This window comes from Pseudomonas sp. Irchel s3f10 (assembly GCF_900187515.1).
Lineage (GTDB): Bacteria > Pseudomonadota > Gammaproteobacteria > Pseudomonadales > Pseudomonadaceae > Aquipseudomonas > Aquipseudomonas tensinigenes.
The window spans coordinates 740,234-797,904 of sequence record NZ_FYDZ01000002.1 but is presented as its reverse complement, the minus strand read 5'-3'; the positions used below and the strand labels follow the sequence as shown (position 1 = coordinate 797,904).

Here is a 57,671-nt window from a genome sequence, read left to right as displayed (position 1 = left end):
AGGTAATCGTCGAGCATTTCCGCGCCAATATCCGCGGTCTGCTCAATGGTCAAGCCAAGGCAATGGTAGTGACCAGCAGCCGTCAAGAAGCGGTTCGTTATCAGTTGGCATTGAAAACCTATGTGCAGCAGATGGGTTACAGCGATGTGCACCCGTTGGTGGCGTTCTCCGGCAGTGTGTTACCGGATGAAGTTATCCCCGAAGAGGTGACAGAAAACAGCAGCCTGCTCAACGCGGGCCTGAATGGCCGAGATCTGGCGGACGCTTTCGACACCCAAGACTTCAACGTGATGATCGCGGCCAACAAGTATCAGACCGGTTTTGATCAGCCCAAGCTGTGCGCTATGTACGTGGATAAGAAGCTGCAGGGGGTAGATTGCGTACAGACCCTGTCGCGGCTGAACCGTACTTTCGGTGACAGCAAGCAAACCTTCATCCTCGATTTTTTCAACGAGCCGCAGGATATTCTCGACGCCTTCTTGCCTTACTACACCAAGGCCGAGCTGACTGATGTGACCGACCCGCAGATCATCTATGACCTGCAGAAGACGCTGGATGCCGAGGGCATCTATCACTGGCAAGAGGTCGAAGCATTTGCCTTGGCTTTCTTCGACCCCAAGGCGCAAGCCAGCAAGCTCAGTTATTACTGTGTGCCGGCCAAAGAACGTTTTGCCAAGCGTTATGCCTTCTCGCTGGAGTCACGACAGCAAGCGTTGGATTACAAACGAATCGCCGAAACCACTGGGGATAGCGTTGGCTTGAAAAAAGCCGAGCACGCGCTGAAAGAAGCCGGTGAGCAAGTTGATCAGCTCGACCTGTTCCGCAAGAACCTGCAAGGCTTTGTGCGCCTGTACGAGTTTCTTTCGCAGATAGTACCTTACGAGGATCGTGAGCTGGAGCAGTTGTGTGTGTACGCAAAGCACCTACATCCGCTCTTGCGAGTAGATCGCCTGCTACAAGACGACGTGGATGTGGGCGAGTTGCAGTTGAGCCATTACCGCCTGAGTAAGCGCGCCGAACACCAGCTGCGCCTGCACGAGGAAACTGGCGAATACACTCTCAAACCTGGCAGTGATGTGGGTAGCGGGAAGCCCCATGACCCAGAGAAGAAGCGCTTGTCGGAAATCATTGATGCATTGAACGATATTTTCGGTGCTGAAGTTAGCGATGATGATCAACTGCAATTTCTCACTGGCATCGCCCAGCGCATCAGTCGTCAGGAAGATGTGATGGCCCAAGTGAACAATCATTCGGTTGATCAGGTGATGCACGGTTTGTTTCCCAAACGGGTGCTGGACACCGTGCTGGATGCTATGACCGACCATGAGAAGCTCTCGCTGGAAGTGCTGGATAACGAAACGAAGAGCCGGGCTTTTGCACTGGTGATTTTGAAGATGCTGAAGACAGCCGCAGCCCTCGATGACAGCGGCGTGCGCGGCGACTAGAAAGCTGCGAGCAGGGATAGGGAGTAATTGTGGCAATTCCGGATTTTCAAAGCGTGATGCGTCCAGTGCTGAGCACCGTTCAAAACGGTGAGTCGCTGCCGCTCAATGAGTTGCGTGAGCGGGTGGCGGATCAGTTTCAACTGACCGAGGACGAACGTAAGGAACGCCTGCCTTCCGGTCATCAGACGGTGATTAACAATCGCGTAGGCTGGGCTCGCACTTATTTGAACAAGGCGGGGCTGCTCTGCATTCCAGCCAAGGGCATGGTGCAGATCACCCCGCGCGGTCTCGATGCTTTGGCCAAGGGGCCGCAGCGAATCACGGTGAGCTGGTTAAAGCAGTTTCCCGAGTTTGCGGATTTCCATACGGCCAAGCCTCAATCTGTTGACGCACCCGCCATGCTGAGTGTTGATATTGCCGAAATTACCCCAGACGAGCAGTTGGCCGATGCGCATCAGGCGTTGATGCAATCCCTCGTAGAGGAACTGCTGGCGCAAGTCCGGGCGGCCACCCCCAGCTTCTTCGAACAGTTGGTGGTCGATCTGATGATCTCTATGGGTTACGGCGGTTCGCGCAAGGAGGCCGGAAAAGCGACTCAGGCGACCAATGATGACGGTATCGACGGCATCATCAAAGAAGACAAGCTTGGCCTTGACGTGATCTACCTTCAGGCAAAGCGTTGGGCCAACACGGTGCATCGTCCGGAGATCGACAAATTTATCGGCGCACTGACTCGCCAGCGTGCACGCAAGGGGGTGTTTATCACCACCTCGGAGTTCTCCGATGGAGCCCGCACTGCCGCGCTTGGATTGGATATCAAAGTTGTGCTGATTGATGGCGTTGAGCTGGCGCGGCTAATGGTGGAGAACAATTTGGGCGTCAGCGTTAAGCAGGTTTACGAGGTGAAACAGCTGGACAGTGATTATTTCGCGGGAGAGTAAATCGATTGCTGTGACAGGGGGAAACGAAGTCTGGCGTAGCTGCGAGAGTAATCATAACGCTAGCATTTTACCTACCCGCAACGGCTCTGGCAGGCACAAAAAAGGCACTCGCGATAAACGCTGAGTGCCTTTTTGTATTGCTTATTTGGTGGAGCCGGGGGGATTTGAACCCCCGTCCGCCAGTACTCCGCTGTCGGTACTACATGCGTAGCCGTTTCTATTAAATTAACCCTCAGCGACCCGAAGGGCAGGGTGCTTTGGGCGAGTTGTGTAAGTTTTAGCCGCTTCGTCCACAACGTACTGCACGGCGATTCTGTTCTATATGACAATCATTTTGGGTTTACAGACATCCCCTGATGATTGCTGGACCCGAAGGTACCAGGAGCATTGTCAGCTGCAATTAAGCAGCGAGAGCAACACCGTATTGGTCGTCATTGGCAACTATAAGTAGTTGCAACAGTGGATTTACGACTTCTGTTACCAAGTCGGCATGCACCTAGAGTTTCGCAACCGGCGTCGAATCCTAAACGGCCCCGAACTCATTGCTCAGTACATCTGTTTGAGCAACAAGCGTGTGCAGTGTACGCCAATCGGCCCACAAGGCCAACCCGAAGGTTGGCCTGGGTTTTGATCAGTTGTTGGTGCCGGCTGCTTTTTGAAGGTCCGAGATGAGTTGCGAGGTTTCCGCAACGCAGTTATCGATTTGACCTTTAGCCTTGAGGTCGTGTGCTCTGGTCACAGTGGCTTCAGCCTTTTGGCTCAGTTCTGGCTTGGCCGACAGTTGACCCTTCATATTATTGATGGTCTGAATATTGGCATCACACAGGTCCGCAGGCTTGTCAGCGGCGAACGAAGCGGAAGCCATCATCGATGCAGTAACGAACAGACCTAACAGTACAGAACGTTTCATGTGTATCTCCTTGAACCGAGTGGGGTCCAGACTTCGCTGGCCGTCGAAACGGGCAACCGTATGGAAGAAAAACCCCGATCAGTCGGGGTTAATCTGTGGACTACAGCCGAACTCAAGGGTTCTATTTTTCTTCAGCAGGCCTTCGCCCGGGTCACGCGATCCACCAGATAGACCAGCCCGTGGTAGTTGATTCCGCCGTGTTGCGTCAGACCGATCTCACAGGTGCGGCTGGTGGAAATTCCCTCGCTGCAATGCTGCACGGCGTCCTTGAGCGTGCGCAGCGAGTGGCTGTTCAGCTCAGGTGTGGTGAAGCCCTTGTCGCCGGCAAACCCACAGCAGTGAATGCCTTCCGGGATCACCACCGTTTTGCTGCACTTGCGCGCCAGATCGATCAACGCCTGGCTTTCGCCCAGATGTTGCGTACTGCAGGTCACGTGTACCGCAATCGGTGCGTCCTGAGGCGTGAAGTCCAATCGATCAAGAAGGTGCGTACGGATGAAGCGCACCGGGTCGTACAGATCCAGACGGGTTTCTCCTACGTCCTGAACCAGTCGCAATGTGCACGGACTGGTGTCGCAATAGATCGGATCGAGCCCGCCGCGACTCGCATGCAGCAACGCGCTGATCAGCTCCTGACGTTTGTGTTCGGCCTGTTCGGCATAGCCTTTGGAGGCGAAGGGCTGGCCGCAGCAGAGGTTGTCCTGGTTGTCCGGGAAGACCACTTGGTAACCGGCCTTCTCCAGCAAGCCACGGGTTTTGTCGTACAGCGACATTTGCTCTTTATCACCCGCCGCCGGCCCCATGACTCGCGAGACACACGCTGCGAGATACACCACGCGCGGACGTTCGTCCGACACGCTGGGGCTGAAGCGAATGGCTTTTTCCGGTTGCGGCATCGCATTCGTCCACAGCGGCACCTGACCTTTGGACAGCCGTGTAATCGTTGCCGAAAGTTTCGCCAGACGCGGTGCGCCGAGCATCATCCGCGCGCCGTTGGCCACGTGCAGGGTGAAGCGTGCGCCTTGCAGGGTCTTGGCGAAATTTCCTTCGATCCAATCGGCGGTTTTCTGATGCGTGGCGTGTCGGCCACGGAGCTTTTTCACCAGCTCACCGGTATTGATGCCTACCGGGCAACGTTGTGCGCACAGACCGGTGGCGGCGCAGGTGTCGATGCCTTGGTACTCGTAGGCTTCTTCCAGTTCGCGGGTGTCGATGCCCGCACGTTTTTTCGCCTGAATGTCGCGCCAGATCACGATGCGCTGGCGTGGGCTCAGGGTCAGTCCTTTCGATGGGCAGACCGGTTCGCAGAAGCCGCACTCGATGCACTTATCGACAATCTCATCCGCCGCCGGCAGCGGCTTCAGATGTTTGAGGTGGATCTGCGGATCTTCGCTGAGCACCACGTCGGGATTGAGAATGCCATTCGGGTCGAGCAGACGTTTGAGCTGCCACATCAACTGATAGGCGTCGCTGCCCCATTCCAGTTCCACGAACGGCGCCATGTTGCGGCCGGTGCCGTGTTCGGCTTTCAGCGAGCCGCCGAATTCCACTGCGACCAGTTGCGCGACGTCATCCATGAACGCTTGATAGCGTGCGACTTCTTCCGGATTGTTGAAGCCTTGGGTGAAGACGAAGTGCAGATTGCCTTCCAGCGCGTGTCCGAAAAGGATCGCCTCATCGTAGGAATGTTTGTCGAACAACTCGATCAAGCGGTTCACACCGATGGCCAGCTGTTCAACCGGGAAGGTCACGTCTTCGATGATCACCGTGGTGCCGGTTTTGCGCACCGCGCCGACGGCTGGGAAGGTGTCCTTGCGGATGGCCCAGAGCTTGGCGTTCTCGGCGGGGTCTTCGGTGAAGTCGACCTGCTTCTCCACCGGGAAACCGCTGAGCGACGCCATGATCTGCGCCAGTTGTTCCTGCAGCAAAGTGGACGACGCAGCGCGGGATTCGATCAGCAGCGCGCAGGCATTGTTCGACAGCTGTTGTACGAAAGCGGGCATGCCCGGTTTGTCTTGCACCGAGCGCAGACTGCGCCGATCCAGCAGTTCTACGGCGGACACCGGTTGGCTTTTCAGTACGGTGACCGCGTTGCAGCAGGTTTCCACATCCGGAAACACGATCAGCGCCGAGGCTTTGTTCGGGTGATCGATCACTGTGTCGTAGGTCACCGCGCTGATAAAGCCGAGGGTGCCTTCGGAGCCAACCAGCAAGTGGCTCAAGATATCCACAGGCTCATCGAAATCCACCAAGGCGTTGAGCGACAGGCCGGTGGTATTTTTCAGACGGTATTTGTGGCGGATTCGTGCGGCGAGTTCGGCATTGGCGCGGGTTTCGCGGCCCAATGTCGCCAGACGTTCCAGCAAATCGCCATGGCTTGAGCGAAACGCTGCAACACTGGCAGCGTCTTCGGTATCCAGACGTGTGCCATTGGCCAGCACCAGTCGAATCCCGGCCAGCGTGTGGTAGGTGTTTTGCGCGGTGCCGCAGCACATGCCGCTGGCGTTGTTGGCAACGATGCCGCCGATCTTGCAGGCGTTGATCGACGCCGGATCCGGGCCGATCTTGCGCCCGAACGGTGCCAACCAAGCGTTGGCTTGTGCGCCAATCACTCCCGGTTGCAGGCGAATCTGCATGCCTTGGCCACGAATCTCGCGGGCGTTCCAGTTATCCCCAAGCACGATCAAAACGGAATCGCTGATCGCCTGACCGGACAGGCTGGTGCCGGCCGCACGGAAGGTCACCGGGACATGGTCGCGCTGAGCCAGTTTCAGCAGTGCCACCACTTCGTCTTCGGACTCGACGCGGATCACCAGTTTCGGGATCAGTCGATAAAAACTTGCATCAGTGCCGAAGGCCAGAGTCGATAACGGATCATCAAAGCGGCGCTCGGCCGGAATCAGTTGTTGCGCATCATGCAGGAAATTCACTGGAAGCGTCATTGGTCCTCCAGGATCAGAACCACCAGATCTTTCGGACCGTGGGCGCCGTAAGCCAGTACTTGCTCGATGTCAGCGGTTTTCGAAGGGCCGGACACCAGCAATGCGTTGGTCGGCATGCCTTGGGCCCATTCGAATTCCACTTGCACCTGATAGAAGTTGTCACGGATTTCGCTGGCCTTGAGCAGGGCGAAATGCACCGGCGGCACCAGGCTCATCAACCGTGGTTCCTCGCGGGTTGGCCAAATGATGAGGCTGCCGGTAGCGGCGATCGCGCCAAGGGTGCCGGTGAGGCTGGCCGGGGTGTCGTTGAACAGCTCGGCTTTCCACTCTTCCATCGGACGGTCGTAGGATTTCAGTGTCGGCAGGTCAGGATTGTTCGCCCAGTGCTGAACGATTTTCTGCCCGTGGGCGGTAGTCGGTGCAATCAACAGGCTCGGCAACTGGCGATCACGCAGCAATTGCGCAAGCAGCGCCGGCCACTCGTCGCCCGAGGTCAGGTGGATTTCGGTGTGCACCGCTTCCATCAATTTGCGCAGTTGCGGGATGCGTTGTTCGGCGCTGTAGGTGTAGGGCTGCGTCACCAGATCGACATCGAAGTCGTCGGCAATCGGTGTGGTTCCCGTCAGACTTTTCCGCAGTTTGCCGAGGATATTGTGCTTGGCGCTCATCAGCGGTCTCCCTGTTTGGCCAGATGCTCGCGGGCCATGTCGTGCAACGAGCGTGCGGCTGGTTTCGGCGCGCTGTGATTTTGCGTCCACGGGCCAACGTTGCTCGGGGTCAGTGCACGCAGGCGCGTGGCAAAGAAACCGAACAATCGATACAGCGTCGGAGAGCTGTTGAGCTTGGCCCAGGCGTTCCAGATAAAACGTTCCTTGCGCGAATACTTGCTGCCCTGACCGCGCATCACTTGATTCGGGCTGTCCGGGGCTTTGACGTTTTCTTCGCGCAGGCGCCGCAGGATCGCCGGGATCGGAATTTTTACCGGACACACTTCACCGCAGGCACCGCACAGCGACGAAGCACTCGGGTGATCCGGAACCTTGGCCAGACCAACCATGTGCGGCGTGATGATTTTGCCAATCGGTCCCGGATACACCTCGCCATAAGTGTGACCACCGACGCGGGTGTATACCGGGCAATGGTTCATGCAGGCGCCGCAGCGGATGCAGTTCAAGGTCTGACGCAGTTCACTGTCGGCGAAAGCCTGGCTGCGACCGTTGTCGAGCAGCACCAGATGCACTTCCTGTGGGCCGTCGAGTTCGTGCTCCTTGCGCGGGCCGGAGATCATGTTGACGTAAGTGGTGATCGGAATGCCCAGCGCCGAGCGCGTCAGCAGTGACAGCAGCGGCACCACGTCACGCAGGTTTTCCACAACCTTTTCGATGCCGGTGACGGCGATGTGCACCGGCGGCACGGTGGTGGTCATGCGCCCGTTGCCTTCGTTTTCCACCAGCAGCAGGGTGCCGGTTTCGGCGACGGCGAAGTTGACACCGGAGACGCCGATGTCCGCTTCGAAGAATTTCTGCCGCAGGACTCTGCGACCGATCTGAATGAGTTGGTCAACGTCCTTGGTGTATTCCACGCCAAGTTTGTCGTGGAACAAGGACGCGACCTGACCGGCATTCTTGTGGATCGCCGGCATAATGATGTGTGAAGGCTTCTCGTGGTCGAGCTGGACGATGTATTCCCCCATATCGGACTCCAGACATTCAATGCCTTGAGCCTCGAGGAAATGGTTCATCTCCATCTCTTCGCTGACCATCGATTTGCCCTTGATCACTTGCCGCGCCTCGTGAGCGCGGATGATCGATAAGACGATGCCATTGGCCTCGTCCACCGTTTCCGCCCAGTGCACTGTCACACCGTTGCGGGTCAGGTTCTGTTCCAGTTGCTCGAGCAGGTCGGGCAACTTGGACAGCGCGCGGGCCTTGATCGAATTGCCCAGTGCGCGCAAATGTTCTCTTTCGTGGGCATCACTGAAAGCGGCTGCCCGCTTGACCATCAGTGAGTCCATGGCAGTACGGAAGTTGTTCCGTAGCTGCTGATCGCCCAAGGCGTTGTGTGCCCGGGTGCGGAAATTTTCTTCTACGGCGACCGTAGGAATAATCGCGGAAGTGCTCATTGCGCACCCCCGGTTCGTTGCCAAAGAAAGCTGGCGAGATGTTGCCCGCGCAGCGCTTCTTTTTGTTTCTCCAATGCGCCGTTGATGTTCATCAAACAGCCACAGTCGGCACTCAACACCTTGTGCGCGCCGGAATCCTTCAACGCTTTGGTCTTGTCAGCCACCATCGCGCCGGAAATGTCTGGCATACGGACGCTGAATGTTCCGCCGAAGCCACAGCATTCGCTTTCGTGGTCGTGGTTGACGCGTTCCACGTTGCTCAACTGCGCCAACAACTCGCGGCCGTGCAGGTGGGTGTTCATTTCGCGACGTGCCGAACACGAAGTGTGCAGCGCGACTTTGACCGGCTCGCCGCTGTCCTTGAGCTGCACTTTGCAGACGAACAGCAGAAACTCTGCCAGTTCATAGGTGCGGGCCGCGAGGGCCTGAACCTGTTTCAACGTGTCCGGCTCGTCCTTGAACAAGTCTGCGTAATGCTCACGCAGCATGCCCGCGCAGGAACCCGACGGCACCACCACCGGATAATCCCCGGCAAACAGCGCCAGTTGCGAGCGCGCTACCGTCCGCGCCTGCTCGGTGTAACCCGAGGTGTAGGCCGGTTGCCCGCAGCAACTCTGCCCTTGCGGATACTCGACCCGAATCCCTTCGCGCTCCAGCAAGTGGATCGCGTCCATCCCGGCTTCGGGGTAGAACAGGTCGACCACGCACGTGCCGAACAGGTAGACCCGCGACGGTTTCTCGCTAGGGTATTGCCGAGGTTCGGGCAGTGGCGGTGCCACACGGGTCGCGTTTGGCACGGCGTTGTAAAAAAGCTCGCTCATCAGGCGTGTCTCCGGGTGGGCCCGGTTATCCGTCTGTTGCGGCTGCTGAATATAGAGAGAATTGCTTTCAGCAGCCTTACAGACCGGGTTGTGAATTGCTGACGCCGAAATCACGGATCGGCGTCGGTTTTTTCCATGCTTCTTGTAGGTTTAGTGGACCAGCATGCCGGTGAACCAGTAGGCCTGAGCCAGAGTGATCAGACCGACAATCGTTGCAAAGAATAGGCTGTGCTTGAGGGTGAAGCGGAACAGATCCGATTCTTTGCCGACCAGGCCAGTCGCTGCGCAGGCCACGGCGATCGATTGTGGCGAGATCATTTTGCCGGTGACGCCGCCGCTGGTATTCGCTGCGACCAGCAGGGTGTCGTTGACGCCGATCTGGTGCGCAGTGGTGGCCTGCAGCGAACTGAACAACGCGTTGGACGAAGTATCCGAGCCTGTCAGGAACACGCCGAGCCAGCCGAGGAATGGCGAGAAGAACGGGAAAGCCGCGCCAGTGCCGGCCAGTACCAAGGCCATGGTCGAGGACATGCCGGAATAGTTGGTGACGAAAGCAAAGGCCAACACCATGCCGATCGACAGGATGGGCCAGCGCAGTTCGTAGAAGGTCTCTTTCAAAGTGGTCAGACCAGTTTTGAAATTGATCTTCAGCACCAGCATCGAGATCAGTGCCGAGAAGAAAATCGCGGTGCCGGTCGCGGAAATCGGATCAAGTTTGAACACCGCCGGGATTGCCGTTGGAGCAGCCACGATCGGTGCGGTTTTGATCACCAGTTGATCAAGGTGCGGGATCGCGAAGTTGAACACCCAGCTGTACATCGAGCCGCCAGCGGCGAACATCGCCTTGAAAGGCTTCAGTGTCCAGATGGTCACCAGCACGGTGAGGATCAGGAACGGTGACCAGGCTTTGAAAATTTCCCCGAGGCTGTAAGGCGAAGCCACGGTGGTGCGTTTCTGACCGAAACCGCCGACGCTGGCGGTGATCGCTGCACTCGATGTGGCGCCGGCGATTTGCGCGCCTGCGGTGCGTTTTGGCTGCCAGATTTTCAGGAACAGAGTCAGCGAGATCAGGCTGGCCAGCGCCGAAGTGATGTCCGGCAATTCTGGCCCGATGAAGTTCGAGGTGAAGTATTGGGTGATGGCAAAGCTCAGGCCCGCGACCAGTGCAGCCGGCCAGGTTTCACGCACGCCACGCAGGCCGTCCATCATGAACACCAGCCAGAACGGCACGAACAGCGACAGCAGTGGCAACTGGCGACCAGTCATCGCACCGATCTTGAACGCGTCGATGCCGGTGACTTGCCCGGCAACAATGATCGGAATCCCCAAGGCACCAAACGCCACCGGTGCGGTGTTGGCGATCAGGCACAGGCCGGCGGCGTACAGCGGGTTGAAGCCCAGTCCGACAAGAAGTGCGGCAGTAATCGCCACCGGCGCGCCGAAACCGGCGGCACCTTCCAGAAATGCACCAAAGCAGAAACCGATCAGCAGAACTTGCAGGCGCTGGTCGTCAGTAATCGATAACACCGAGCTTCGAATGACCTCGAACTGACCACTTTTCACCGTCAGTTTGTAGAGGAACACCGCCGCGACAATGATCCAGGCAATCGGCCACAGACCGTAGGCGAAACCATAACCGGCAGCGGCGAAGGCCATGTCGACCGGCATCTGGAACGCGAAGATTGCCACGGCAATCGACAGGGCGAGGGTGATGCTCCCGGCCACATGGCCCTTGAGGCGGAACACCGCCAATGCGAGGAAAAAGAACACGATGGGGATGACGGCCGCGAGTGCGGATACGCCGAGACTGCCGAGCGGGCTGTAGAGCTGTTGCCAGGTTTGCATATGGGGTGGCCCCTAATTGTTGTTGGTCAGGCACTGTCAGCGTTCTTGGATAATTGGTAAGACCAATTTACAATCGCTGTTGGCTAGGGTAAAAGCCTTGATGTCGGTGTGTCAATTTGTCGCCCTGAAACTTTTGTCGAACAAGCGGTGCAGAGCGCATCTGATCCGGTTTCGGCAAGTGGCGTCTGGTAGGTGTCGGCGAGGCGCCGATAGGCCAGAATAGAGAGCCCGGCGAGCGGTCGGGATCGTGGAGAAATGAGTTATGGGGTTTGATCAGATACGTCAGCGCCGTTTGTCTGACGACATTGTCGAGCGACTTGAGGGGATGATCCTTGAGGGCACGCTGAAGTCCGGCGAACGGCTGCCGGCGGAGCGCACGCTCGCCGAACAATTTGGCGTATCACGGCCGTCGCTGCGCGAAGCGATTCAGAAACTGGCGGCCAAAGGGCTGCTGGTCAGTCGCCAGGGCGGCGGCAATTATGTGGTGGAAAGTCTGGGTTCGACGTTCAGCGATCCGCTGTTGCAACTGCTTGAAAGCAACCCCGAAGCACAACGCGATCTTCTGGAATTTCGGCACACTCTGGAGGCATCGTGCGCCTATTACGCCGCATTACGCGCGACTGATGTCGATCGCGAGCGGTTGACCGCAGCGTTCGAAGAGCTGCAGGACTGCTATTCGCGCCACGATGAAGTCAGCCGGGCGGAGGAGGGCGCGGCGGATGCGAAATTCCATCTGGCAATTGCCGAAGCCAGCCATAACGCGGTGTTGCTGCACACCATTCGCGGGCTGTTCGATCTGCTCAAACGTAACGTGGTGACCAACATCGGCGGCATGTACAAGCAGCGCACGGAAACCCGCGACATGCTGATCACTCAGCATCGGGAATTGTATCTGGCGATTATCGAAGGTCGCGCGGAGCAGGCGCGTGAGGTTTCCAGCCGACATATTTTGTATGTGCAGGAAGTGCTGGAAGAGGTGCGGCAGGAAGTTCAGCGCATGGCTCGGGCGGAGCGGCGCAAGGGCATGTGATCAGTTGTTTGTGTGTAGATTGTGCAATAGCTTTCGCGAGCAGGCTCGCTCCCACATTTGAAATGCATTCCAAGGTGGGAGCGAGCCTGCTCGCGAATACGCTCTAAAGGCAGAAGAAATTAATCTTCCTTGCCCTTGTTGCGCACGGCACGCTGCAGTTCACGACCGGCGTCGCGTTCGCGCTCGGTGTCACGCTTGTCGTATTCCTTCTTGCCCTTGCCCAGAGCGATCTCGCACTTGACCATGTGCTTGCTCCAGTACCAGGACAGGCAGACGCAGGCGTAACCCTTTTGCTGCACCATCGCTGCAAGCTTTTCCAGCTCGCGGCGGTTGAGCAGCAATTTGCGCGTGCGCACCGGGTCGGCGATGACGTGGGTGCTTGCGGTCATCAGAGGCGTGATGTGGCTGCCGAGCAACCAAGCTTCGCCATCCTTGAGCAGGACATAGCTGTCGACCAGCTGTAGCTTGCTTGCCCGCAGACTTTTTACTTCCCAGCCGGCCAGGACCAGACCAGCCTCGAACTTATGCTCGATGAAGTAATCGTGTCGCGCCTTTTTGTTCTGCGCGATGGTCCCTGTTGGGTGTTTCTTCTGTTTAGCCATAGGGGCGGCATTATATGGAGATAAACGGCTGTCGGCTACGGTGATGCTGCGTGCTTGAGCAGGTTGAGTGAATCCCGGACAATGCGGCCTCTTTTTCTAACGCTTGGGCGTGATAAACGATGTCGACAGACAAGGTTTCTGTCCACGGCAGTTGGGCTAGCCGCTGGGTATTCATACTCGCCGCGACCGGTTCGGCCGTGGGACTGGGTAGTATCTGGAAGTTCCCCTACATGGTCGGGGTCTACGGCGGCGGTGCCTTCGTGCTGATGTTTCTGGCGTGCATCGCGCTGATCGGCATCCCGGTCATGCTTGCTGAAACCCTGATCGGCCGGCGCGCCCGGCAAAGTCCGGCGAACGCCTTGAAGGTGCTGGCGCTGGAAGCCGGGCACTCGGGCAAGTGGTCGTGGGGCGCATTTGCCGGGATGATCACGGCATTGCTGATCCTGTCTTTCTACAGTGTGGTCGGCGGCTGGTCGCTGGATTACATCGTCGACATGGGGCGCGGCGACTTCCAGGGCGCGACGGCCGATCAGGTCGGCGCCTATTTCGGCAATGTCATCTCTAATCCATGGCGCCTGACACTTTGGCATACGATTTTCATGCTGCTGTCGGCCTTCGTCATCGCCAAGGGCGTGGTCGCCGGGCTTGAGCGCAGCTTGCGCATCATGATGCCGCTGCTGTTCGTGATGATCCTGGTATTGCTGGGTTACAGCATGACCACCGGGCATTTCATGGAAGGCGTGCATTTCATGTTCGACTTTCACCCGGAAAAAGTCCTCGACGGCTTGCTGCCAGCGATGGGGCACGCGTTCTTCTCGCTGAGCGTCGGTGTCGGCTCGATCATGATCTACGGCGCTTATATGCCAAAGACCTCTTCGTTGTCCGGTACAGTTGTCGGCGTGGCACTGCTCGATACCTTCGTGTCGCTGGTCGCCGGTCTGGCGTTGTTCCCGATTGTGTTTGCTGGAGGCCTGAATCCTAGCGAGGGGCCTGGCCTGATGTTCGTCAGTCTGCCATTTGCCTTTGGTAATGTGGCCTTCGGCCAACTGATGGGTGTGGTGTTCTTTGTGCTGGTGGCGATTGCAGCCTGGAGTTCGGCAATCTCCCTGCTGGAACCAATGGTTGCCTATCTGGTTGAGCGCACCAAAGTCAGCCGCGCCTGGGTTACTTTCTGGCTGGCGTTCATCTGCTGGTTCGTTGGTCTGGGCACAGTGTTCTCCTTCAATATCTGGAAAGAAGCCAAATTTTTCGTGAACGAAGGCGGGATGTTCCACCTCTACCAATGGGGTGCGCAGAGCGGTCTGGACTTCTTTGGCGTGATCGATTTCTTCACCTCGCGGATCATGTTGCCGCTCGGTGGCCTGTGTTTCGTGCTGTTTGCTGGATGGGTGATGGGGCGTGAAGCGGTACGCGACGAGTTGTCGATCCGCAACCCGGCACTGTTCGCCCTATCCTTGTTTTTGATGCGCTACGTGGCGCCCATCGGCATTCTTGTAGTGTTTGCCGCTCAGCTCTGGAAGTAACGCTCACATGACGACACATATTCAACGATCGGCATTGCTGCCGTACCCGGCGCAGTTTCTCTACGACCTGGTCAACGACGTCGCGCGCTACCCGGAGTTTCTGCCGTGGTGCTCCTCCGCTGAAGTGCTGGAAAGTTCGCCGGAACATATGCGCGCCAGTGTTGGCGTGGCCAAGGGCGGGCTCAGTCAGCATTTCGTGACGCGTAATGCGCTGGTGCCGGGGCAGTCGATCGAAATGAACCTGGAAGAAGGGCCGTTCAATCAACTGCACGGTGTCTGGGTGTTCAAGGTGTTGAACGAGAAAGCCTGCAAGATCAGCCTGGATCTGTCGTTCGACTATGCCGGGCCCTTGGTGCGCGCGACGTTGGGGCCGCTGTTCAATCAGGCCGCCAATACGCTGGTGGACGCGTTCTGTCAGCGCGCCAAGCAGATGCATGGTTGAGCCAGTGATCGAGATAGAGGTGGTGTACGCGGCCGTGGATCGTCAGGTTTTGCGCTCGGTTAGCGTAAATGACGGCGCAACGGTGCGGGCTGCGGTGCTTGCATCGGGTATTGGTAGCGAGTTTCCTGAGCTGAATCTGGCGGAGTGTCCATTGGGCATTTTTGGCAAAGTGGTTGCTGATCCGGATTCGCGGGTAATTCAGGCGGGGGAGCGCGTCGAGATTTACCGCCCATTGCTGGCCGATCCAAAAGAGGTTCGCCGTTTGCGTGCGGCGAAAGCAGCTGAAGCCAAGGCTCGAAACGCATAACAAACCAAATCGCAGGCAATAAAAAACCCGGAATTTCCGGGTTTTTTATTGCCTCGCAAATTATTGCGGCGAGGTGTCCAGCGGCTCTGGTGTCGGAACCGGAACGGTTTCTACACCATCGACGTCCTTCTGGATCTGATCCAGCAAGGAACCTGGCTTCACCGGTTTTTCCGGTGTTGGCTTCTCGGCGTTTTCAGCAGGAGCGGTCACGGTGGTGCCACTGTCCTTGCCGAGAATGGCTTCGTCACGGCTTACGCCCGGCATGAAGTCACCGGACAGGCTGACAAGCTGGTCGTTTGAGTTGAAAATAACGCTGATGCGTTCCTGTTGGCGTTCACCGCCACCCGGTTGCAGGCTGTACAGATAATCCCAGCGATCGGCATGGAACGTGTCGACAAGCAGAGGGTTACCCATAATAAACCGTACTTGCGGCCGGGTCATTCCCGGGCGTAACTGGTCTATCATGTCCTGCGTGACGACATTGCCCTGCTGGATGTCGATTTTGTAAACCCCGGGGAATGAACAACCGGCGAGTGCGAGCAGTCCCACAAAGGTGAAACTGGTTAGCAAGAGCTTGGTGTTTTGCATCGGTGGGCGACTTCCACTATCTTGGCTGGGACAACGTAAACGCCGATCATACCCGCATTAAGAGAAGCTGCGAAGCAGCATCGCGAGAAAGCTGACCATGGTTGAAAATAGCGAACTACGCAAAGCCGGCCTTAAAGTGACCCTGCCACGGGTCAAGATCCTGCAAATGCTCGACTCCACCGAGCAGCGTCACATGAGTGCCGAGGACGTCTATAAGGCGTTGATGGAAGCTGGCGAGGACGTCGGTCTGGCCACGGTTTACCGTGTTCTGACCCAGTTCGAAGCAGCTGGCCTCGTGGTCCGTCACAATTTCGACGGTGGCCACGCGGTATTCGAATTGGCCGATGGTGGTCACCACGATCATATGGTCAACGTGGAGTCGGGTGAAGTCATCGAGTTCTTCGACGAAGAAATCGAAAAACTTCAGAAGTCTATCGTCGAGAAGCATGGCTTCGAGATGGTTGATCACAACCTGGTGCTATACGTGCGCAAGAAAAAGTAAGCATGTCGCGCGAATTTCGGTTCGCGAAACGAGCGAAGGCGACCCAAGGGTCGCCTTCGTGCTTTCTGCCATCTTTAAACTTTTGCGGTGACGACCATTTTCTTGGCGTGGGCCAGGGACTCCTTGGTTAAGTCGATGCCGCCGAGCATTCGCGCCACTTCTTCTATACGGTCATTTTTGCTCAATTTGGAGACGGCTGTGTGCGTTGCCTCTTCGCCCCGAACCTTGTGTACGAATAAATGTTGATGCCCTTGCGCCGCTACTTGGGGCAGGTGAGTCACTGTCAGTACCTGGCCGCGCTCGCCGAGGCGGCGCAATAACTGGCCGACGATTTCAGCGGTCGGGCCGCCGATGCCTACGTCGACTTCGTCGAATACCAATGTTGGCACACGAGACGTTTGCGCGGTGATGACCTGAATAGCCAGGCTTATCCGTGACAACTCGCCACCGGATGCCACTTTCGCCAGCGCCTTCAACGGTTGGCCGGGGTTAGCGCTGACCAGCAGTTCAACCTGTTCCAGTCCATTAGGTAGCAGTTCGTCGCTGCAGTTGGCGCGCAACTCAATGGTGAAGCGCCCACCGGGCATGCCCAGTCGCTGAATCTCCTGCTCCACCGCGCTGGCGAGGCTGCCGGCAGCACGATGCCGCAAATCGCTCAGCTCCCGTGCCTTCTCCTGATAGTGGCGGGCATAGGAGGCCAGTTCCTCACCCAGGCGCTCAATGGATTCGTCATTGGCGTTGAGGGTTTCGATCTCATCCAGCAATTTCTGCTGCATTTCGCCGACTTCGGTGGGTTGAATCCGGTGTTTGCGTGCCAGGGTATAGATAGCGTCGAGGCGTTCTTCCAGATATTGCAGGCGCGCTGGATCGGCATCGAAGTTATCGAGGAAGCGATTGAGTTCGCCAACGGCTTCTTCTACCTGAATCTGTGCGCTGGTGAGCAAACTGCTGGCTTCGCCCAGTGCGCCAACGGAATTGTTCACGCTCGACAGGCGATTAAGGCTGGCGGTCAGCGCGTTCAGCACATTGCCGGAATCGCTCTCGCTGCATTGCTCGACCACTTGCCGGCAAATGCCCAGCAGCGTCTCGGCGTTGGTCAGGTTTTTGTGTTCCTGCTCCAGTTGCTCCAACTCGTTGTCACCCAGGCCGAGGTTTTCCAACTCTTCGAGTTGATAGCTCAGCAATTGGTGGCGCGCGCGTTGTTCGTCGCCGGAATTGGAGAGACGCTCCAGCTCCTGACGAGTCTGGCGCCAGCGCTGGGCGGCGAGCTGAACCTGGCGGGCCAGGTCGGTAGCGCCGGCGTACTCGTCCAGCAAGCGACGATGGGTATCGGTTTTCAGCAGGGACTGGTGTTCATGCTGGCTGTGGATATCGATCAACAACTCGCCCAATGACTTGAGGTCGCCGAGCGGGCAGGGGGTGCCGTTGATGTAGCCGCGTGAACGACCTTCCGAGGTGATCACCCGGCGCAGAATGCACGGGCCATCGGTCTCCAGATCGCGCTCGGCCAGCCATGCGCTGGCTTCAGGGATGTCCGCCAGATCGAAGGTCGCGAGGATGTCGGCCTTGTCGGCGCCGGGGCGCACCACGCCGCTGTCGGCACGATCACCGAGGGTCAGGCCCAGCGCATCGAGCATGATCGACTTGCCGGCGCCGGTTTCACCCGTGATCACGCTCATCCCGCGATCAAGTTCGAGATCGAGATGTTCAACGATGGCGTAGTTATGTACGGACAGGTGCACCAGCATAAAGGCCGCTCCCAAGCTAAAGGTCTGGTTATTTATACAGTGTTTTGTTTCGCGCTGACAATGCCCTCCCTTAGGTCGATTTGCTTGAACCGAAAATCTGCTTAGCGCATTGAGGAATGAAGATTCGACACTTTTTTGTAGGGTTAATGTTTGAAGGCCCTTGAAGCCTGATTTTGCGGCCCCATATATCGGGGCAGAAGCGCGAGTCAGGCTCGCGGACGAAATTGAAAGGAGAATTCTATGGCTGACGAACAGACAGTAGATACGCAAAACCCAGAAGCCAATCAGGCGCCCGAAGGTTCGGGTGATGACCTGGCGACCCGTGTACAAGTGCTCGAAGAGCAATTGGCCGCCGCGCAGGATCAGTCTCTGCGTGTTGCTGCCGATCTGCAGAACGTCCGTCGCCGTGCTGAGCAGGACGTCGAGAAGGCGCACAAGTTTGCCCTGGAAAAATTCGCCGGCGACCTGTTGCCGATCGTCGACAGCCTGGAGCGCGGCCTCGAGCTGTCGAACCCGGACGACGAAAGCATCCGTCCGATGCGCGAAGGCATCGAGCTGACGCTGAAAATGTTCCATGACACCCTCAAGCGTTATCAGCTGGAAGCGATCGACCCGCATGGCGAGCCGTTCAACGCCGTTCAGCATCAGGCGATGGCCATGCAGGAAAGCGCCGACGTAGAACCGAACAGCGTTCTGAAGGTGTTCCAGAAGGGCTACCAGCTCAACGGTCGCCTGCTGCGTCCGGCCATGGTTGTGGTCAGCAAGGCGCCTGCGCCAATTTCGCCTTCGATTGACGAGAAGGCTTGAAATTAGCCGCAAGGCCCCCATTTAGAAGTCAAGCGTTTAAGTATTACCGCAGTTAGCCACCACTGCTGCGGCAAAAAAATCCAAAGTTTCGGGAGAGTTAACATGGGCAAAATTATCGGTATCGACCTGGGGACTACCAACTCCTGCGTCTCCGTGCTGGAAAACGGCAAAGCAAAAGTTATCGAAAACGCTGAAGGCGCGCGTACCACGCCGTCGATCATCGCTTACGCCAACGATGGCGAAATTCTGGTAGGTCAGTCGGCCAAGCGTCAGGCTGTGACCAACCCGCACAACACTCTGTACGCGGTAAAGCGTCTGATCGGTCGTCGTTTCGACGAAGAAGTTGTGCAGAAAGACATCCAGATGGTCCCTTACAAGATCGTCAAGGCTGACAACAACGACGCCTGGGTTGAAGTGAACGGCCAGAAAATGGCACCGCCACAAATCTCGGCTGAAATCCTGAAAAAGATGAAGAAGACCGCCGAAGACTACCTCGGCGAGACCGTGACTGAAGCGGTGATCACCGTTCCGGCCTACTTCAACGACAGCCAGCGTCAGGCGACCAAAGATGCCGGCCGCATCGCGGGTCTGGACGTAAAACGTATCATCAACGAACCGACCGCAGCCGCTCTGGCTTACGGTATGGACAAGGCCAAGGGCGATCACACCGTGATCGTTTATGACCTGGGTGGTGGTACTTTCGACGTTTCCGTGATCGAGATTGCTGAAGTTGATGGCGAGCACCAGTTCGAAGTTCTGGCCACCAACGGTGACACGTTCCTCGGCGGTGAAGACTTCGATATTCGTCTGATCGACTACCTCGTTGACGAATTCAAGAAAGAAAGCGGCATGAACCTCAAAGGTGATCCGCTGGCCATGCAGCGCCTGAAAGAAGCCGCTGAGAAAGCCAAGATCGAGCTGTCGTCCGCTCAGTCGACCGACGTCAACCTGCCGTACATCACTGCAGACGCGACCGGTCCTAAGCACCTGAACGTGAAGATCTCGCGTGCCAAGCTGGAAGCACTGGTTGAAGACCTGGTTCAGCGCACCATCGAACCTTGCCGCATCGCCATGAAAGACGCTGGTCTGGACGTTGGCGCGATCAACGACGTGATTCTGGTCGGTGGTCAGACCCGTATGCCGCTGGTGCAGAAGCTGGTTACCGATTTCTTCGGTAAAGAAGCTCGTAAAGACGTTAACCCAGACGAAGCTGTTGCCATGGGTGCCGCGATTCAGGGTGCTGTTCTGGCCGGTGACGTGAAAGACGTTCTGCTGCTCGACGTCAGCCCGCTGACCCTGGGTATCGAAACCATGGGTGGCGTGATGACCGCGCTGATCGAGAAAAACACCACGATTCCTACCAAGAAATCGCAAGTGTTCTCGACTGCCGACGACAACCAGGGCGCTGTGACCATTCACGTGCTGCAGGGCGAGCGTAAGCAAGCCACTCAGAACAAGTCCCTGGGCAAGTTCGACCTGGCCGACATTCCACCTGCCCCACGTGGCGTGCCGCAGATCGAAGTGACCTTCGACATCGACGCTAACGGCATTCTGCACGTTGGTGCGAAAGACAAGGCTACCGGCAAGACCCAGTCGATCGTGATCAAGGCCAACTCCGGTCTGTCCGACGAAGAAATCGAGCGCATGGTGCGTGACGCCGAAGCCAACGCTGAGGAAGACCGCAAGTTCGAAGAGCTGGCCGCTGCCCGTAACCAGGGTGACGCACTGGTTCACTCGACGCGCAAAATGATCGCTGACGCGGGCGACAAGGTCACCGCCGAAGAGAAGACTGCGATCGAAGCGGCTGTGGCTGCTCTGGAAGTAGCTGTCAAAGGCGACGACAAGGCTGCCATCGACGCCAAGGTTGAGGAGCTGTCGAAAGTCTCCGCTCCGGTTGCTCAGAAGATGTACGCCGAACAGGCTCAGCCAGCTGATGGCGCAGCCCCGCAAGGCGAATCGGCTGAGAAGGCTGACGACGTTGTCGATGCAGAGTTCGAAGAAGTCAAAGACCACAAGTAAGTTGTTGGTCGGCCGGTTGACTGCCTTCAGGCAGTGACTGGTAGGATGTCGCCGCGCGGGAGCTAGCTCCCGCGTTGGCGTATCTGGAATACGCGAATTTTTACAGCATGCGACAAGCCTCGCGTGTTGGCGGTATGGCCGGGAATGCTCCTGCTTTTCGTGCCGCAAGTACCGCAAGAAACAAAGACCAGGATCGTTGAATTGACGTGAGTTGGGTCCGGGCCTGTATTGGGGCTCAACGAGTTTGGCCATCCTCAGGAGGGGTTTGCCGAACGTCCTCAAGAGTGCAGAAGACTTATGGCAAAGCGTGACTATTACGAAGTGTTGGGTGTTGAGCGCGGCTCAAGCGATGCGGACCTGAAGAAGGCTTACCGTCGTCTGGCGATGAAGCACCACCCGGACCGTAATCCCGATGACAAAGCGTCGGAAGAAATGTTCAAAGAGGCCAACGAGGCCTATGAAGTGCTGTCCGACTCGAGCAAGCGTGCGGCGTACGACCAGTACGGTCATGCCGGTGTCGACCCGAGCATGGGTGGCGGCGGTGCCGGTTTCGGCGGTCAGAATTTCTCGGACATCTTTGGTGATGTCTTCAGTGATTTCTTCGGTGGCGGTCGCGGCGGTTCCCGTGGCGGCGCTCAGCGTGGTAGCGACTTGCGCTACACCCTGGAACTGAATCTGGAAGAAGCGGTGCGCGGCACGTCGGTGAATATCCGCGTTCCGACATTGGTCAACTGTAAACCTTGCGATGGCTCTGGCGCGAAGAAAGGCTCGTCGCCATCGACGTGCCCGACCTGCGGTGGCATCGGTCAGGTGCGTATGCAGCAAGGCTTCTTCTCGGTGCAGCAAACCTGCCCGCGTTGCCATGGCCAGGGCAAGATCATTTCCGATCCGTGCGACTCCTGCCACGGTGACGGCCGCGTTGAAGAGTACAAAACCCTGTCGGTCAAAGTGCCGGCTGGCGTCGATACCGGCGACCGCATTCGTCTGTCCGGCGAAGGCGAGGCGGGCACGCAAGGTGGTCCGACGGGCGACCTGTATGTGGTCATCAATGTCCGCGAGCACGACATCTTTCAGCGTGACGGCAAGCATCTGTTCTGTGAAGTGCCGATCAGCTTCGTCGACGCGGCGCTGGGCGGCGAGCTGGAAATTCCGACCCTCGACGGTCGCGTCAAACTGAAAATCCCTGAAGGAACCCAGACCGGCAAGCAGTTCCGTGTGCGCGGCAAAGGCGTGGCGCCGGTGCGTGGCGGTGGTGCAGGCGACTTGATGTGCCGTGTGGCAGTCGAGACGCCGGTCAATCTGAATCGTCGTCAGCGCGAATTGCTGGAAGAGTTCCGCAGCTCGCTGGCTGACGACAATAGCCACTCGCCGAAAACCACCGGTTGGTTCGACGGTGTGAAGCGCTTCTTCGGCGATCTGTAAGGAGTCGGCATGCGACGTATAGCTGTGATGGGCGCTGCTGGGCGCATGGGCAAGATTCTGGTCGAAGCCGTGCAGCAGCGCGCGCCGCTGACCGGTTTGACTGCGGCCGTGGTTCGTCCCGGCAGCACGCTGATCGGCGTCGATGCCGGTGAGCTGGCCTCGCTGGGTCGCATCGGCGTGCCGTTGTCCGGGCATATCGAGGCGGTGGCTGAAGAGTTCGATGTATTGATCGACTTCACCCTGCCGGAAGTGATGCTGAAAAACCTCGCGTTCTGCCGCAAGGCCGGCAAGGCGATGGTCATCGGCACCACCGGTCTGGACGCTGCGCAGAAGCAGTTGCTGGTCGAGGCGGGCAAGGACATTCCTATCGTCTTCGCGGCCAACTTCAGTGTCGGCGTCAATCTGTCGCTGAAGCTGCTGGATATGGCCGCGCGCGTGCTGGGCGACGATGCCGATATCGAAATTATCGAAGCGCATCACCGTCACAAGATCGATGCGCCGTCGGGTACGGCGTTGCGTATGGGTGAAGTGATCGCCAGTGCGCTGGATCGTGATCTGCAGAAAGTTGCGGTTTACGGGCGTGAGGGTCATACCGGTGCTCGTGAGCGTGAAACCATTGGCTTCGCTACCGTGCGCGGTGGTGATGTGGTGGGTGATCACACCGTACTGTTCGCCTGCGAAGGTGAGCGTCTGGAGATCACGCACAAGGCGTCGAGCCGCATGACGTTCGCCAAGGGTGCGGTGCGTGCCGCCCTGTGGCTGGACGGTCGCGAGCCGGGTCTGTACGACATGCAAGACGTGCTCGACCTGCGTTGATACACTGCTGAACCCGGCGCAAACGCCCTGTTTGCGCTGGTTTTTCTCCGCTTGGCGACGACCTGTCGCATTCTCCGGCCTTTTCGGCTCTTTAGCGGTGGACCAAAAAAGCCTTTTTCTGTAAGCTACAGCTTTAGTGTGTCCACTAAAAGCGCGCAGAATAATTCAGTGAAGAAGCGGGGTGACGTGTCCATACGTCACTCCGCTTTTTTACAACCTGCGATCGCCCTTTCATGCGTTATTTACGGGAGGTCTTCTTGACTAAGCCAGCCATACTTGCCCTTGCTGATGGCAGCATTTTTCGCGGCGAAGCCATTGGTGCCGACGGTCAAACCGTTGGTGAGGTGGTGTTCAACACCGCAATGACCGGCTATCAGGAAATCCTTACCGATCCTTCCTACGCCCAACAGATCGTTACCCTGACTTACCCGCACATCGGCAACACCGGCACCACGCCGGAAGATGCCGAGTCCGATCGCGTCTGGTCCGCTGGCCTGGTTATCCGTGACCTGCCGCTGGTAGCGAGCAACTGGCGTAACACGATGTCCCTGTCCGACTACCTGAAAGCCAACAATGTTGTGGCCATCGCCGGTATCGACACCCGTCGCCTGACCCGCATCCTGCGTGAAAAAGGCGCTCAGAACGGCTGCATCATGGCCGGCGACAACATCTCCGAAGAAGCGGCAATCGCCGCGGCGCAAGGCTTTCCGGGCCTGAAGGGCATGGATCTGGCGAAAGTCGTCAGCACCAAGACTCAATACGAATGGCGCTCGACTGTCTGGGATCTGAAGACCGACAGCCACGCGACCATCGATGCCTCCGAGCTGCCTTACCATGTGGTTGCCTACGACTACGGCGTCAAGGTCAACATCCTGCGCATGCTGGTCGAGCGCGGTTGCCGCGTCACCGTGGTGCCTGCCCAGACGCCAGCCGCTGATGTGCTGGCACTGAAGCCGGACGGCGTGTTCCTGTCCAACGGCCCTGGTGATCCGGAGCCATGCGACTACGCGATCAAGGCGATCAAGGAAGTGCTGGAAACCGAAATTCCGGTATTCGGCATCTGCCTCGGCCACCAACTGCTGGCTCTGGCCTCCGGCGCCAAGACTCTGAAAATGGGCCACGGCCACCACGGTGCCAACCACCCGGTGCAGGATCTGGACACTGGCGTGGTGATGATCACCAGCCAGAACCACGGTTTCGCGGTAGACGAAGAAACCCTGCCAGCCAACGTGCGTGCGATCCACAAATCGCTGTTCGACGGCACCCTGCAAGGCATCGAGCGCACCGACAAGAGCGCGTTCAGCTTCCAGGGTCACCCTGAAGCGAGCCCGGGCCCGAACGATGTCGCGCCACTGTTCGACCGCTTCATCAACGAGATGGCCAAGCGACGCTAAGCGTTCGCCTTGAGACTGTAGAGAGAAGCCCCTCGAGGGCGGCCCCGACACCGGTGGCCCCCTCGGGACTTCAGAAATCGATCAAGACGGCTTGCCGACTGACCTGCGGATTTGAGTGACAAACCCATGCCAAAACGTACAGACATTAAAAGCATCCTGATTCTCGGCGCTGGCCCGATCGTTATCGGCCAGGCCTGCGAATTCGACTACTCCGGCGCCCAGGCCTGCAAAGCCCTGCGCGAAGAGGGTTACCGCGTCATCCTGGTGAACTCCAACCCGGCCACCATCATGACCGACCCGGACATGGCCGACGCGACCTACATCGAGCCGATCAAGTGGCAGACCGTTGCCAAGATCATCGAAAAAGAGCGTCCGGATGCCGTGCTGCCAACCATGGGCGGCCAGACCGCTCTGAACTGCGCCCTGGACCTGGAACGCGAAGGCGTTCTGGAAAAGTTCGGCGTAGAAATGATCGGCGCCAACGCTGACACCATCGACAAGGCTGAAGACCGTTCGCGTTTCGACAAGGCGATGAAATCCATCGGTCTGGCGTGCCCGCGTTCCGGTATCGCCCACAGCATGGAAGAAGCTAACGCGGTTCTCGAAACCCTCGGCTTCCCGTGCATCATCCGTCCGTCCTTCACCATGGGCGGCACCGGTGGCGGTATCGCGTACAACCGTGAAGAGTTCGAAGAAATCTGCGCCCGTGGTCTGGACCTGTCGCCGACCAAAGAGCTGCTGATCGACGAATCGCTGATCGGCTGGAAAGAATATGAGATGGAAGTTGTCCGCGACAAAAAGGACAACTGCATCATCGTCTGCTCGATCGAAAACTTCGACCCGATGGGCGTGCACACCGGTGACTCGATCACCGTGGCTCCTGCGCAAACCCTGACCGACAAGGAATACCAGATCCTGCGTAACGCCTCCCTGGCGGTACTGCGCGAGATCGGCGTCGAGACTGGCGGTTCCAACGTTCAATTCGGTATCTGCCCGAACACTGGCCGCATGGTCGTGATCGAAATGAACCCGCGTGTATCGCGTTCCTCGGCACTGGCCTCGAAAGCCACCGGTTTCCCGATCGCCAAAGTCGCGGCCAAACTGGCTGTGGGCTACACCCTCGACGAACTGTCGAACGACATCACCGGCGGCAAGACCCCGGCGTCCTTCGAGCCGTCGATCGACTACGTCGTGACCAAGTTGCCACGCTTTGCCTTCGAGAAATTCGCCAAGGCTGACGCACGCCTGACCACTCAGATGAAGTCGGTTGGTGAAGTCATGGCCATCGGCCGTACCTTCCAGGAATCCCTGCAGAAAGCTCTGCGCGGTCTGGAAGTGGGCGTTTGCGGTCTTGACGAGAAGCTCGACCTGAGCAACCCGGAAAGCATGAGCGTGCTCAAGCGCGAACTGACCGTGCCGGGCGCCGAGCGTATCTGGTACGTGGCGGACGCTTTCCGCGCCGGCCTGTCGGTCGAAGACATCTTCGGCATGAACATGATCGATCCGTGGTTCCTGGTGCAGATCGAAGATCTGATCAAGGAAGAAGAGAAGGTCAAGACCCTCGGTCTGTCCGCTATCGACCGCGACCTGATGTTCAAGCTCAAGCGCAAAGGCTTCTCCGATCAGCGTCTGGCCAAGCTGTTGGGCGTGACCGAGAAAAACCTGCGTACGCACCGTCAGAAGCTGGAAGTGTTCCCGGTCTACAAGCGCGTTGACACCTGCGCCGCCGAGTTCGCCACTGATACCGCTTACCTCTACTCGACGTACGAGGAAGAGTGCGAAGCCGCGCCGTCGGGCCGCGACAAGATCATGATTCTGGGTGGCGGTCCGAACCGTATCGGCCAGGGTATCGAGTTCGACTACTGCTGCGTTCACGCTGCCCTCGCTCTGCGCGAAGACGGCTACGAAACCATCATGGTCAACTGCAACCCGGAAACCGTTTCCACCGACTACGACACTTCCGACCGTCTGTACTTCGAGCCGGTAACCCTGGAAGACGTACTGGAAATCTGCCGTGTCGAGAAGCCGAAAGGCGTGATCGTCCAGTACGGCGGCCAGACCCCGCTGAAACTGGCGCGTGCTCTGGAAGCCGCCGGCGTGCCGATCATCGGCACCAGCCCTGACGCCATCGACCGCGCTGAAGACCGTGAGCGCTTCCAGCAAATGGTTGAGCGCCTGAACCTGCGTCAGCCGCCAAACGCCACTGTTCGCAGCGAAGACGAAGCAGTTCGCGCTGCCGCGAAAATCGGTTATCCGCTGGTGGTGCGCCCGTCCTATGTGCTGGGCGGCCGTGCGATGGAAATCGTTTATAAGGAAGACGAGCTCAAGCGTTACCTGCGTGACGCGGTGCAAGTGTCCAACGACAGCCCGGTGCTGCTCGACCACTTCCTCAACTGCGCCATCGAGATGGACGTGGATGCGGTCTGCGACGGCAAAGACGTCGTCATCGGCGCGATCATGCAGCACATCGAACAGGCTGGCGTTCACTCCGGTGACTCCGCGTGCTCGCTGCCGCCGTACTCGCTGCCGGCGCACATCCAGGACGAGATGCGCGAACAGGTCAAGAAAATGGCCTTGGAACTGGGCGTTGTCGGCCTGATGAACGTGCAGTTGGCGCTGCAAGGCGAAGACATCTACGTCATCGAAGTCAACCCGCGCGCTTCCCGTACCGTACCGTTCGTGTCGAAGTGCATCGGTGTCTCCCTGGCGATGATCGCTGCCCGCGTGATGGCCGGTAAGACCCTGAAAGAAATCGGCTTCACCAAAGAAATCATCCCGAACTTCTACAGCGTGAAAGAGGCGGTGTTCCCGTTCGCCAAATTCCCTGGCGTTGACCCGATCCTCGGCCCAGAAATGAAGTCGACCGGTGAAGTGATGGGCGTCGGCGATACCTTTGGTGAAGCATTCGCCAAAGCCCAGATGGGCGCCAGCGAAGTGTTGCCAACCGGCGGTACTGCGTTCATCAGCGTGCGTGACGACGACAAGCCGCTGGTTGCAGGTGTAGCCCGCGATCTGATCAACTTGGGCTTCGAAGTGGTCGCCACTGCCGGCACTGCCAAGCTGATCGAAGCCGCAGGCCTGAAAGTGCGCCGTGTGAACAAGGTGACCGAGGGTCGTCCGCACGTGGTCGACATGATCAAGAATGACGAAGTCACGCTGATCATCAACACCACCGAAGGTCGTCAGTCGATCGCTGATTCGTACTCCATTCGTCGTAATGCCTTGCAGCACAAGATCTATTGCACCACCACCATTGCTGCTGGCGAAGCTATCTGTGAAGCGTTGAAGTTCGGTCCGGAAAAGACCGTGCGTCGCTTGCAGGATCTACACGCAGGATTGAAGGCATGATCAAATACCCAATGACTGTCCAGGGCGCTAAAGCCCTGGAAGAAGAACACGCTCACCTGACCAAGGTCGTCCGTCCGAAGCTCAGCCAGGACATCGGTACGGCCCGCGAGTTGGGTGACTTGAAGGAAAACGCTGAATACCATGCCGCCCGCGAACAGCAGGGCATGGTCGAAGCGCGGATTCGTGATATCGAAGGCCGGATTCAGAATCAGGTCATCATTGACGTCACGTCGATTCCGCACACCGGCAAAGTGATTTTCGGTACTACCGTCGAAATCGCCAACGTCGAGACCGATGAAAGCGTCACTTACCACATCGTGGGTGAGGATGAGGCTGACTTCAAACTCGGCAAGATTTCGGTCGGCTCGCCTTTGGCCCGTGCCTTGATCGGCAAGGAAGAGGGCGATGTGGTCGCCGTGAAAACGCCGAGCGGCGTGATCGAGTACGAGATTGTCGAAGTCCGTCACATCTGAAAAAGGGCGCCCGCTGCATGCGGGCGCCATGCTTTGGCAGCTGACCCAGATGCTTTGGGTCGGCGGTCTATGGCTGATACATCTCGGTTTGCAGCCGGCGCTGGGCAGGATTGGCCTGGCGCCACTGCTGATCGATGAAGTGGCCAGTGCATTTGAAGTGCTGGTGGTGAGTTTCGCCGCCGCATGCGTGATATTTCAGGCTTTGGTGCTGGTACAGGCCGAGGGCCTTGGCAGTCTATGGCGGGATTTTCGTGGGCAGGTGCTGTTGATGGCGTTGTATGCGTGTGCGATGTTTGTCGCAGTGCGTGTCGGCTGGCCGGATGCGCAGCGCTGGCAGGTGTTCAGTTATCTGGTTCTGGGCTTTTCCGGGCTGGTGCTGGTGATGCAGCCGGTGCCGGGATGGAGTGGCAGGGTGCGCGAAGCACACCCTTGACCCTTGTCATCACTTGAAGCGATGAACGTTCGACAGCTGCTTGTTGGCGCTGAAGTTCTTGCGGTAAACCAGTGCCATCTTGCCGATGACCTGTACCAGGTCCGCTTTGCCAACCTTGCACAGTTCTGCGATATGCGCCAGGCGCGACTCGCGATCGAGAATGTTGAGCTTGATTTTGATCAGCTCGTGATCCGCCAAGGCGCGTTCAAGTTCGGCTAAAACACCTTCAGTCAAACCGTTGTCAGCCACCGTCAAAACTGGCTTCAGGTGGTGGCCAATGGATTTGTACTGTTTCTTCTGCTCTGGAGTGAGCGGCATAATCTGACCCTTTCGTCTGGATTCTGTAAAATGGCGGCCATTTTACCCGAGGGTTCGTGGATCCGCCCAATTAATCACGACCCTAATCATCGAGGTGCCCAATGGCGCGTTCCAAGACAAGCCTTGGTTGGCTGAAACGACATGTCAACGATCCCTATGTGAAGCAAGCACAGAAGGATGGCTACCGCTCGCGTGCGAGTTACAAGCTTCTGGAAGTCCAGGAGAAATACAAGCTGATCCGTCCTGGCATGAGCGTTGTCGACCTGGGTGCTGCGCCCGGTGGCTGGTCGCAGGTGACTAGCCGGCTGATCGGTGGTCAGGGGCGCTTGATCGCTTCGGACATCCTTGAAATGGACAGCATCCCTGACGTCACCTTCATCCAGGGCGACTTCACCGAGGACGCGGTGCTCGCGCAGATCCTGGAAGCCGTCGGTAATTCGCAGGTAGACCTTGTGATTTCCGATATGGCCCCCAATATGAGTGGTACGCCTGAAGTGGATATGCCGAAAGCCATGTTCCTTTGCGAGCTGGCACTTGATCTGGCAGAGCGGATCCTCAAGCCGGGTGGCAATTTCGTGATCAAGATTTTTCAGGGCGAAGGCTTTGATGTTTATCTGAAGGATGCCCGCAAGAAGTTCGACAAGATCCAGATGATCAAGCCGGACTCCTCTCGTGGCAGCTCTCGCGAGCAATACATGCTGGCTTGGGGTTATCGCGGGCGTAGTGAGTAAAACGAGGTTTTTGTGCGGGGTGATAGGTTTTTAGTATTTCGCCCGGCTAGCATTAACGAATATTGTGTAGAAAGTGTTTCACAAAGGGTTACAGACGGCGCCTGCCAGAGTCGTAGGTAATGTAGTAAGTTAGGCCGGTGAATATCATGCGAAGCGCGCGCCAGTAGCGGAGCTTGCTTCAGAGGGTAGTTAATTGAACGATATGGCAAAGAATCTGATCCTGTGGTTGATCATCGCGGCTGTCCTGGTGACGGTGATGAACAACTTCTCCAGCCCTAACGAGCCGCAGACCCTCAACTATTCCGACTTCATCCAGCAGGTCAAGGATGGCAAGGTCGAGCGCGTAGCGGTTGATGGCTATGTAATCACCGGCAAACGCAATGATGGCGACAGCTTCAAGACCATTCGTCCGGCAATTCAGGACAATGGCCTGATTGGCGATCTGGTCGACAACCACGTTGTGGTTGAAGGCAAGCAGCCTGAACAGCAAAGCATCTGGACCCAGCTTCTGGTGGCCAGCTTCCCGATCCTGGTGATCATCGCGGTGTTCATGTTCTTCATGCGCCAGATGCAGGGCGGTGCCGGTGGCAAGGGCGGGCCGATGAGCTTTGGCAAGAGCAAGGCACGCCTGCTCTCCGAAGATCAGGTGAAAACCACATTGGCTGACGTTGCCGGTTGCGACGAAGCCAAGGAAGAAGTCGGCGAGCTGGTTGAATTCCTCCGTGATCCGGGCAAGTTCCAGCGTCTGGGTGGCCGGATCCCTCGAGGTGTGCTGATGGTCGGTCCTCCGGGCACCGGTAAGACCTTGCTGGCCAAGGCGATTGCCGGCGAAGCCAAGGTTCCGTTCTTCACCATATCCGGTTCTGACTTCGTTGAAATGTTTGTCGGTGTCGGTGCCAGCCGTGTTCGTGACATGTTCGAGCAGGCGAAGAAGCATGCGCCTTGCATCATCTTTATCGACGAAATCGACGCCGTCGGTCGCCATCGTGGCGCTGGCATGGGTGGCGGTCACGATGAGCGTGAGCAGACTCTCAACCAGTTGCTGGTTGAGATGGATGGCTTCGAAATGAACGACGGCATCATTGTTATCGCTGCAACCAACCGTCCTGACGTACTTGACCCTGCGCTGCTGCGTCCGGGCCGTTTCGACCGTCAGGTTGTCGTCGGTCTGCCGGATATCCGTGGTCGCGAGCAGATTCTCAAGGTTCACATGCGTAAAGTGCCAATGGGTGACGACGTCGCTCCGGCCGTTATCGCGCGTGGTACTCCGGGCTTCTCCGGTGCTGACCTGGCTAATCTGGTCAACGAAGCGTCGCTGTTCGCTGCACGGAGCGGCAAGCGCATCGTCGAAATGAAAGAATTCGAGCTGGCGAAAGACAAGATCATGATGGGCGCCGAGCGCAAATCGATGGTCATGTCCGAGAAAGAGAAACAGAACACCGCTTATCACGAAGCTGGCCACGCCATCGTTGGTCGCGTCGTGCCTGAGCATGATCCGGTCTACAAGGTGTCGATCATTCCGCGCGGTCGTGCGCTGGGTGTAACGATGTTCCTGCCGGAAGAAGATCGTTACAGCCTGTCCAAGCGCGCGCTGATCAGCCAGATCTGCTCGCTGTACGGCGGCCGAATTGCGGAAGAAATGACTCTGGGCTTCGACGGTGTGACTACCGGCGCCTCTAACGACATCATGCGTGCCAGCCAGATTGCGCGGAACATGGTGACCAAGTGGGGTCTGTCGGAAAAGCTCGGTCCGTTGATGTATGCCGAAGAAGAGGGTGAAGTGTTCCTCGGTCGCGGCGGTGGCGGTCAGGCTGCCAGCTTCTCTGGTGAGACAGCCAAGCTGATCGACTCCGAAGTACGCAGCATCATTGACCAGTGCTACGGCACGGCCAAGCAGATCCTCACGGATAACCGTGACAAGCTCGATGCGATGGCTGACGCTCTGATGAAGTACGAGACGATCGATGCCGAGCAAATCGACGATATCATGGCAGGTCGCACGCCTCGCGAACCTCGCGACTGGTCGGGCGGCACCGGTACGCCACCGCCTCCTGTCGTTCGGGATGAGCGTCCGGAAACACCGATTGGCGGTCCGGCTGCTGACGTTTAAGGTTTGAAATGACTTCTGTACAGTCCCTGACCCGGTTGCCTTGCGGCAACCGGGTTCTTGATTTGGCCCAGACGCATGTCATGGGCATTCTCAATGTCACTCCCGACTCTTTCTCTGATGGCGGCCGCTACAGCCAACTCGACGCGGCCTTGCGCCACGCTGAATCCATGGTGGCAGCCGGTGCGACGTTGATCGATGTTGGCGGTGAGTCCACTCGACCCGGTGCGCGGGCGGTATCGCCGCTGGAAGAGCTGGAGCGTGTAGCGCCCATCGTGGAACTGATCAATCGCGAGCTCGATGTCATTATTTCGGTCGATACCTCCACGCCAGCCGTGATGCGCGAAACTGCGCGGCTGGGGGCTGGCTTGATCAATGATGTGCGATCGTTGCAACGTGATGGCGCGCTGGATGCTGCTGCGGCGACGGGTTTGCCGGTGTGTTTGATGCATATGCTGGGTGAGCCAGGTGATATGCAGGATAATCCGCAGTATCAGGATGTCACTCTGGAGGTGGGCGAGTTTCTCACCGAGCGGATGTCGGTGTGTGCTTCGGCGGGTATTCCTGCCGAGCGAATCATTCTCGACCCTGGCTTCGGCTTCGCCAAAACCCTGCAGCACAATCTAAGCTTGTTCAAGCATATGGAAGCCCTGCATGCGTTGGGTCGACCGTTGTTGGTCGGTGTTTCGCGAAAAAGCATGATTGGACACGCCTTGAATCGTCCCGTAGGCGAGCGCCTTTTTGGTGGGCTGGCCCTGGCAGCGCTGGCGTCGGTAAAGGGTGCGCGTATATTGCGCGTCCATGATGTAGCGGAAACGGTAGATGTGGTGCGGATGATCGCGGCCGTGGAATCAGCCGAATAAGAATGATGGAGCGCTTATGAGCAAGAAATATTTTGGTACTGACGGCATTCGTGGTCGCGTCGGTGAATACCCGATTACTCCTGACTTCATGCTCAAGCTCGGCTGGGCTGCCGGCATGGCGTTCCGCAAGATGGGCGCCTGCAAGGTGCTGGTCGGCAAGGACACGCGAATTTCCGGTTATATGTTCGAGTCGGCTCTTGAAGCCGGTCTGACATCGGCTGGTGCTGATGTAATGCTGCTTGGTCCGATGCCGACGCCGGCCATCGCTTATCTGGCGCGCACGTTTCAGGCTGAGGCCGGTATTGTGATTAGTGCATCGCACAATCCTCATGATGATAACGGCATCAAATTCTTCTCCGGCAAAGGCACCAAGCTGCCCGATGAACTGGAGTTGATGATCGAAGAGTTGCTCGATGCTCCAATGACCGTGGTCGAGTCGAGCAAGATCGGCAAAGTTTCACGAATCAACGATGCATCTGGTCGCTACATTGAATTCTGCAAGAGCAGTGTGCCCACCGGCACCAACTTCTCCGGTCTCAAGATCGTCATCGATTGTGCCCATGGCGCGACCTATAAAGTTGCCCCAAGTGTTTTCCGCGAGCTCGGTGCCGAGGTTGTCGTGCTGTCGGCCCAGCCCAATGGTCTGAATATCAACGAAAACTGCGGCTCGACCCATATGGACCAGTTGCAGGCAGCTGTACTGGCTGAGCACGCCGATCTGGGGATCGCTTTTGACGGCGATGGTGATCGGGTCTTGATGGTCGATCACACGGGGGCCATCGTTGATGGTGATGAACTGCTGTTCATCATTGCCCGCGATCTGCATGAACGTGGCAAATTACAGGGTGGGGTGGTGGGTACTCTGATGAGTAACCTCGGTCTGGAGTTGGCCCTTGCCGATCTTTCGATCCCATTCATTCGTGCCAATGTTGGCGACCGCTATGTAATTGCTGAACTGCTGGAGCGCAATTGGCTGGTCGGTGGTGAAAACTCGGGGCATATCGTTTGCTTCAATCACACCACCACCGGCGACGCGATCATCGCAGCGTTGCAAGTGCTGATGGCGCTCAAGGCGCGTAATGAAGGTCTCGCACAGACCCGGCAGGCCTTGCGCAAGTGCCCTCAGGTTCTGATCAATGTGCGTTTTGGTGGTGGCGAAAGCCCGCTGGAACACCCGGCTGTCAAGGAGGCCAGTGCGCGTGTTACTCAGGCAATGGCTGGCCGCGGTCGCGTGCTTTTGCGCAAGTCCGGGACAGAGCCTCTGGTGCGCGTAATGGTCGAAGGCGAGGACGAAACCCTTGTTCGCAACTACGCCGAAGAGCTGGCAAAACTGGTAACTGAAGTTTCTGCCTGATACGGCTTGCAAGCCATGATTGTGTTGGGTAACATCTGCGCCCACTTTGACCGACGAGGTACAGCATGCGTCGCCCTATGGTAGCTGGTAACTGGAAGATGCACGGTACCCGCGCCAGCGTCGCTGAGCTGATCAACGGCCTTCGTCATCTGGCCTTGCCAAGCGGTGTTGATGTCGCGGTATTCCCGCCTTGCTTGTATATCAATCAAGTGATTGATGGCTTGAAAGGCAAGTCGATTTCGGTCGGCGCGCAGAATTCTGCGGTGGAATCCATGCAAGGTGCATTGACCGGTGAAGTTGCACCGAGTCAGTTGGTGGATGCAGGCTGTTCCCTGGTGCTTGTCGGGCACTCCGAGCGTCGCCAGATAATGGGCGAGCGGGACGGGATGCTGAATCGCAAGTTTGCAGCTGCGCAGGCATGTGGCTTGATTCCGGTGTTGTGTATAGGGGAGACCCTTGAGCAGCGCGAAGCCGGGAAAACTCTTGAGGTTGTCGGGCGTCAGCTGGGCAGCATCATCGAGGAGCTGGGTGTCGGTGCTTTTGCCAAGGCGGTCATTGCTTACGAGCCGGTCTGGGCTATTGGTACCGGACTGACTGCAACGCCGCAGCAAGCTCAGGATGTGCATAAAGCCATTCGCGAGCAGCTGGCGGCAGAGAATTCTGAAGTCGCACGAGGTGTGCGGCTTCTATACGGCGGCAGCGTGAAGGCGGCCAATGCGGTCGAACTGTTCGGCATGCCGGATATCGATGGGGGGCTCATTGGTGGAGCTTCCCTGAATGCAGATGAGTTCGGTGCGATTTGTCGCGCCGCGGGAAACTGAAAAAATGCTGGAAACAGTCGTAGTCGTTTTTCATCTGCTGGGTGCATTGGGCGTAGTTGCTCTGGTTTTGCTGCAGCAGGGTAAGGGTGCGGACGCTGGCGCGTCTTTCGGAGCAGGTGCTTCAAATACTGTGTTCGGAAGCCAAGGTTCCTCTACCTTTCTTAGTAAGTTTACTGCTATACTTGCCGCCGGTTTCTTCATAACCAGCTTGGGGTTAGGTTACTTTGCTAAAGAGAAGGCTCATCAGCTGACTCAAGCAGGTTTGCCAGATCCAGCAGTGTTGGAAGTGCCTAAGCAACAACAACCGGCTTCTGATGATGTTCCGGTGCTTCAAGAGCAAAAGTCGGCTACTCCAGCGACTGACGTACCTCCAGCTCAAGAGCAGAAGTAAGAAGAGTTTCAAACGTAGTTTTGCCGAGGTGGTGGAATTGGTAGACACGCAACCTTGAGGTGGTTGTGCCCATAGGGTGTAGGGGTTCGAGTCCCCTTCTCGGTACCAATTAGTCAGGAAAGCCCGCTGTTGCGGGCTTTCTTGCAGGTGGAAGGTTACATTGACCCAATAAGGGATCGGTCGTATACTTCCGCCCCAGCTTTGTCGCGGGGTGGAGCAGTCTGGTAGCTCGTCGGGCTCATAACCCGAAGGTCGTCGGTTCAAATCCGGCCCCCGCAACCAGTTTAAGGAGCCCCTTTTAAGGGGCTTTTTGTTAGCTGGACACTTTCAACGCCGCTGTTCGACGGCGTTTCAAGGATGGGCGTTAAGCCCATTTTTTTATTTTGCAAAGCATGCACATATCATGCACTAGGGGGTTCAGGTGTCGAGCAAGCTAGAAGAGTTGCAGGCCTTGCTGGCCCCGGTGGTCGTGGCCCTGGGCTATGAATGCTGGGGTATCGAGTTTTCGGCTCAGGGTCGTCACTCGATGTTGCGCGTTTATATCGATAAAGAGGGCGGCGTGCTGGTGGACGATTGCGCCATTGTCAGCCGTCAGATCAGCGGTGTGCTGGATGTTGAAGATCCAATCTCCGTTGAATACACCCTCGAAGTTTCCTCGCCTGGCATGGAGCGCCCACTGTTCACTCTTGAGCAGTTTGCAAAGTTTGCCGGTGAACAAGTGAAGATCAAGCTGCGTTCGCCTTTTGAAGGGCGCCGCAACTTTCAGGGCCTTCTGCGCGGTGTAGAAGAGCAGGATGTCGTGGTGCAGGTAGACGACCATGAGTTCCTGTTGCCGATCGATATGATCGACAAGGCCAACATTATTCCCAGTTTTGACTGAGACGCGGATCCCGCGGATCCAATGGCTTGCGAAAGGCGAGGCGTACGATGAGCAAAGAAGTACTGCTGGTTGTTGAGTCGGTATCCAATGAAAAGGGCGTACCGGCAAGCGTAATTTTTGAAGCGCTGGAGCTGGCTTTGGCCACTGCTACCAAAAAGCGTTTTGAGGACGAAGTTGACCTGCGTGTGGAAATTAACCGCCACACCGGGGCATACGAAACTTTCCGTCGCTGGACGGTCGTCGAAGAGAACGATCTTGACGATCCGGCTATCGAAACCTGGCCAAGCAAGGTTGCCGAAACGCATCCAGGTGCTCAGGTAGGTGACGTCGTCGAAGAGAAGATCGAATCCATCGAGTTCGGGCGTATTGCTGCACAGACTGCCAAGCAAGTCATCGTGCAAAAAGTACGTGAAGCCGAGCGCGCTCAAGTGGTTGACGCTTATCGCGAGCGCCTTGGTGAGATCATCTCCGGCACCGTGAAAAAAGTCACTCGCGACAACGTGATCGTCGATCTGGGTAACAACGCTGAAGCGTTGCTGGCTCGTGAAGACATCATTTCTCGCGAAACCTTCCGTGTCGGCGTGCGTCTGCGCGCGCTGCTCAAGGAAATCCGCACCGAGAACCGCGGCCCGCAGCTGATCCTGTCGCGTACCGCGCCGGAAATGCTGATCGAGCTGTTCCGCATCGAAGTGCCGGAAATTGCCGAAGGCCTGATCGAAGTAATGGCAGCGTCCCGTGATCCGGGTTCGCGCGCCAAGATCGCCGTCCGCTCCAAGGACAAACGCATCGACCCGCAGGGCGCTTGCATTGGTATGCGCGGTTCGCGCGTCCAGGCAGTGTCGGGCGAGTTGGGCGGTGAGCGTGTGGATATCGTCCTGTGGGACGACAACCCGGCCCAGTTCGTGATCAACGCCATGTCCCCGGCTGAGGTTGCGGCAATTATCGTTGACGAGGATGCCCACGCAATGGACATCGCCGTTGGCGCAGACAATCTGGCTCAGGCCATCGGTCGTGGTGGTCAGAACGTGCGTCTGGCGAGCCAGTTGACTGGCTGGACCCTGAACGTGATGACCGAATCGGACATCCAGGCTAAGCAGCAAGCAGAAACCGGCGACATCCTGCGCAACTTCATCGACGAGCTGGAAGTCGACGAAGAACTGGCTCAGGTGCTGGTAGATGAAGGCTTCACCAGCCTGGAAGAGATTGCCTACGTACCGTTGGAAGAAATGCTCAACATCGACGGCTTTGACGAGGACATCGTCAACGAGCTTCGCGCTCGTGCCAAGGATCGTTTGTTGACCAAAGCCATCGCTACTGAGGAAAAGCTGGCAGACGCCCATCCGGCCGAAGACCTGCTCTCGCTTGAGGGTATGGACAAGGATTTGGCGATGGAACTGGCGGTGCGCGGCGTAATTACCCGCGAAGACCTGGCCGAGCAGTCTATTGACGACCTGCTCGACATCGACGGCATTGACGATGATCGTGCCGGCAAGTTGATCATGGCCGCCCGAGCCCACTGGTTCGAGTAATTAGGCGCGGCCTGAGGAGAGAAGTGCATGACGCAAGTCACGGTGAAACAACTGGCCGATGAGGTCAAAACACCGGTAGAGCGCCTGTTGCAGCAGATGCGTGAGGCAGGTCTGCCGCACACCGCCGCCGAAGAAAATGTGACTGACAGTGAGAAGCAGTCCCTGCTGACTCACTTGAAAAGCAGCCACAAGGCGAAAGTGGAAGAACCACGCAAGATCACGCTGCAGCGTAAAACCACCAGCACCCTGCGTGTGGCTGGTAGCAAGAGCATCAGCGTAGAAGTTCGCAAAAAGAAAGTTTTCGTACAGCGTAGCCCGGAAGAAATCGAAGCCGAGCGCAAGCGTGAACTGGATGAGCGTCGCGCAGTAGAAAATGCTGCCCGTCAGAAGGCTGAAGAAGAAGCCAAGCAACGCGCCGAAGTAGAAGCGCGTAATCAGCCTGCTGCTGCGCAGAACGCTACCAGCGACGCCGTTGCGGCGCCGGCTGCAGTTGCCGAACCTGTTCGCGAAAGCGCGCCGGTGGTTGCCGCTGCTCCAGCTCCATCTGCTGACGTTCGCAACAAGCAGAACGAACAGCGCCGTCCGGACAAGCCACGTGCTGACGATAACAATCGTCGCAGCGGTGGCGGTGATGGCGAGCGCAAAAACGCTCCGCATCGCGCCTCGGTCAAAGAAAAAGCGCCGGCTCCACGCGTGGCACCACGCACTACCGACGAAGAAAGCGATGGCTTCCGTCGTGGTGGTCGCGGCAAGGCCAAGCTGAAGAAGCGCAACGCCCACGGTTTCCAGAGCCCAACCGGCCCTGTCGTGCGTGATGTGCAGATCGGCGAGACCATCACTGTTGGCGATCTCGCCAATCAGATGTCGGTCAAGGCTGCTGAAATAATCAAGTTCATGTTCAAACTGGGTACTCCAGCGACCATCAACCAGGTGCTTGATCAGGAAACTGCTCAACTGGTAGCCGAAGAACTGGGCCACAAAGTGACCCTGGTCAGCGACACCGCTCTGGAAGATTCCCTGGCCGAGTCCCTGAAGTTTGAAGGTGAGTCGTTCTCCCGTGCTCCAGTCGTGACCGTAATGGGCCACGTTGACCACGGTAAAACGTCCCTGCTCGACTACATCCGTCGTGCCAAGGTAGCTGCTGGCGAAGCCGGTGGTATTACTCAGCACATCGGTGCATACCACGTTGAAACCGAACGCGGCATGGTCACCTTCCTCGACACCCCGGGTCACGCCGCGTTTACCGCAATGCGTGCTCGTGGTGCCAAGGCGACCGACATCGTGATCCTGGTGGTTGCAGCGGACGACGGCGTGATGCCGCAGACCATTGAAGCTGTTCAGCACGCAGTAGCGGCTGGCGTTCCACTGGTTGTAGCGGTGAACAAAATCGACAAGCCGGGCGCCGATCTCGATCGCATCCGCAGCGAACTGTCGGTTCACGGCGTGACTTCTGAAGAGTGGGGCGGTGATACGCCGTTCGTTCCGGTTTCGGCGAAAGTCGGTACTGGCGTGGACGAGCTGCTTGAAGCCGTTCTGCTGCAAGCTGAAGTTCTCGAACTGAAAGCGACTCCATCGGCTCCTGGCCGTGGTGTTGTGGTTGAATCGCGTCTCGACAAAGGTCGTGGCCCGGTGGCAACCGTTCTGGTTCAAGACGGTACCCTGCGCCAAGGCGACATGGTCCTGGTCGGTTCGAACTATGGTCGCGTTCGCGCCATGCTCGACGAGAACGGCAAGCCAATCAAAGAAGCCGGTCCTTCCATCCCTGTCGAGATCCTCGGCCTGGACGGTACCCCGGACGCTGGCGACGAGATGAGCGTGGTTGCTGACGAGAAGAAAGCCCGTGAAGTGGCTCTGTTCCGTCAAGGCAAGTTCCGCGAAGTCAAACTGGCTCGCGCTCACGCCGGCAAGCTGGAAAACATCTTCGAAAACATGGGTCAGGCCGAGAAGAAGACGCTCAACATCGTCCTCAAATCCGACGTCCGTGGTTCGCTGGAAGCGTTGAACGGAGCCTTGAATGGCCTGGGCAACGACGAAGTTCAAGTGCGCGTAGTCGGCGGCGGTGTCGGTGGTATCACCGAATCCGATGCTAACCTGGCACTGGCTTCCAACGCTGTACTGTTCGGCTTCAACGTGCGTGCCGATGCTGGCGCACGGAAGATCGTCGAGCAGGAAGGTCTGGACATGCGTTACTACAACGTAATCTACGACATCATCGAAGACGTCAAGAAAGCCCTGACCGGCATGCTCGGTAGCGATGTTCGCGAGAACATCCTGGGTGTGGCCGAAGTGCGCGACGTGTTCCGTTCGCCGAAGTTTGGCGCGATCGCAGGCTGCATGGTGATCGAAGGTGTTGTGCACCGTAACCGTCCGATCCGTGTACTGCGTGAAGACATCGTTATCTTCGAAGGCGAGCTGGAATCCCTGCGCCGCTTCAAGGATGACGCTTCCGAAGTACGTGCCGGCATGGAATGCGGTATCGGCGTGAAGAGCTACAACGACGTCAAAGTCGGCGACAAGATCGAAGTCTTCGAGAAGGTTCAGGTTGCTCGCAGCCTCTAACTCGCGCACTTCAGGAGCCGTGATGGCCGGCCGCACTCAACAGTGTGGCGCATCACCCGGACTCTAAACGCAACGCCCGGTCTGGCTTTTGTCAGGCCGGGCGTTTGCCGCTTTCAGACCTTGCGGGTTTCACCGCAGGGCAGTAACAGGTAACAAATCATGGCAAAAGAATACAGCCGTACCCAACGTATCGGCGATCAGATGCAGCGCGAGCTGGCCCAGCTGATCCGTCGTGAAGTCAAGGATCCACGCGTGGGTCTGGTCACCATTACTGCAGTGGAAGTCAGCCGTGACGTCGGTCACGCGAAGATTTTCATCACCGTGATGGGCCAAGACAACGCTGAAGACATCGCACAAAGCATCAAGGTGCTCAATTCCGCCGCAGGTTTCCTGCGCATGCAATTGGCCCGTGAAATGAAGCTGCGCAGCGTGCCGCAATTGCACTTCCACTACGACGAATCCGTCGTGCGTGGTGCGCACCTGTCGGCCCTGATCGAGCGTGCCGTGGCTGAAGACAATCAGCACCCGGTCGCTGCTGAACCTGAAGACACCAAGGAGTAATTCGGTGGCTCAGGTCAAACGTATCCGTCGTAACGTCAGCGGCATCATCCTGCTCGACAAACCGTTGGGATTCACCTCCAACGCCGCGTTGCAGAAGGTTCGCTGGCTGCTCAATGCCGAGAAGGCCGGTCACACCGGCAGCCTCGATCCATTGGCCACCGGTGTATTGCCGCTGTGCTTTGGTGAGGCCACCAAGTTCTCGCAATACCTGCTCGATTCTGACAAGGGTTACGAAACCCTGGCGCAGTTGGGCAAGACCACCACCACGGCAGATGCCGAAGGTGAGGTTTTGCAGGAGCGCCCGGTGACCGTTGGTCGCGCCGATGTCGAAGCGGCTCTGCCGAAATTTCGTGGGCAAATCAGTCAGATACCGCCGATGTACTCGGCGCTCAAGCGTGATGGCCAGCCGCTGTACAAGTTGGCTCGTGCAGGCGAAGTAGTGGAGCGCGAACCGCGTTCTGTTACTATTGCGCGCTTGGAATTACTGGCCTTCGAAGGCGATACTGCGCGTCTTGCGGTGGACTGCAGCAAAGGCACTTATATTCGCACCCTGGTGGAGGATATCGGTGAGCAACTCGGTTGTGGTGCATACGTCGCTGAATTGCGCCGTACCCAGGCCGGGCCTTTCACCCTGGCGCAGACGGTTACCCTCGAAGAGCTGGAAGCGGTACATGCCGAAGGCGGCAACGAAGCGGTCGATCGCTTCCTGATGCCATCGGACAGCGGCCTGCTGGATTGGCCGTTGCTGCACTTCTCCGAAGCGAGTGCGTTCTACTGGCTCAATGGCCAGCCGGTACGTGCCCCGGATGCTCCGAAGTTCGGCATGGTACGGGTACAGGATCACAATGGTCGCTTCATCGGTATCGGTGAAGTGAGCGAAGACGGGCGTATCGCGCCACGTCGTTTGATTCGGTCAGAATGACCGGAACCGGCCTGTGTAACAGCAGGTCGGCGAGTGTGGCTGTTAACAGGCACGGTCACGACTCATTTATAGATACAGGGATTTGTCCCTGGCCTGTTGAAGCTGTTTACCTGAAACAGTTTCCTGATAAAAGGATTGCCTCATGGCTCTCGACGTTCAAGAAAAAGCTCAAATCGTTGCTGACTACCAGCAAGCTGTTGGTGACACTGGTTCGCCAGAAGTGCAAGTTGCACTGCTGACCCACAACATCAACAAACTGCAAGGTCACTTCAAGGCCAACGGTAAAGATCACCACTCCCGTCGTGGTCTGATCCGCATGGTAAACCAGCGTCGCAAGCTGCTGGACTACCTGAAAGGCAAGGACGTGAGCCGTTACAGCGCTCTGATCGCTCGCCTGGGTCTGCGTCGCTAATCAGCGATTGCGCTATGAGGTTGGTGGTCTGTCGGACGTCAGCGGTTTACCGCCGGCGTCTTGCAGGCTCCCAGCCTCAAGTTTTATCTGGATACACGTTTTACCCCGGACAACGGTTGGGCCGATTCCCGACATTGCCCAAGAATTCGCAAGAAACCAGTTCCCCCAAGAGCCACAAAGAAGGTAGGACACCGTGAACCCGGTAATCAAAAAATTCCAGTTCGGTCAATCGACCGTTACCCTCGAGACTGGCCGTATCGCCCGTCAGGCCTCCGGCGCAGTATTGGTCACCGTTGACGACGACGTCAGCGTATTGGTGACTGTAGTCGGTGCAAAACAAGCCGATCCGGGCAAGGGCTTCTTCCCTCTGTCCGTTCACTACCAGGAAAAGACTTACGCTGCCGGTAAGATCCCTGGCGGTTTCTTCAAGCGTGAAGGCCGTCCTTCCGAAAAAGAAACCCTGACTTCCCGACTGATCGACCGTCCGATCCGTCCGCTGTTCCCAGAAGGCTTCATGAACGAAGTGCAGGTAGTCTGCACCGTCGTTTCCACCAGCAAGAAGACCGATCCGGACATCGCTGCGATGATCGGTACCTCGGCTGCCCTGGCCATCTCGGGTATCCCGTTTGACGGCCCGATCGGCGCCGCTCGCGTTGCTTTCCACGAAAGCACCGGCTACCTGCTGAACCCGACTTACGAGCAGCAAGCGGCTTCGAGCCTGGACATGGTTGTTGCCGGTACTTCCGACGCCGTACTGATGGTTGAATCGGAAGCCAAAGAGCTGACCGAAGACCAGATGCTGGGCGCGGTACTGTTTGCTCACGACGAATTCCAGGTTGTGATCAACGCAGTTAAAGAACTGGCCGCTGAAGCTGCCAAGCCAACCTGGACCTGGGCTCCGGCGCCAGAAGCCACCGAACTGCTGGGCGCTATCCGTGCCGAGTTCGGCGAAGCGATCTCCCAGGCTTACACCATCACCGTCAAGGCCGACCGTTATGCGCGTCTGGGCGAGCTGAAGGATCAGGTTGTTGCCAAGCTGTCCGGTGAAGAAGGCCAGCCTTCGTCCAGCGAAGTCAAAGCCGCTTTCGGCGAAATCGAATACCGCACCGTTCGCGAAAACATCGTAAACGGCAAGCCACGTATCGACGGTCGCGACACCAAAACCGTACGTCCGCTGAACATCGAAGTCGGCGTTCTGCCGAAGACTCACGGTTCGGCGCTGTTCACCCGTGGTGAAACCCAGGCTCTGGTCGTTGCAACACTGGGTACTGCCCGTGACGCACAACTGCTGGACACCCTGGAAGGCGAGAAAAAAGACCCGTTCATGCTGCACTACAACTTCCCTCCGTTCTCGGTAGGCGAGTGTGGTCGCATGGGTGGCGCTGGTCGTCGTGAAATCGGTCACGGCCGTCTGGCCCGTCGTTCGGTTTCGGCCATGCTGCCAGCCGCTGACGTGTTCCCGTACACCATCCGTGTGGTTTCGGAAATCACCGAATCCAACGGTTCGAGCTCGATGGCTTCCGTTTGCGGCGCTTCCCTGGCCCTGATGGACGCTGGTGTGCCGATGAAGGCGCCGGTTGCCGGTATCGCCATGGGTCTGGTCAAGGAAGGCGAGAAGTTCGCAGTTCTGACCGACATCCTCGGTGACGAAGATCACCTGGGCGACATGGACTTCAAAGTAGCCGGTACCGCCAAAGGCGTTACTGCGCTGCAGATGGACATCAAGATCAAGGGCATCACCGAAGAAATCATGGAAATCGCTCTGGGCCAAGCCCTGGAAGCGCGCCTGAACATCCTCGGTCAGATGAATCAGATCATCGGCCAGTCGCGTACCGAACTGTCGGCCAACGCTCCGACCATGATCGCGATGAAAATCGACACCGACAAGATCCGTGACGTTATCGGTAAAGGTGGCGCGACCATCCGTGCGATCTGCGAAGAAACCAAGGCTTCGATCGACATCGAAGACGACGGTTCGATCAAGATCTTCGGCGAAACCAAGGAAGCCGCTGAAGCTGCACGTCAGCGCGTTCTGGGCATCACCGCTGAAGCCGAGATCGGCAAGATCTACGTCGGCAAGGTTGAGCGCATCGTCGACTTCGGCGCATTCGTCAACATCCTGCCGGGCAAGGACGGTCTGGTGCACATCTCGATGCTGAGCGACGCTCGCGTAGAGAAAGTGACTGACATCCTGAAAGAAGGCCAGGAAGTTGAAGTACTGGTACTGGACGTGGACAACCGCGGCCGTATCAAGCTGTCCATCAAAGACGTGGCTGCTGCCAAGGCTTCGGGCGTTTAATCACCCCAAAGCGTTAGCGCAATAAAAATGCCCCGCCGTGAAAACGGCGGGGCATTTTTTTGTCTGCGAAATATCGAGACATTCTGCGAAGTTGCCGGACTTCAGAACCGGTGCTAGGTTTAGCCCACCGCCCGTGTAGCTCAGCCGGTAGAGCAGCGCACTCGTAACGCGAAGGTCGCAGGTTCGATTCCTGTCTCGGGCACCATCCTCGCTTATTTCACCTTGCGGCTCAGATCCTCGACGGTACGTTTGAGCTGATCCATCGCCCGATCCTGATCGTTGATCTTCTGTTTCAGATTCGAAATCTCGCTGCTGTTCGAGTTGGAACTGGAGCCACTGTTGCGCTTGAGGTCTTCGACCTGACGACCGAGCGTGTCCAGTTCACGGTCCTGATCTTTGACCTTGTTTCTCAGATCATCGATTTCCTTGCCGCTGGAGCTTGAACTCGAACCGCTGCTGCGTTTCAGTTCTTCGATCTGGCGCGATTGCTCGCTGATGGTATCGCGCATTTTTCTCAGGTCATCGATGCTGACATCGCTTCTGATCACCACGTCTTTGCCGTAGTCGTTGTGAATCAGCGAAACCTTGTCGCCGTAGGAAGCGCTGCTGTTACTCAATTCAACAGCCATTGCACTGGCCGGCAGAACCAAAGTGGCGATCAGAGCGGTGGCAGACACAACAGAAGAAATTTTCGAAAAGCTGCGCATCACTGGGTTTCCTTGTGAACAGCGAAGAAGTGCCGAAGTGGCACATCGCTATGACTCGAAAATCGTATTTATGTTCCGCAGGTCAGCTTTTTGTGAGAGAGATGTAAAGAGCCGTGTAATTCGTCATGCAAACGTCCTATATTCGGTGCCTGCATGAGCATCGCCCAGCAGTTTTCAGATGATCCCGAATGGTTCCGAAGGCCGGACAAATCCGCGTCAGAGAGATCCTTGATGATCCAGATCCATCCTCCATTCCTAAGATCAGCGAGAACGCCATGACCGAATTAACTCAAGAGCAACGTCACGAACAAGCGCTGGAAAAGTACATTCTGGACGTACCGGACCTGAAAGAAGAGATCAAGGACCTGAGTCCTGATGATCAGAAGGACCAGATCCAGTGGGCCTTCGAAGACGAAGCCGAAGCCCAGGGCTTGCAGCCGTGGGAACTGACGCTCAAGTACACAAGCACGCCGGAGGAGTTCGAGGCGCAGCGCCTTGTGCTGCACAAAGAGGCGGCCGAAGTGCTGGGTGTCGAGTGGGACGAGTACTGCGAGATGAACAATCTCGTCGTATAAGAGCAGCTACAAGCTTTAAACGGCAAGCTGCAAGTCAACGCAAAAGCGCTTTGGCTTGCAGCTTGTAGCTCGCATCTTGTCGCTGATGTTTAAAGGCTGAGGCGCATCGACAGGTCGACCGCTTTGACATCCTTGGTCATCGCACCAATCGAGATGTAATCCACGCCGGTTTCGGCGATCGGTAGCAGCGTGCTTTCGTTGATGCCGCCGCTGGCTTCCAGTTTCGCCTTGCCGCCGTTCAGGCGCACGGCTTCGCGCATGTCATCCAGGCTCAGCTCGTCGAGCATGATGATGTCGGCGCCGGCAGCCAGTGCTTCTTTCAGTTCATCCAGACTTTCCACTTCGATTTCCACCGGTTTACCCGGCGCAATCTTGTGTGCGGCGGCAATGGCTTGTGGAATGCCACCGCTGGCGGCGATGTGGTTTTCCTTGATCAGGAACGCGTCGTACAAACCGATGCGATGGTTGTGGCAGCCACCGCAGGTCACCGCGTATTTCTGTGCCAGACGCAGACCCGGCAGAGTCTTGCGGGTGTCGAGCAGTTTGACCTGAGTGGTGCCGACAAAATCGGCCAGGTACTGCGCGCGCGTCGCCACGCCGGAAAGCAATTGCAGAAAATTCAGCGCACTGCGCTCACCGGTCAGCAGCGAACGGGCCGGGCCTTCCAGATGAAATAACGGTTGATTGGGCTTTACCCGTTCGCCATCGACCACTTGCCAATGCACTGCCACTCGCGGATCGAGCTGACGAAACACGGCATCGACCCACGCCGTGCCACAGATGACGGCGGCGTCGCGAGTGATGATGGTGGCTTTGGCCAGACGTTCGGCCGGGATCAGTTGCGCGGTAATGTCGCCGCTGCCGATGTCTTCGAGCAACGCACGGCGCACGTTGGCTTCGATTTCGGCGGTCAAATCGGCGAGACGTAGATTCGGCATAACGGGCTCCACAAACAAAGTGGTTCGATTATAGGGGCATGGCGCGAGCCAACCCAAGGCGAGAACTTGCGTGCTTGCCTGCATCCGGTCGATTTTCTTTGAGCAAACCCGGCCAGACGTGGTCACTGAAAGGGGCGGTATAGGGGAAACCCTGACGGCTATGGCGCCGGGTGCAAGTTATGAAAGATAATTCGCCTTGCATTTGACGTCATAGCTTTGACGTCCTGATTGGACTTGTGGGAGCGAGCCTGCTCGCGAATGCATTCTTTCAGTGACATTGCTGCGGCTGACACACCGCTATCGCGAGCAGGCTCGCTCCCACAGGGATCCGGGTTGGCTTGACCGAACGAATCACCGTTTCAGGAGGCTTGGATGCACAACGACGGGAAAGTAGTGCCTTTGCACAAGGCTGCTACCGATCAGGCGAATCACTCGCCGCTCGCCCGCCTGCCTGTGATTCTGCTTCAGGTTCGCGACAAGGCTGCCCAGCAACTGCGCCACGGCTTGCAGGAGCTGTTCGATAACGCCGACGACACGTTGTTCGAAATGGCCGACCGGGCGCGTAACGACGTCGAGCAGAACATCTTCTTCGAAGCCATGCGCGACCTGCGTCTGAAGCGCAAAAACATCGAGCGCGGCTTTCTCGAGCAGTTTTTCGACGCCTTCGTCGGCCTGACTCAATACGATCCCACGCACAACGCACTACCGCACGCCCTCATGTACGACGAGTTCGCTCCGCGTAGCGACGACATGGAACGCAGTGTCGCGGTCGAGACCATGGTTGGTCGCGTACTCAAACGTGACGGCTTCGCCCTCGATCAATTGACAGCGCGGCTTAATGCGCTGCTCGGCAACCCGCTCGACGATCAGCACAACCCGCTCGGTCCGGCCATGCTCTGTGAGTTTTTCCTGCAGGCCGGGCGTAATCTGGGTGTGGAGATCAAGGTCAAGCTGATCCTGCTCAAACTCTTCGAGCGTTATGTCTTGGCCGACACCGAACAACTTTACGCCGAAGCCAATCAATTGCTGCTCGCCACCGGTGTGCTGCCGGAGTTGAAGCCAGCCCCGGCCCGCCGTGCGATTGATCGTGCGATCGCCAACGTGAGCAGCGAGGAAAGCGACGACACGCCGCCAGTCGACGAAAGCGTGCAGGAAGTTTTCGCCGCGCTGCAGCAATTGCTCGCACACGTGCGCGGCAGTGTCGCACCGACGCTGGAGTCCAGCGCTGCGGCGCAGCCGATTTCCACTCGCGATCTGTTGCGCCTGCTCTCGCACCTGCAGCAGTACGTGCCGGCGCTGGCGGCTCAGGATGACTTCGATCTGCGCAATCAGCTCGAACAACTGCTGACCCGGGTCAGCGTCAGAAGCGGCAAATCGCGGATCGTCGGCGATGCGGACGAAGACGTGATCAACCTGATCGCCATGGTCTTCGACTGCATTCTTGAAGACCGCAATGTGCCCGATTCGCTCAAGGCCTTGATCGCTCGATTGCAGATCCCGATGCTCAAGGTCGCGGTGCTCGACAAGAGTTTCTTCAGCCGCAGCACCCATCCGGCGCGGCGCCTGCTCAACGAAATCGCCGAGGCGGCGATGGGCTGGGGCGACTGCGACGGTGAGGCGCGCGACAGTTTGTACCTGCGTATCGAGCAAGTGGTGCAGCGGCTGTTGACTGACTTTGTCGATGATCCGGCGATTTTCTCCGAGTTGCTGGCTGATTTTCTCGCGTTCACCAGCGATCAGCGCCGCCGCAGCGAGCTGCTAGAACAGCGCCTGCGTGACGCCGAAGAGGGGCGAGCGAAGACCGAACTGGCACGGCGTCGGGTCGAGCGGGCGCTGAATCAAGCGCTGCTGGGTAAAACCCTGCCGCCGTCCGTGGTCACCTTTATCCAGGACGCTTGGAGCAAAGTGCTGCTACTGACTTGTCTCAAGCATGGCGATCAGTCGGCCGAATGGCAGGCCGACGTGCAGACCATGGAGCAACTGATCTGGAGTGTGCAGCGTCATGACGACGCTGAGTCCAGCCTGCGCTTGCTGGCACTGGTGCCGGGATTGCTCAAGTCGCTGCGGGATGGCCTGAGCAGTTCGGCGTTTGATCCCTTTGCCACCAGTGAATTTTTCAGTGAGCTGGAAGGCCTGCATGTGCGGGTACTGGAACGTTCCGATCCGGCTGATCAGGCTTCGCCAATGGTCGAGGTGTCGCAACAGATCATCCTGCAAACCGCTGATGAGGGCAGCGCGGCGTTGACGTCGGTACACTTGCCCCACGATGCGGTCGGTCTGCGCCAGGTCGAGCAACTGCGCCTGGGCAGTTGGGTGGCGTTTCAGGAAGACGATGAACACAGTCTGCGCTGCAAGCTCGCGGCCATCATCGAAGCCACCGGCAAATATGTGTTTGTCGATCGCACCGGGATGAAGGTGCTGGAGCGCAGTCGCGTTACGCTGGCCTTGGAATTCGAGCGCGGTGCGGTGCGTGCTCTGGACGACACCTTACTGTTCGACCGTGCGCTGGAGTCGGTGCTGGGCAACCTGCGGCGACTCAATCGCGCCAAGTGATCGCGCGCCGGGGGCCGATCACGGCATACTGGGCGCCAACACAGTCGGCGTTGAAGGAATCGGTATGCAGTTGGATCCCGCTAGCGGGTGGTGTCACGGGGTGCAGGTGTGCCCATCGCCCAACTTCAATGAGCGCCCTGCGGGCGAAATTTCCCTGTTGGTCATCCACAACATCAGCCTGCCGCCGGCGCAGTTTGCCACGGGCAAGGTGCAGGAGTTTTTCCAGAATCGTCTGGATGTCACCGAACATCCCTACTTTTCAGGGATCGCTGACCTACGCGTCTCGGCGCATTTTCTGATTGAACGTGACGGCAAGATCACCCAGTTTGTCTCCTGTCTTGAGCGTGCGTGGCATGCCGGCGTGTCGGTCTTCGATGGACGGGAAACCTGTAACGATTTTTCCGTGGGCATCGAGCTCGAAGGCACCGATGATCTGCCGTTCACCGACGCGCAGTATCAGGCGTTGACGGCGTTGACTCGCCAGTTGCAGACAGCATTTCCGGCCATCACCGGCGCCCGCATTTGTGGGCACAGCGACATAGCACCCGGGCGTAAGACCGATCCTGGCCCGGCATTCGACTGGGCGCGTTACCGCGCAGCCCTGGCACAAGAGGAAGGACAATGAGTTTTCTGGTGTTACTGCTGGCGCTGTGGATCGAGAAGTTTTCGGCCCTGCGTCATCGGGTTCAACGCGATGGCGGATGGATCCGCGAACTGAACAAACTCGAAGCCAGCGAGCGGCTGGCTAAGCAACCCTGGCTGGTGTTGACGATTCTGGTGGTGTTTCCGCTGGCCTTGCTGGCGCTGTTGCTGGTGGTGCTGGAACCGGTGGCCTATGGCTTGCTGGCGCTGCCGGTGCATTTGCTGGGGGTGATTTACAGTCTGGGACGCGGCGACTTGCTCGGCGGTCTCGGGCCGTTTCGCGATGCCTGGCGCCGTGAGGATCTGCAAGCCGCGGCGCACGTGGCCAAGCGTGATCTGAATATCTGCGCCGACAGTGGCGAGCAATTGCTCGATCGCGTGCAGGGGCATTTGTTGTGGGAGGCGTATCAAAGCTTCTTCGCGGTGATTTTCTGGTATTTCCTGCTCGGTCCGGTCGCGGCGCTGGCTTATCGATTGCTGGCGCTGGCCGAAGAGCATGGCAAGACCCCGGCACTGGTCGAGCGCGCCGCGCATATGCGTCATGCCTTTGATTGGGTGCCAGTGCGTCTGCTGGCGGCGAGTCTGGCGCTGGTCGGCAACTTTGTCGCGGTCAGTCGGGTGATGCTGCATGAGTTGCTCAACTGGAACATCAGTGCTGCGCACTTGATCAACCGGGTCGGTTTGGCGGCGGGGGAGATTCCACCTCCCGTGGTCGGGCCGGAAGGCATCAATACCCTCGATTGCCTGTGGGAACTGCTGCTGCGCGCGGCGGTGCTGTGGTATGCCGGTTTTGCCTTGTGGACGGTTCTGGTTCACTGATTTCACTGATTTAAAGAAAGATCGCAGCCTGCGGCAGCTCCTACACAGGGATTGTGTGTTTCCTGTGGAAGCTGCCGCAGGCTGCGATCTTTTTGTCGTTAACCTTAAGTTACAAAACCTCCCTTCGATTTGAGCTATACAGAGATGGCGCCCGATAGTGGCTATCTGCTGTCGCCCCGCGCCTGCCAATAAAAACAAGAAAAACCAAGGGAGACTTCCAGTGAAGAGCTTGCTCTATCCCGCTGTCTCGCTGATGAACCGTCTGAGCTTCGGCATGAAGTTCAGCCTGATCAGCGTGCTGTTCCTGGTGCCGATGCTGGTGACCAATTTCTATCTGGTGCGCGATTCCTATCGCGAATTCCAGGGCACCCGCGTCGAGCTGCAAAGCCTTGATCTGCTGGGCAGCAGCCTGGCCCTGCGCCGGGATCTGGAAACCCTCAACAATCTGGTGCAGATCAACGTCACCCTCGGCCAGTCCGGCAAGGCCGGAAATGTCGAGGCGCAGATCACCACGCTCGAACAAGCGGTTCTGGCACGCCTGCAAGGACTGACGGCGATGACCGACGATCCCGAGCAGATCAAAGTATTCGACGACAAGCGTGATGAAATGATCGCCGCGTTCAAGGCCCAGCAAGTGGAAAATTCGCTGCAGAGTAAAAGCGCGTTGATTGGCAAACTGCTGGCCAGTGCGCAGATTTTCAGCCAAATCATCACCAGTCAGGCCGGGCTGAGCCGCGACAACCAGAGCGACATCCGTCAGCTCAGCGAACTGGTCACCCTGATCACGCCGACCGTCACGCAAACTCTCGGCGAAGGCCGGGCCATGGGTTCGTATTCATTGGGTCAGGGTTTTCTCAACAGCTCTTCAAGCACACGTTTCGACGAGTTGATGGTGCAGATCGAAAAACTCCAGGCCGAATACGGTTTGAAACTGCAGGACTCCCTCGGCTCCAGCAAAGCCGCGCGGGACAACCTCAGCGCGGCGGCCGACAGCAGCAAGGCCTCGCTGAAACAGGCCAGTGAACTGTTCGAAGAACAAGTGGTGATGGCTGACACGCTCGATGCACCGTGGCAGGCGTTTTACGATCAGGTCACCGGGCTGATCGAGCGGACTTACCAGCTCAACGAAGCCACGCTGAAATTCCTCGATACTCAATTGCAGCAGCGTCTGGCGCAGAACCGCACGCACATGGTCTTGCAGGCGGTGGCGCTGTCGGTGGTGTTTGTGCTGATTTTCTATCTCTACGGTGGTTTCTACGCCTCGACCCGCACCACGCTGAAACGCTTGGGCGCGATGATGGACAAGGTCGCGGCCGGTGACATGACGGTCAACTTCAAGGCCAACAGTCGCGATGAACTGGGTGAGCTGGGCGAGGTGTTCAACGGCACGGTGAGGAAGATTCACGACTTGATCGAGCGGGTGGGGCAGACCGTCGCCGAGGTCGAACGTCAGGCCGGGCAGGTTGAAAACGTCTCCGCGCAGAGTAATCAGGCGGTCGCCGGGCAACGCACGCAGATCGAGCAAGTGGCGACGGCGATGAACCAGATGTCGGCGACCTCACTGGAGGTGGCGCGCAGTGCCGCCGCAGCGGTGAGCAGTGCCCACAGCGTGAATGACGAGACCATCAATGGTCGTGGCCTGGTCGAATCACAGCAGGGCAGCATTGCCGCGCTGGCCAGCGAAATCGATCAGTCGGTGCTGGTGATCAACCAATTGGCGAGCGACAGCCAATCGATCAGCCGCGTACTGGAAGTGATCAAAAGCATCGCCGAGCAGACCAACTTGCTGGCGCTTAACGCGGCGATCGAAGCGGCACGTGCCGGCGAGCAGGGACGTGGCTTTGCTGTGGTCGCCGACGAAGTGCGCACCTTGGCCAAACGCACTCAGCAATCGACCGAAGAAATCGAACAGATGATCGCCAAACTGCACGGCGGTGTCGGCGCGGCGGTGAAAGCCATGGGCGTCAGCCATCAGATGGCCAATGGCACGGTCGGGCAGTCGGAGAAGGTTCAGCAGGCGCTGGAAAACATCCTCGGGGCTGTGGGCATGATCGTCGATCAGAACCAGCAGATCGCCGCCGCGGTTGAGCAGCAAACGGCGGTGGCCCACGATATCGACCAGAACATCGTCGAGATCAACCGCGCCGGCGAGCGCACGGCGCAGGGGGCGCACCAGACCGAAGATGCCAGCCGGGCGCTGTCAGCCCAAGTTGTTGAGCTTAAACAACTGATCAGCGCCTTCCGCGTCTGAGCTGTACACAAATCCCCTGTAGGAGCTGCGGCACGCTGCGATCTTTTGATCTTGATTTCAAAGATCAAAAGATCGCAGCCTCGTTTCACTCGACAGCTCCTACAGGGGGAGATGTATTACCAGCCGAATACTTCGCAGCTGTTGGCGGTGCTGGTGGCGGCCAGTTGTTCTGGGCTGATCTTCATCAGCTCGGCCAGCGCCTCGCAGATCGCCGGCAAGTGCGCCGGGCTGTTGCGCTGACCGGGAAACATCGCAGGCGCCATGTCCGGTGAATCGGTTTCCAGCACGATCGACCCCAGCGGCAGTTCCGCCAGTACCCGATGCATGCGCAACGCCTGCGGCCAGGTCGGCGCGCCGCCCAGTCCCAGCTTGAAACCGAGTTTGATGTACTCCCGCGCTTCTTCACGGCTGCCGGCAAAGGCGTGGATAATCCCCGCACGTTTGAGCTTGAAGCGTTTGAGCGTAGCGATGATCGCCGCATGACTACGGCGAACGTGGATTAATGCCGGTAATTGGAAATCCGCGGCCAATTGCAGCTGCGCCTCGAACAGCGCCTGTTGCCTCTCGCGGTCGAGGGTTTCGATGAAGTAATCCAGACCGATCTCGCCCACCGCACATAACTGTCGATGACCCTGCAGCCGGGTCAGCCAATCACCGAGTGCCGACAAATCTTCGGGACGATGCTGATCGAGATACACCGGGTGCAGACCGAATGCCGCGTATAAATCCGCATCGCTCTGCACCAGATCCCAGACCCGTTGCCAATTGCCCTCATAAACCCCCAACACCACCATTCGCCGCACCCCGAGGGCGCGGCATTCGGCGAGCAACGCCGAGCGGTCGGCGTCGAAGTCGGGGAAGTCGAGGTGGGTGTGGCTGTCGATCAGCTCCACGGCTCAGTCCTGGTGGATACGCTGCTTGAAGGTCCGCGCGATGGCCTGCACACCGGGCTTGTACTCCGACTGCTCGACGGCGGCCAGCGCCAGTTCCAGCGCCTTGTCGGCGATCAACTGGTGCTGCTGGGCCATAGCGTTGACCGGCAGCGGCAGGAAATCCAGCAACTGCGTATCGCCGAAGGTGCCGAGGCGCAGTGGCCGCGATTTCAACGGGAAGTCATGCAGCGCATCGAACACACCCTGTAGCAGCACGTAGGAAGTCGTCACCAACGCATCCGGCAAATGCCCCAGACGCTGCAGGAGTTCTTCCATCAATTGCTTGCCGCACTCACGGCTGAAAGATTCAGCATGTTCGACCAGCACTTCGCCTTTGAAGTCGACCAGCGCCTCTTTGAAACCGGCGGCACGTTCCTGGCTGATGCTCAGTTCCGGACGGGCGCCGAGCAGTACGATCTGCTTCGGTTGCGGATCGAGCAGGCTCTGGGTCAAGTGCAGGCTGGCTTCGCGGTCGTCACTGATCACCGAGCAGAAGTGCTCCGGCTCCATTACCCGGTCGATGGCGATGATCGGCAGACCTTTGGCCTGCAACTGCCGATAGCTGTCATCGCCGGCCGGCAGGCAACTGGCGACGATCAGCGCATCGCAACGGCGCGCACGGAACAGTTGCAGCAACTGGCGCTCGCTGTCCGGCGCATCGTCGGAACTGGCGATCAGCAATTGATAGCCGCGCGCCCGCGCACCTTGCTCGAGCAGCTTGGCGATCCGCGCGTAACTGGGGTTTTCCAGATCCGGCAGAATAAAGCCCAACGTGCGCGTGTGCCGACTACGCAGCCCGGCCGCTTGAGGGTTTGGCGTGAAGCCGTGCAGATCGACCACCGCCCGCACCCGCTCGACGGTCGCGGTGCTGATGCGTTGCTGTTCGGCCTTGCCGTTGATGACGTAGCTGGCGGTGGTCACGGACACTCCGGCCAACCGCGCGATATCACTGAGTTTCAACCCGGGATTTCCTTGTTTTTTCGAGCTTGCCGCGACATTTTCGCCAATCCTACCCGATTAGGGCAGGCGACTATTGTCGCAGCGCATCCGACAAGTTGGACTTCAAGGATGGGACATTATCGAGTAACGTGCCGATCAATCTAGATTAAACGTTTCAGCAAGCGTATTTTCTACGTTTTAGACGTCTTTGGCCGGTTCTGCCGTGAAACCGCCAAAACTGCCGCTGAAAAGCAAAGCGGTAAAGCGCCTAAGCTGCAAACCATCCAAAACAATACCTGGCACTCATGAAGCGCCAAAAAGGAGATCGCATGCTCGAGCTCACTATAGAGCAGATATCCATGGGCCAATCGGCTGTGGATAAACCCGCTGCCTTGCAACTGCTCGCCAATCACCTGGTGGCCGATGGTCTGGTTGCCGACGGTTACCTCGCTGGATTGCAGGCACGGGAAGCCCAGGGCTCGACCTTTCTCGGTCAAGGTATTGCCATTCCCCACGGCACTCCGGAAACCCGCGATCAGGTGTTCGCCACTGGCGTGCGCCTGATGCAGTTCCCGGAAGGCGTGGATTGGGGCGATGGCCAGATCGTTTATCTGGCGATTGGTATCGCTGCCAAATCCGACGAACACCTGCGCCTGCTGCAACTGCTGACCCGTGCCCTCGGCGAGACCGATCTGGGCCAGGCCCTGCGTCGCGCCAGTTCACCTGAGGCGCTGCTGAAACTGCTGCAAGGCGCACCGCAGGAACTGGCGCTGGACGCGCAGATGATTGGCCTCGGTGTCTCGGCCGACGATTTTGAAGAGCTGGTCTGGCGTGGCGCGCGTCTGTTGCGGCAGGCCGATTGTGTGAGCAACGGTTTTGCCGGCGTGTTGCAGCAGGTCGAAGCGCTGCCGCTGGGCGATGGTTTGTGGTGGCTGCACAGCGAGCAGACCGTGAAGCGTCCGGGGCTGGCGTTCGTGACGCCGGACAAACCGATGCGCTACCTCGGTCAGCCGCTCAGCGGTCTGTTCTGCCTGGCCAGCCTCGGCGAGGCACATCAAGCGTTGCTTGAACGCCTGTGTGCGTTGCTGATCGAAGGTCGCGGCCATGAACTGGGCCGCGCTACCAGCAGTCGCAAAGTTCTCGAAGTGCTCGGCGGTGAATTGCCCGCCGACTGGCCGAGCGCGCGTATTGCCCTGGCCAACGCCCACGGTCTGCACGCGCGGCCGGCGAAGATCCTCGCGCAACTGGCGAAGAGTTTTGATGGCGAAATTCGCGTGCGCATCGTCGACGGTCAGGACAGCGCCGTGTCGGTGAAGAGTTTGAGCAAACTGCTCAGCCTTGGCGCCCGTCGTGGTCAGGTGCTGGAGTTGATCGCCGAGCCGAGCATTGCCGCCGACGCTTTGCCGGCACTCTTGGCTGCCATCGAAGAAGGCCTCGGCGAAGAAGTCGAGCCGCTGCCAGCGGTGAGTCAACAGCGCGAGGTCATTGCCGACATCGCCGAAGTGCTGATCGCTCCGGCGTCCGGCGCTCAGTTGCAGGCGATCCCGGCAGCACCCGGCATCGCCATCGGGCCTGCGCATATTCAGGTTCAGCAAACCATCGATTACCCGCTGCGCGGCGAGTCCGCCGCCGTTGAGCGCGAACGTCTCAAGCAAGCGCTCAGTGATGTGCGCAGTGACATTCAGGGCCTGATCGAACGCAGCAAAGCCAAAGCCATCCGCGAAATCTTCATCACCCACCAGGAAATGCTCGACGACCCGGAACTGACCGACGAAGTCGACACGCGCCTCAAGCAGGGCGAAAGCGCCGAAGCGGCGTGGATGGCGGTGATCGAAGCGGCGGCCAAACAACAGGAATCGCTTCAAGATGCGTTGCTCGCCGAACGCGCGGCGGATCTGCGTGATATCGGCCGTCGCGTCCTGGCGCAACTGTGTGGCGTGCAAACCGCGAGCGAGCCTGAGCAACCGTACATTCTGGTGATGGACGAGGTCGGCCCGTCCGACGTCGCCCGGCTGGATCCGGCACGCGTAGCGGGGATTCTCACCGCACGCGGCGGCGCCACCGCGCACAGTGCAATTGTTGCGCGTGCCCTCGGGATTCCGGCGCTGGTCGGTGCTGGCGCAGCGGTGTTGTTGCTGGCGCCGGGCACGCCGTTGCTGCTCGACGGTCAACGCGGTCGCCTGCATGTCGACGCCGATGCTGCGACTCTGCAACGCGCCACCGAAGAACGCGACACCCGCGAGCAACGCCTGAAGATTGCCGCCGAACAACGTCATCAACCGGCACACACCACTGACGGCCACGCAGTCGAAGTGTTCGCCAACATCGGTGAAAGCGCTGGCGTGATCAGTGCGGTGGAGCAGGGCGCCGAAGGCATCGGTCTGCTGCGCACCGAACTGATTTTCATGGCCCATCCGCAAGCACCGGATGAGGCCACGCAAGAAGCTGAATATCGCCGCGTGCTTGACGGTCTCGCCGGTCGCCCGTTGGTGGTGCGCACGCTGGATGTCGGCGGCGACAAACCGCTGCCGTATTGGCCGATCGCCAAGGAAGAAAACCCGTTCCTCGGCGTACGCGGTATTCGCCTGACCTTGCAGCGCCCGCAGATCATGGAAGCGCAATTGCGCGCCTTGCTGCGTTCGGCGGACAACCGTCCGCTGCGAATCATGTTCCCGATGGTCGGCAGCGTCGAAGAGTGGCGTCAGGCCCGCGACATGACCGAGCGTCTGCGCCTGGAAATCCCGGTCGCCGATCTGCAGCTGGGGATCATGATCGAAGTGCCGTCCGCCGCTTTGCTCGCGCCGGTGCTGGCCAAGGAAGTCGACTTCTTCAGCGTCGGCACCAACGACCTCACGCAATACACCCTGGCCATCGATCGTGGCCATCCGACCCTGTCGGCGCAGGCGGACGGCTTGCACCCGGCGGTGCTGCAACTGATCGACATCACCGTGCGCGCGGCCCATGCCCACGGCAAATGGGTCGGCGTCTGCGGTGAGCTGGCGGCGGATCCGCTGGCGGTACCGGTGCTGGTCGGCCTCGGTGTCGATGAACTCAGTGTCTCCGGGCGCAGCATTGCTGAAGTGAAAGC

48 protein-coding genes, 3 tRNA genes, 1 other RNA gene and 1 pseudogene (2 of these 53 running past the window's edge) are annotated in these 57,671 nt (G+C 58.2%); 38 read left to right on the top strand and 15 right to left on the bottom strand.

The window, feature by feature from the left end:
* Both CKW17_RS08835 and CKW17_RS08830 read left to right on the top strand, forming a co-directional pair.
* On the top strand, positions 1-1,445 hold the 3' end of the coding sequence (locus tag CKW17_RS08835) for a type I restriction endonuclease subunit R (RefSeq protein WP_095119549.1). The gene continues 1,756 nt to the left of window position 1, outside the view; only the last 1,445 of its 3,201 coding nucleotides appear in the window; its start codon lies off the left edge, out of view; it ends in the stop codon at positions 1,443-1,445.
* A gap of 29 nt (positions 1,446-1,474) precedes the next feature.
* Positions 1,475-2,386, top strand: coding sequence for a restriction endonuclease (locus tag CKW17_RS08830; RefSeq protein ID WP_095119547.1), 912 nt, complete (start codon positions 1,475-1,477; stop codon positions 2,384-2,386).
* Between the two features lie 146 nt (positions 2,387-2,532).
* On the opposite strand, the gene ssrA is transcribed toward CKW17_RS08830, so the two are convergent.
* The 7 genes from ssrA to CKW17_RS08795 form a co-directional block, all read right to left on the bottom strand.
* Positions 2,533-2,921: a transfer-messenger RNA gene (ssrA, locus tag CKW17_RS08825) on the bottom strand.
* 96 nt (positions 2,922-3,017) lie between these two features.
* Positions 3,018-3,296, bottom strand: coding sequence for a hypothetical protein (locus tag CKW17_RS08820; protein WP_095119546.1), 279 nt, complete (start codon positions 3,294-3,296; stop codon positions 3,018-3,020).
* A 131-nt stretch (positions 3,297-3,427) separates the two neighbouring features.
* Positions 3,428-6,238, bottom strand: coding sequence for an FAD-binding and (Fe-S)-binding domain-containing protein (locus CKW17_RS08815; protein WP_095119544.1), 2,811 nt, complete (start codon positions 6,236-6,238; stop codon positions 3,428-3,430).
* On the bottom strand, positions 6,235-6,906 hold the full coding sequence (locus tag CKW17_RS08810) for a lactate utilization protein (protein ID WP_095119542.1): 672 nt from the start codon (positions 6,904-6,906) through the stop codon (positions 6,235-6,237). Before CKW17_RS08810 ends, CKW17_RS08815 begins: the two co-directional genes overlap by 4 nt.
* Entirely contained in the window at positions 6,906-8,360 is a 1,455-nt protein-coding gene (locus CKW17_RS08805) for a LutB/LldF family L-lactate oxidation iron-sulfur protein (protein WP_095119540.1), read from the bottom strand. The genes CKW17_RS08810 and CKW17_RS08805 overlap by 1 nt, the downstream gene beginning before the upstream one ends.
* Positions 8,357-9,181: a (Fe-S)-binding protein gene (locus tag CKW17_RS08800; protein WP_095119539.1), complete on the bottom strand. Its 825-nt coding sequence runs from the start codon at positions 9,179-9,181 to the stop codon at positions 8,357-8,359. The genes CKW17_RS08805 and CKW17_RS08800 overlap by 4 nt, the downstream gene beginning before the upstream one ends.
* Positions 9,182-9,331: 150 nt before the next feature.
* Positions 9,332-11,026, bottom strand: coding sequence for a lactate permease LctP family transporter (locus CKW17_RS08795; RefSeq protein ID WP_095119538.1), 1,695 nt, complete (start codon positions 11,024-11,026; stop codon positions 9,332-9,334).
* Between the two features lie 262 nt (positions 11,027-11,288).
* Between CKW17_RS08795 and CKW17_RS08790 the strand changes: the two genes are divergently transcribed.
* On the top strand, positions 11,289-12,056 hold the full coding sequence (locus CKW17_RS08790) for an FCD domain-containing protein (RefSeq protein ID WP_007915207.1): 768 nt from the start codon (positions 11,289-11,291) through the stop codon (positions 12,054-12,056).
* 119 nt (positions 12,057-12,175) lie between these two features.
* On the opposite strand, the gene smpB is transcribed toward CKW17_RS08790, so the two are convergent.
* The gene (gene smpB, locus CKW17_RS08785) at positions 12,176-12,658 is read right to left on the bottom strand and encodes an SsrA-binding protein SmpB (protein WP_008088297.1); all 483 of its coding nucleotides are present in this window, start codon (positions 12,656-12,658) and stop codon (positions 12,176-12,178) included.
* A gap of 119 nt (positions 12,659-12,777) precedes the next feature.
* Here smpB and CKW17_RS08780 point away from each other — a divergent pair, with 119 nt between their 5' ends.
* From CKW17_RS08780 to CKW17_RS08770, 3 genes are read left to right on the top strand one after another with little or no spacing between them, the layout of a single operon-like run.
* Positions 12,778-14,181 carry a sodium-dependent transporter gene (locus CKW17_RS08780; RefSeq protein WP_095119536.1) on the top strand — a complete coding sequence of 468 codons (1,404 nt, stop codon included), beginning with the start codon at positions 12,778-12,780 and terminating at the stop codon, positions 14,179-14,181.
* 7 nt (positions 14,182-14,188) lie between these two features.
* Positions 14,189-14,623 carry a type II toxin-antitoxin system RatA family toxin gene (locus tag CKW17_RS08775; protein WP_095119535.1) on the top strand — a complete coding sequence of 145 codons (435 nt, stop codon included), beginning with the start codon at positions 14,189-14,191 and terminating at the stop codon, positions 14,621-14,623.
* The gene (locus tag CKW17_RS08770; protein WP_095119533.1) at positions 14,616-14,930 is read left to right on the top strand and encodes an RnfH family protein; all 315 of its coding nucleotides are present in this window, start codon (positions 14,616-14,618) and stop codon (positions 14,928-14,930) included. The genes CKW17_RS08775 and CKW17_RS08770 overlap by 8 nt, the downstream gene beginning before the upstream one ends.
* A gap of 60 nt (positions 14,931-14,990) precedes the next feature.
* Here CKW17_RS08770 and CKW17_RS08765 read toward each other — a convergent pair whose 3' ends face one another.
* Entirely contained in the window at positions 14,991-15,518 is a 528-nt protein-coding gene (locus CKW17_RS08765; RefSeq protein ID WP_007915215.1) for an outer membrane protein assembly factor BamE, read from the bottom strand.
* 97 nt (positions 15,519-15,615) lie between these two features.
* On the opposite strand from CKW17_RS08765, the gene fur reads away from it, so the two are divergent.
* Positions 15,616-16,020, top strand: coding sequence for a ferric iron uptake transcriptional regulator (gene fur / locus CKW17_RS08760; RefSeq protein WP_016771770.1), 405 nt, complete (start codon positions 15,616-15,618; stop codon positions 16,018-16,020).
* 74 nt (positions 16,021-16,094) lie between these two features.
* Here fur and recN read toward each other — a convergent pair whose 3' ends face one another.
* The gene (recN, locus tag CKW17_RS08755; protein WP_095119532.1) at positions 16,095-17,768 is read right to left on the bottom strand and encodes a DNA repair protein RecN; all 1,674 of its coding nucleotides are present in this window, start codon (positions 17,766-17,768) and stop codon (positions 16,095-16,097) included.
* 240 nt (positions 17,769-18,008) lie between these two features.
* Here recN and grpE point away from each other — a divergent pair, with 240 nt between their 5' ends.
* From grpE to CKW17_RS08715, 8 genes are all read left to right on the top strand, one after another.
* Positions 18,009-18,575 carry a nucleotide exchange factor GrpE gene (gene grpE, locus CKW17_RS08750; protein ID WP_007915219.1) on the top strand — a complete coding sequence of 189 codons (567 nt, stop codon included), beginning with the start codon at positions 18,009-18,011 and terminating at the stop codon, positions 18,573-18,575.
* Positions 18,576-18,677: 102 nt separating this feature from the next.
* Positions 18,678-20,594, top strand: coding sequence for a molecular chaperone DnaK (gene dnaK / locus CKW17_RS08745; protein WP_095119531.1), 1,917 nt, complete (start codon positions 18,678-18,680; stop codon positions 20,592-20,594).
* A 297-nt stretch (positions 20,595-20,891) separates the two neighbouring features.
* Positions 20,892-22,016 carry a molecular chaperone DnaJ gene (gene dnaJ, locus CKW17_RS08740; RefSeq protein ID WP_016986506.1) on the top strand — a complete coding sequence of 375 codons (1,125 nt, stop codon included), beginning with the start codon at positions 20,892-20,894 and terminating at the stop codon, positions 22,014-22,016.
* A 9-nt stretch (positions 22,017-22,025) separates the two neighbouring features.
* On the top strand, positions 22,026-22,832 hold the full coding sequence (dapB, locus tag CKW17_RS08735) for a 4-hydroxy-tetrahydrodipicolinate reductase (protein WP_038357479.1): 807 nt from the start codon (positions 22,026-22,028) through the stop codon (positions 22,830-22,832).
* A gap of 257 nt (positions 22,833-23,089) precedes the next feature.
* Positions 23,090-24,226: a glutamine-hydrolyzing carbamoyl-phosphate synthase small subunit gene (gene carA / locus CKW17_RS08730; RefSeq protein WP_007915228.1), complete on the top strand. Its 1,137-nt coding sequence runs from the start codon at positions 23,090-23,092 to the stop codon at positions 24,224-24,226.
* A 126-nt stretch (positions 24,227-24,352) separates the two neighbouring features.
* Positions 24,353-27,574 (top strand): carbamoyl-phosphate synthase large subunit, encoded by a 3,222-nt coding sequence (carB, locus tag CKW17_RS08725; protein ID WP_007915231.1) that lies wholly within the window; start codon positions 24,353-24,355, stop codon positions 27,572-27,574.
* Positions 27,571-28,047, top strand: a complete 477-nt coding sequence (greA, locus tag CKW17_RS08720) for a transcription elongation factor GreA (RefSeq protein ID WP_064119469.1) — start codon at positions 27,571-27,573, stop codon at positions 28,045-28,047. The genes carB and greA overlap by 4 nt, the downstream gene beginning before the upstream one ends.
* Positions 28,048-28,075: 28 nt before the next feature.
* Entirely contained in the window at positions 28,076-28,480 is a 405-nt protein-coding gene (locus CKW17_RS08715) for an MFS transporter (protein ID WP_095119530.1), read from the top strand.
* 9 nt (positions 28,481-28,489) lie between these two features.
* On the opposite strand, the gene CKW17_RS08710 is transcribed toward CKW17_RS08715, so the two are convergent.
* Positions 28,490-28,798 carry a YhbY family RNA-binding protein gene (locus tag CKW17_RS08710; RefSeq protein ID WP_016771761.1) on the bottom strand — a complete coding sequence of 103 codons (309 nt, stop codon included), beginning with the start codon at positions 28,796-28,798 and terminating at the stop codon, positions 28,490-28,492.
* 101 nt (positions 28,799-28,899) lie between these two features.
* On the opposite strand from CKW17_RS08710, the gene rlmE reads away from it, so the two are divergent.
* The 16 genes from rlmE to CKW17_RS08630 all read left to right on the top strand — a co-directional run bounded on the left by rlmE (position 28,900) and on the right by CKW17_RS08630 (position 44,432).
* On the top strand, positions 28,900-29,529 hold the full coding sequence (gene rlmE / locus CKW17_RS08705) for a 23S rRNA (uridine(2552)-2'-O)-methyltransferase RlmE (RefSeq protein ID WP_008088328.1): 630 nt from the start codon (positions 28,900-28,902) through the stop codon (positions 29,527-29,529).
* Between the two features lie 202 nt (positions 29,530-29,731).
* Positions 29,732-31,639 (top strand): ATP-dependent zinc metalloprotease FtsH, encoded by a 1,908-nt coding sequence (gene ftsH, locus CKW17_RS08700; RefSeq protein ID WP_016986501.1) that lies wholly within the window; start codon positions 29,732-29,734, stop codon positions 31,637-31,639.
* A gap of 8 nt (positions 31,640-31,647) precedes the next feature.
* A complete protein-coding gene (gene folP / locus CKW17_RS08695; protein WP_016986500.1) occupies positions 31,648-32,499 on the top strand; it encodes a dihydropteroate synthase in 852 nt (283 codons plus the stop codon).
* A gap of 16 nt (positions 32,500-32,515) precedes the next feature.
* Positions 32,516-33,853, top strand: a complete 1,338-nt coding sequence (gene glmM, locus CKW17_RS08690; RefSeq protein WP_095119529.1) for a phosphoglucosamine mutase — start codon at positions 32,516-32,518, stop codon at positions 33,851-33,853.
* A 65-nt stretch (positions 33,854-33,918) separates the two neighbouring features.
* Complete coding sequence (gene tpiA, locus CKW17_RS08685) at positions 33,919-34,674, top strand: triose-phosphate isomerase (RefSeq protein ID WP_095119528.1); 756 nt, start codon at positions 33,919-33,921, stop codon at positions 34,672-34,674.
* A 4-nt stretch (positions 34,675-34,678) separates the two neighbouring features.
* Complete coding sequence (gene secG, locus CKW17_RS08680; protein ID WP_027610782.1) at positions 34,679-35,065, top strand: preprotein translocase subunit SecG; 387 nt, start codon at positions 34,679-34,681, stop codon at positions 35,063-35,065.
* 22 nt (positions 35,066-35,087) lie between these two features.
* Positions 35,088-35,173 (top strand) — tRNA-Leu (locus CKW17_RS08675).
* Positions 35,174-35,270: 97 nt separating this feature from the next.
* Positions 35,271-35,347 (top strand) — tRNA-Met (locus tag CKW17_RS08670).
* 139 nt (positions 35,348-35,486) lie between these two features.
* Complete coding sequence (gene rimP / locus CKW17_RS08665; protein ID WP_007915250.1) at positions 35,487-35,945, top strand: ribosome maturation factor RimP; 459 nt, start codon at positions 35,487-35,489, stop codon at positions 35,943-35,945.
* A gap of 47 nt (positions 35,946-35,992) precedes the next feature.
* The gene (nusA, locus tag CKW17_RS08660; protein WP_095119527.1) at positions 35,993-37,474 is read left to right on the top strand and encodes a transcription termination factor NusA; all 1,482 of its coding nucleotides are present in this window, start codon (positions 35,993-35,995) and stop codon (positions 37,472-37,474) included.
* 27 nt (positions 37,475-37,501) lie between these two features.
* Positions 37,502-40,033 carry a translation initiation factor IF-2 gene (infB, locus tag CKW17_RS08655; protein WP_095119526.1) on the top strand — a complete coding sequence of 844 codons (2,532 nt, stop codon included), beginning with the start codon at positions 37,502-37,504 and terminating at the stop codon, positions 40,031-40,033.
* Between the two features lie 159 nt (positions 40,034-40,192).
* Positions 40,193-40,594 carry a 30S ribosome-binding factor RbfA gene (gene rbfA, locus CKW17_RS08650; RefSeq protein ID WP_008088344.1) on the top strand — a complete coding sequence of 134 codons (402 nt, stop codon included), beginning with the start codon at positions 40,193-40,195 and terminating at the stop codon, positions 40,592-40,594.
* A 4-nt stretch (positions 40,595-40,598) separates the two neighbouring features.
* The gene (gene truB, locus CKW17_RS08645; RefSeq protein ID WP_034154423.1) at positions 40,599-41,516 is read left to right on the top strand and encodes a tRNA pseudouridine(55) synthase TruB; all 918 of its coding nucleotides are present in this window, start codon (positions 40,599-40,601) and stop codon (positions 41,514-41,516) included.
* A gap of 142 nt (positions 41,517-41,658) precedes the next feature.
* Entirely contained in the window at positions 41,659-41,928 is a 270-nt protein-coding gene (gene rpsO / locus CKW17_RS08640; RefSeq protein WP_003197723.1) for a 30S ribosomal protein S15, read from the top strand.
* A 193-nt stretch (positions 41,929-42,121) separates the two neighbouring features.
* Complete coding sequence (pnp, locus tag CKW17_RS08635; RefSeq protein ID WP_007915263.1) at positions 42,122-44,227, top strand: polyribonucleotide nucleotidyltransferase; 2,106 nt, start codon at positions 42,122-42,124, stop codon at positions 44,225-44,227.
* A gap of 129 nt (positions 44,228-44,356) precedes the next feature.
* A tRNA-Thr gene (locus CKW17_RS08630) sits at positions 44,357-44,432 on the top strand.
* A 7-nt stretch (positions 44,433-44,439) separates the two neighbouring features.
* Here the strand turns inward: CKW17_RS08630 and CKW17_RS08625 are convergent.
* On the bottom strand, positions 44,440-44,934 hold the full coding sequence (locus tag CKW17_RS08625) for a hypothetical protein (RefSeq protein WP_095119525.1): 495 nt from the start codon (positions 44,932-44,934) through the stop codon (positions 44,440-44,442).
* 275 nt (positions 44,935-45,209) lie between these two features.
* Between CKW17_RS08625 and CKW17_RS08620 the strand changes: the two genes are divergently transcribed.
* A complete protein-coding gene (locus CKW17_RS08620) occupies positions 45,210-45,509 on the top strand; it encodes a DUF6388 family protein (RefSeq protein ID WP_034154593.1) in 300 nt (99 codons plus the stop codon).
* An 89-nt stretch (positions 45,510-45,598) separates the two neighbouring features.
* Here CKW17_RS08620 and nadC read toward each other — a convergent pair whose 3' ends face one another.
* Positions 45,599-46,447 (bottom strand): carboxylating nicotinate-nucleotide diphosphorylase, encoded by an 849-nt coding sequence (gene nadC, locus CKW17_RS08615; protein WP_038357484.1) that lies wholly within the window; start codon positions 46,445-46,447, stop codon positions 45,599-45,601.
* Positions 46,448-46,819: 372 nt separating this feature from the next.
* Between nadC and CKW17_RS08610 the strand changes: the two genes are divergently transcribed.
* The 5 genes and pseudogenes from CKW17_RS08610 to CKW17_RS30720 all read left to right on the top strand — a co-directional run bounded on the left by CKW17_RS08610 (position 46,820) and on the right by CKW17_RS30720 (position 52,712).
* A complete protein-coding gene (locus CKW17_RS08610) occupies positions 46,820-49,000 on the top strand; it encodes a DUF1631 domain-containing protein (RefSeq protein ID WP_095119524.1) in 2,181 nt (726 codons plus the stop codon).
* A gap of 64 nt (positions 49,001-49,064) precedes the next feature.
* Positions 49,065-49,625 carry a 1,6-anhydro-N-acetylmuramyl-L-alanine amidase AmpD gene (gene ampD, locus CKW17_RS08605; protein WP_095119523.1) on the top strand — a complete coding sequence of 187 codons (561 nt, stop codon included), beginning with the start codon at positions 49,065-49,067 and terminating at the stop codon, positions 49,623-49,625.
* Positions 49,622-50,461 carry a regulatory signaling modulator protein AmpE gene (gene ampE / locus CKW17_RS08600; RefSeq protein ID WP_095119522.1) on the top strand — a complete coding sequence of 280 codons (840 nt, stop codon included), beginning with the start codon at positions 49,622-49,624 and terminating at the stop codon, positions 50,459-50,461. The genes ampD and ampE overlap by 4 nt, the downstream gene beginning before the upstream one ends.
* Positions 50,462-50,714: 253 nt before the next feature.
* A pseudogene (locus tag CKW17_RS30725) lies at positions 50,715-51,806 on the top strand (methyl-accepting chemotaxis protein); the annotation flags it as partial.
* Positions 51,783-52,712, top strand: a complete 930-nt coding sequence (locus CKW17_RS30720) for a methyl-accepting chemotaxis protein (protein WP_371850953.1) — start codon at positions 51,783-51,785, stop codon at positions 52,710-52,712. The pseudogene CKW17_RS30725 and the gene CKW17_RS30720, both read left to right, overlap by 24 nt.
* Positions 52,713-52,828: 116 nt before the next feature.
* Here the strand turns inward: CKW17_RS30720 and CKW17_RS08590 are convergent, their stop codons facing one another.
* Together CKW17_RS08590 and cra are read right to left on the bottom strand one after the other, a co-directional pair.
* Entirely contained in the window at positions 52,829-53,605 is a 777-nt protein-coding gene (locus CKW17_RS08590) for a TatD family hydrolase (protein WP_095119520.1), read from the bottom strand.
* Between the two features lie 3 nt (positions 53,606-53,608).
* Positions 53,609-54,604 carry a catabolite repressor/activator gene (gene cra / locus CKW17_RS08585; RefSeq protein WP_095119519.1) on the bottom strand — a complete coding sequence of 332 codons (996 nt, stop codon included), beginning with the start codon at positions 54,602-54,604 and terminating at the stop codon, positions 53,609-53,611.
* A 308-nt stretch (positions 54,605-54,912) separates the two neighbouring features.
* Here cra and ptsP point away from each other — a divergent pair, with 308 nt between their 5' ends.
* On the top strand, positions 54,913-57,671 hold the 5' portion of the coding sequence (ptsP, locus tag CKW17_RS08580) for a phosphoenolpyruvate--protein phosphotransferase (RefSeq protein ID WP_095119518.1). It continues 103 nt past the right edge of the window; the window shows 2,759 of its 2,862 coding nt (coding positions 1-2,759); it begins with the start codon at positions 54,913-54,915; its stop codon lies off the right edge, out of view.

Coding starts and splice junctions, on each gene's coding strand:
- CKW17_RS08820 (WP_095119546.1), bottom strand. CDS start 3,296: ATGAAACGTTCTGTACTGTTAGGTCTGTTCGTTACTGCATCGATGATG.
- CKW17_RS08815 (WP_095119544.1), bottom strand. CDS start 6,238: ATGACGCTTCCAGTGAATTTCCTGCATGATGCGCAACAACTGATTCCG.
- CKW17_RS08810 (WP_095119542.1), bottom strand. CDS start 6,906: ATGAGCGCCAAGCACAATATCCTCGGCAAACTGCGGAAAAGTCTGACG.
- CKW17_RS08805 (WP_095119540.1), bottom strand. CDS start 8,360: ATGAGCACTTCCGCGATTATTCCTACGGTCGCCGTAGAAGAAAATTTC.
- CKW17_RS08800 (WP_095119539.1), bottom strand. CDS start 9,181: ATGAGCGAGCTTTTTTACAACGCCGTGCCAAACGCGACCCGTGTGGCA.
- CKW17_RS08795 (WP_095119538.1), bottom strand. CDS start 11,026: ATGCAAACCTGGCAACAGCTCTACAGCCCGCTCGGCAGTCTCGGCGTA.
- CKW17_RS08790 (WP_007915207.1), top strand. CDS start 11,289: ATGGGGTTTGATCAGATACGTCAGCGCCGTTTGTCTGACGACATTGTC.
- smpB (WP_008088297.1), bottom strand. CDS start 12,658: ATGGCTAAACAGAAGAAACACCCAACAGGGACCATCGCGCAGAACAAA.
- CKW17_RS08780 (WP_095119536.1), top strand. CDS start 12,778: ATGTCGACAGACAAGGTTTCTGTCCACGGCAGTTGGGCTAGCCGCTGG.
- CKW17_RS08775 (WP_095119535.1), top strand. CDS start 14,189: ATGACGACACATATTCAACGATCGGCATTGCTGCCGTACCCGGCGCAG.
- CKW17_RS08770 (WP_095119533.1), top strand. CDS start 14,616: ATGGTTGAGCCAGTGATCGAGATAGAGGTGGTGTACGCGGCCGTGGAT.
- CKW17_RS08765 (WP_007915215.1), bottom strand. CDS start 15,518: ATGCAAAACACCAAGCTCTTGCTAACCAGTTTCACCTTTGTGGGACTG.
- fur (WP_016771770.1), top strand. CDS start 15,616: ATGGTTGAAAATAGCGAACTACGCAAAGCCGGCCTTAAAGTGACCCTG.
- recN (WP_095119532.1), bottom strand. CDS start 17,768: ATGCTGGTGCACCTGTCCGTACATAACTACGCCATCGTTGAACATCTC.
- grpE (WP_007915219.1), top strand. CDS start 18,009: ATGGCTGACGAACAGACAGTAGATACGCAAAACCCAGAAGCCAATCAG.
- dnaK (WP_095119531.1), top strand. CDS start 18,678: ATGGGCAAAATTATCGGTATCGACCTGGGGACTACCAACTCCTGCGTC.
- dnaJ (WP_016986506.1), top strand. CDS start 20,892: ATGGCAAAGCGTGACTATTACGAAGTGTTGGGTGTTGAGCGCGGCTCA.
- dapB (WP_038357479.1), top strand. CDS start 22,026: ATGCGACGTATAGCTGTGATGGGCGCTGCTGGGCGCATGGGCAAGATT.
- carB (WP_007915231.1), top strand. CDS start 24,353: ATGCCAAAACGTACAGACATTAAAAGCATCCTGATTCTCGGCGCTGGC.
- greA (WP_064119469.1), top strand. CDS start 27,571: ATGATCAAATACCCAATGACTGTCCAGGGCGCTAAAGCCCTGGAAGAA.
- CKW17_RS08715 (WP_095119530.1), top strand. CDS start 28,076: ATGCTTTGGCAGCTGACCCAGATGCTTTGGGTCGGCGGTCTATGGCTG.
- CKW17_RS08710 (WP_016771761.1), bottom strand. CDS start 28,798: ATGCCGCTCACTCCAGAGCAGAAGAAACAGTACAAATCCATTGGCCAC.
- rlmE (WP_008088328.1), top strand. CDS start 28,900: ATGGCGCGTTCCAAGACAAGCCTTGGTTGGCTGAAACGACATGTCAAC.
- ftsH (WP_016986501.1), top strand. CDS start 29,732: ATGGCAAAGAATCTGATCCTGTGGTTGATCATCGCGGCTGTCCTGGTG.
- folP (WP_016986500.1), top strand. CDS start 31,648: ATGACTTCTGTACAGTCCCTGACCCGGTTGCCTTGCGGCAACCGGGTT.
- glmM (WP_095119529.1), top strand. CDS start 32,516: ATGAGCAAGAAATATTTTGGTACTGACGGCATTCGTGGTCGCGTCGGT.
- tpiA (WP_095119528.1), top strand. CDS start 33,919: ATGCGTCGCCCTATGGTAGCTGGTAACTGGAAGATGCACGGTACCCGC.
- secG (WP_027610782.1), top strand. CDS start 34,679: ATGCTGGAAACAGTCGTAGTCGTTTTTCATCTGCTGGGTGCATTGGGC.
- nusA (WP_095119527.1), top strand. CDS start 35,993: ATGAGCAAAGAAGTACTGCTGGTTGTTGAGTCGGTATCCAATGAAAAG.
- infB (WP_095119526.1), top strand. CDS start 37,502: ATGACGCAAGTCACGGTGAAACAACTGGCCGATGAGGTCAAAACACCG.
- rbfA (WP_008088344.1), top strand. CDS start 40,193: ATGGCAAAAGAATACAGCCGTACCCAACGTATCGGCGATCAGATGCAG.
- rpsO (WP_003197723.1), top strand. CDS start 41,659: ATGGCTCTCGACGTTCAAGAAAAAGCTCAAATCGTTGCTGACTACCAG.
- CKW17_RS08625 (WP_095119525.1), bottom strand. CDS start 44,934: ATGCGCAGCTTTTCGAAAATTTCTTCTGTTGTGTCTGCCACCGCTCTG.
- CKW17_RS08620 (WP_034154593.1), top strand. CDS start 45,210: ATGACCGAATTAACTCAAGAGCAACGTCACGAACAAGCGCTGGAAAAG.
- nadC (WP_038357484.1), bottom strand. CDS start 46,447: ATGCCGAATCTACGTCTCGCCGATTTGACCGCCGAAATCGAAGCCAAC.
- CKW17_RS08610 (WP_095119524.1), top strand. CDS start 46,820: ATGCACAACGACGGGAAAGTAGTGCCTTTGCACAAGGCTGCTACCGAT.
- ampD (WP_095119523.1), top strand. CDS start 49,065: ATGCAGTTGGATCCCGCTAGCGGGTGGTGTCACGGGGTGCAGGTGTGC.
- ampE (WP_095119522.1), top strand. CDS start 49,622: ATGAGTTTTCTGGTGTTACTGCTGGCGCTGTGGATCGAGAAGTTTTCG.
- CKW17_RS30720 (WP_371850953.1), top strand. CDS start 51,783: ATGACGGTCAACTTCAAGGCCAACAGTCGCGATGAACTGGGTGAGCTG.